This window comes from Parapedobacter lycopersici, from assembly GCF_024643285.1.
GTDB lineage: Bacteria > Bacteroidota > Bacteroidia > Sphingobacteriales > Sphingobacteriaceae > Parapedobacter > Parapedobacter lycopersici.
Window position 1 is genome coordinate 518,223 of the sequence record NZ_JAMSLW010000002.1, and the last position, 57,671, is coordinate 575,893.

Here is a 57,671-nt window from a genome sequence, read left to right on the forward strand (position 1 = left end):
GCCAAGCCGGTAAGCAAGAAAATCACAGCAAAGAGCAGCCAGAAATGCGGACTCAATACGGGCACGGTTTCCATAAAATGTTGCAGGCCCAATGCCAGCAGCGCAACCGCCAGGGAAAACGAAATATACAAAATGGCGAAACGCGAAAATTTCATTTGCCTATTTAGATTACCAGGCCACTTCGCCCTTAAAGACAAACTGCGCAGGCCCCACCAGATAGACCTCGGAGAATTCATCGCCCTGCCTGTGGAACCTAATATTCAAATGTCCGCCGGCAACCCGGATCGGTGTCTGCACATCGCCGGATTTACCCGTTTTATAAGCCATGGCCAACGCTACCGCCGTGGCTCCCGTGCCGCAGGCCAGGGTTTCGTCTTCTACGCCGCGTTCATAGGTGCGCACAAAATAACCTGCTCCCTCCGGCTGCACGAAATTAACGTTAATGCCCTGCGCACGGAACGTATCGTTATAGCGTATCTTCTGTCCTTCGGCGACTACAGGGAAAGCAGCCAGGTCATTTATTTCCTGCACATAGTGGGGTGATCCGGTATTTAAAACATAAGCACCCGCCTGTTGTTCGATTTTAGCGACATCCATCATTTTAAGATGTACCAGTCCATCGCCTGCAATACGGGCATGATGCCGCCCGTCTACTGCCAAAAAGTCAGCTTCCGAGTCAATCAGTCGCATATCCCGCGCGAATGCCACGATGCAGCGCCCGCCATTGCCGCACATACTGCCTTCCCCGCCATCGGCGTTGAAATAAACCATTTCAAAATCATAACCGTCGATGGACTGCAACAGCATCAGGCCATCTCCCCCGATACCGAACCGCCGGTCGCAAAGCTGACGCACCAGCGCTTCATTATTTCGGTCAAAAAAGCCCGTCCTGTTGTCAAACAGGATAAAATCATTCCCTGCGCCCTGGTACTTATAAAATGGATATGCTGCCATGGATACCACTGTTTTATTCAATCGCCAAAGGTAATCAAATCTGTCCAATAATCAGCTACTGCAGCGGGTAGCTGCGCAACAGCCGGCGATAGGCACAAGGCGGCAAACGGCAGTCAGCGGCCGGCGATAGCCTGTGGTCAATAAGTAATGCCTGATTGTACCGGAAATATGCCTGCTTTAACATTATTTAACAGAAAAACCGGTCTTCCCATTTGTTTTAGGGTCACAAATGGTATTACATTTGAACAATTGCTAATAACAGCAAATCATACTATAATATTATTGCATTATGAAAAAAATAGGATTAACATTAATAACCGCACTGGTGGGGGGGGTGGTCGCTGTGGGCGGTTATAAACTGTTTGAAGACAAACGGCAAAGCAAGATGTCTTTTGAGGAAAGGCAGGAGCTGTATTACGCCAACAACCCCAGCTCAGAAATAACGGCCTCCACGGGCAACCCGGATTTCACGCAGGCGGCAGCGGCAGTAGCACCCGGAGTCGTACACATCCGCACGACGTACACCGCACAGCAATCCTACGGGGCAAGTCCTTTCGATATGTTTGAGGAGTTCTTCGGCATGCCCCGGCAGCGGCAACAACAACGGTCGCAGCCCGTTCAGGCAACCGGCTCGGGTGTGATTATTTCAGAAGACGGCTACATTGTTACCAATAACCACGTGGTGGCCGATGCCAATAAAGTGGAGGTGCAGCTTACCGACAAACGGATTCTGGAAGCCAAAATCATTGGCCGCGATCCGAATACCGATATTGCACTGATCAAAATCAGCGCATCCGGACTGCCGTTCGTCAAACTGGGCAATTCTGACAATGTCAAGATCGGCGAGTGGGTACTTGCTGTCGGCTATCCGCTTGGGCTGGAGTCGACGGTGACCGCGGGTATCGTAAGTGCCACAGGACGCTCTACAGGCATCATCCGGCAGGAACAATACGAGCAATACCAGCGGGAAATGCAGCAACGTGGCTACCGTCCGCAAAACGATGAGTTTATTGCCAATGCGGTGGAATCCTTCATTCAGACCGATGCCGTTATTAACAAAGGCAACAGCGGCGGCGCTTTGGTCAATGCGCACGGCGAGCTGATCGGCATCAACTCCAATATTGCCTCACCCACCGGGTACTATGCCGGATACGGCTTTGCCGTTCCGGTTAATCTTGTCAAGAAAATTGCCGACGATTTCATCAAATACGGCGAAGTAAAACGGGGCCTGATCGGCATCACATTCCGGGAACTTGATCCGGCTTATGCCGAAGAACTGGGCATCAAGGAAATCAACGGGCTGTATGTAAACGGCGTGACGCCTAACGGGGCTGCCGAAGAAGCCGGTATCCGGAAGGGCGACATCATTACGAAACTGGATGACCAGCTGATCGGTTCATCTGCCCAATTACAGGAGCGCATATACCGTCTGCGTCCGGGCGACAAGGTAAAACTCACCTACAAGCGCGACGGTAAGGAGCGTGACGCGACCGTCACCCTGAAAGAAGACAACCGTCCAAAGGCCGAAGAAGAGACGGCGGCCGAGCGGAGCGCAACGGAAATATACAACCGGTTAGGTGCGGGCTTCGTACCGGCTACCGACGCCAAGAAAAAGGAACTGGGTGTGAGTTCCGGCGTAGTGGTCACCCAGGTACATTCCGACGGACTGTTCGACTATTTTAATGTACAGCGCGGGCTGGTCATTACCCATGTTAACGGTCAACCGGTAAACAGCGCAGATGACGTGGAAAAAGCGTTGTCCAGTACAGATCGTAATATCATACGCATCACCGGTGTACCGCAACGTGGCAGCCGGGTAGAACTGAACATTCCCGTGGATTACTGACCCGCGGAACATTCATCCATTGAAAAACCCCTCTGCCGAATGGCGGAGGGGTTTTTCTTATTATTCAAAAAATTAAAAAGAAAGATTAGCAGTATTCATCGAAAGCGGCCACCAAATTGTCGGCAATCATTTGCGCCGGACGGCCCTCGATCTGATGCCGTTCAATCATGTGCACCAGCTTGCCATCCTTAAACAGTGCCATTGCGGGTGATGATGGCGGATAGGGCAGCATGTAAGCGCGGGCTTTGTCTACCGCATCCTTTTCCATGCCGGCAAAAACAGTTACCACCTTATTGGGGTGTTTTTCATGCTGGATCGCGGTACGAGCTGCCGGGCGTGCGTTCGCTGCCGCACAGCCGCAAACTGAATTGACCACGACAAATACGGTGCCTTCCTGGTTAATGGCCGCATCTACCTCAGCTGGGGTCTTCAATTCTTCAAAGCCGACATCGGTCAGCTCCTGGCGCATCGGCGCTACCAAATATTCTGGATACATAGTGTTTAGTCCTTTCTGTTATACTATTATATTGCTACTCGCTACAAAGATACGGTACTGTCCCGCGTTAACCAAATACAACGTTTCAGGGGAATGTCAGATTTTGTATTGTCCGCCGCTAGGGTATTACTTTCTTCCGTAAAAAGTAACACCCTAACAGTGAGCATCAAATTTGAAATTCAGACCCAAAACCGCTACCTTTGCAGCGATATTTATATAACATTAAACACAGAAAATCATGTCAGCAACAGCAACCGCATACATCCCTTACAAGGTAAAAGACCTCAGTCTGGCCGATTGGGGCCGCAAGGAAATCGAACTGGCCGAGGCCGAAATGCCCGGACTGATGGCCCTTCGCGAAGAATTCGGTGCGTCCAAACCATTGAAGGGTGCCCGTATCGCCGGTTGCCTGCACATGACCATTCAGACGGCCGTATTGATCGAGACCCTGATTGAGCTGGGTGCCGATGTTACCTGGTCGTCTTGCAACATATTTTCTACGCAGGACCACGCTGCGGCAGCCATTGCCGCCAAGGGCATTCCCGTATACGCTTGGAAAGGCATGACCGAGGAAGAATTTAATTGGTGCATCGAGCAAACACTGTTCTTTGGCGAATCCCGCCAACCGCTCAATATGATCTTAGACGATGGAGGCGACCTGACTAACATGGTCTTCGACAGGTACCCCGAACTGGTGGAGGGTATTAAGGGACTTTCCGAAGAAACCACCACCGGCGTTCACCGGCTGTATGAACGGATGAAAAACGGCACGTTGCACCTGCCGGCGATTAATGTGAACGATTCGGTCACCAAATCTAAATTTGACAATAAATATGGCTGCCGCGAGTCGCTGGTTGATGCGATCCGTCGCGCCACCGACCTGATGCTCGCCGGTAAAGTAGCGGTTGTAGCGGGGTACGGTGATGTGGGGAAAGGTTCCGCCGAATCGCTCAGCAGCGCCGGCGTACGGGTTATCGTAACGGAAATTGATCCCATCTGTGCATTGCAGGCCGCCATGGAAGGTTACGAAGTCAAAAAATTCGCCAACGCCGTAAAAGAGGCCGACATCGTGGTAACGACAACCGGCAATCGCGATATTGTCAGGGCCGAACACTTTAAATCCATGAAAGACAAAACCGTGGTATGTAACATCGGTCACTTTGACAATGAAATTGACGTCGCCTGGCTCAACACCAATTACGGCCAGACCAAAATTGAGATCAAGCCACAGGTGGACAAATACACGATTGACGGCAAAGACATCATTTTACTGGCTGAAGGCCGTCTGGTAAACCTCGGATGTGCCACTGGCCACCCTTCTTTTGTCATGAGTAATTCGTTTACGAACCAAACACTGGCACAGATCGAGCTTTGGACCAACAGCGGCAACTACGAAAACGAAGTATACACACTCCCGAAGCACCTGGACGAAAAAGTAGCCCGCCTGCACCTGGCGAAAATAGGCGTGGAACTCGATGTCCTCGATGCCCATCAGGCCGAATACATTGGCGTACCGGTGGATGGCCCGTACAAACCGGAACATTATCGGTATTAAGCAGCATGGGCAACCGCTGCCAGACAGGTAACCGTCATGTTTTTCCAGCGGCATAAACGCAGCAAATTAGGCTATTATATCCGGGCAGTTGCAAATACATTCTTAATGCCCCGCAGCACCTGCCGGCGGCAGCTTAAAGCCAGGCTGCTTTCCGTATCGGCATTTGACAGGCATGTGATCAAGCAGCGCGTTAACCACTATAATAGGCTGGCAGGGCGATACCAGCTTTCGGACGGGGCAATCCGTATTGCCGATGTTGACCGGCTGGCGAGGCCGCGCGTATATAGTTTTGATTCCCAGGAGTACCTGCGTTATTTCCCCGCCTTCCTAAAAATCAATTACCGTTGGGGCGATGTTACCCACGTCCCCGGGGAGCCGGCATTTGTAAAAAGCAGGCCGGTGCAGGGCGATAATGCCAACGCAGTGATCCTGAAACTTGATAAGGTCAGGCACTTTAATTTCATCAACGACCGGAAGCCTTTCCTGCATAAGCAGGATAAACTGATCGGACGGGGAGCCATTACCCAACCGCACCGCATCCGGTTCTACGAACAGTATTTCGGGCATCCCCTGTGTGACCTTGGACAGACCAATACAGACGGAAACCCGCACTGGTCAACGGAAAAGCTCAGCATCGACGCGCACCTGGATTACAAATTTATCCTGGCACTGGAGGGCAATGATGTGGCCACCAACCTGAAATGGATAATGTCGTCCAATTCGCTGGCCGTAATGCCCGTCCCAAAATTTGAGACCTGGTTTATGGAATCGACGTTAATACCCGACTTCCATTATGTGTGCATCAAGGACGACTATTCGGACCTGGAAGAAAAGTTAACGCATTACATCCAACATCCAAACGAGGCATTAAACATCATAGCCAACGCACACCACTTTGTGGCACAGTTCAAAAACCGGGAACTGGAAAACCTGATTTCCCTCCTGGTGATCGAAAAATATTTTTATCGAACCGGACAGCTGAAGCCCATCGATGCATCGCTGTACGAACCGGATCAGTGACCGGTTGCCTTACTGTTTTTAAGAAACCCGTCTACCGCCTGAAGTGCCTGCGCGAACCGCTGGTCACCCAGTCCGGATATCACCTGATAGCTGGCATGGATAGCCTGCAGTTCCCGGTGCCATACCTGCATGAAATGTACTCTTAAATCCGGAAAATCCCGAAGCGGGTCATCCATCCAGGGGAGATCGATGTCCATTAAAAGGAAGAAGTCGTACCGGTGCCGGCTTAGTTCATCGTGTACGGCCTGAGGGGTATGCCCAAACAGGTGATCGCACCACACCTTGATGGTAAGGAACATGGTGTCGCAGATTAACAGGCCATTCTGGGCCAGTGGCACCAGGGACTGTTCCAGGGCCAGCTGGCCATAAAACATATTCATCTCATCCTGCAGCGTGTACTGGCGGTTGAGGTTCAGGCAGTATTCACGGGCATATTCGGGTACGCATACCGTATGATAGTGCCGAGCCAGCTGCTTGGCTATTGTGGATTTACCGGTGGACTCCGGTCCAACTACCGCTATTTTAATCACATGCTGCTGATCGCCCATTGCCGATGGAGATGGTGTGGGGCAATAATAACAAAAGCCCGGTATAATCATGCAATAAATGCAAAAACGTTAAGTACCGCCCGCCCCGAAGAAAACAGCCAGCACCCCCTGCCTGCGCGCCATGAAAAAGTTATTGGCTGATTCTTAAAATATTTAACCGGTTATTCCCCAAAAAGGTTTACCTTTGCACTCCGACAAAGCAGTCGGAATATCCTACCTACAGTTCCTCAGGCATTCATGCTGTTTTGTACCCTAACGATAGTTGGAATTTGTTAACATTTTTCACCATATAATGCCCAGAAACACCTCCATTAACTCCGTATTAATTATCGGCTCAGGTCCTATTGTCATTGGTCAGGCCTGCGAATTTGACTATTCCGGCTCACAGGCCGCGCTGTCGCTTAAAGAAGAAGGGATCACCGTATCCATCATCAATTCCAATCCGGCGACCATCATGACCGACAAGGTTATTGCAGACCACGTCTATTTATTGCCGCTTACCTGCGAAAGTATCGAGCAGATTCTTCAGGAGCAGCAAATTGACGCGGTATTACCCACGATGGGCGGCCAAACCGCACTTAACCTCTGCATACAGGCCGATGAGCGGGGACTATGGGAAAAATACAATGTACAGGTAATCGGCGTGGATGTTGCTGCCATAGAAAAAACGGAAAACCGCGAAGAATTCCGTAAACTGATGGTCGACATCGGTGTCGGCGTAGCCCCATCCAAAATCGCCAACTCTTTCCTCGAAGGAAAGGAAGCTGCCCAGGAGATTGGATTCCCATTGGTTATCCGTCCATCTTATACCCTTGGCGGGACCGGTGGCGGGTTCGTGCATAAAAAAGAAGATTTTGAAGCTGCCTTAAGCCGTGGGTTACAGGCATCGCCTACGCACGAAGTACTGGTAGAGCAGGCCGTGTTGGGATGGAAGGAATTTGAGCTCGAACTGTTGCGTGACGGCAACGACAACGTGATTATTATCTGTACCATCGAAAATTTCGATCCGATGGGCATCCATACAGGCGACTCCATCACCGTAGCCCCGGGCATGACACTCAGCGACCGCTGCTACCAGGAGATGCGTAACCAGGCCATTAAAATGATGCGCGCGATCGGCAATTTTGCCGGCGGATGTAATGTCCAGTTTTCGGTCAATCCGGAAAATGAGGATGTCATTGCCATTGAGATCAACCCGCGGGTATCCCGGTCATCTGCCCTGGCATCGAAAGCCACTGGGTACCCCATCGCCAAAATCGCTTCCAAACTAGCCATCGGCTATAACCTGGATGAGATTGAAAACCAGATCACCAAAACAACATCGGCCTACTTCGAACCGACACTCGACTACGTCATCGTGAAAGTTCCGCGCTGGAATTTCGCCAAGTTCAAGGGCGCAAACCGCGAACTGGGCCTACAGATGAAGTCCGTGGGCGAGGTGATGGCAATCGGACGCACATTTATCGAAGCCTTGCAGAAAGCCTGTCAGAGCCTCGAAATCGGTCGCAGCGGACTGGGTGCGGATGGACGGCAGAGCCGCAACCTGGAAGAGATTATGCATAGCCTCGAACATCCGAGCAGCGACCGCCTCTTCCATATTAAGGACGCGTTTGAAATGGGCGTACCGCTCGAATCCATCCGCAAAACCACGAACATAGACAAATGGTTTCTGGTCCAGATACAGGAACTGGTGCATTTTGAAACAGAGTTGCGCCGCTACCAGCTCAACAACATCCCCAAAGACTTTTTCCTTACCCTCAAACAAAAGGGATATTCCGACGCACAGCTCGCCTGGCTGCTTGGCAACGTCACAGAGGACGACGTATATTACCGGCGCAAGGAACTCGGCATCCGCCGGGTATACAAAATGGTAGACACCTGTGCCGCTGAGTTCCCGGCTCAGACCCCTTATTACTACTCCACATTTGAGGAGGAAAACGAATCAGTGGCTTCCGACCGGAAAAAAATAATCGTACTGGGATCCGGCCCTAACCGTATCGGCCAGGGCATCGAGTTCGATTATTCCTGTGTACACGGCCTGTTGGCGGCAAAAGAAGCCGGCTATGAGGCCATCATGATCAACTGTAACCCGGAAACGGTGTCGACGGACTTTAACATGGCCGACAAGCTCTACTTTGAGCCGGTATTCTGGGAGCATGTACGTGAAATCATTGAACTTGAAAAACCGGTTGGCGTTATCGTACAGCTTGGCGGGCAGACCGCCCTCAAAATGGCCGAGCAGCTGGAGTCCAACGGTGTCCGTATCATCGGCACATCGTTCCAGAATATGGACCTTGCCGAAGACCGCGGCCGGTTCTCCGACTTGCTCAAATCACTGGACATTCCCTACCCCCGGTACGGAGTAGCCGAAAGTGCAGAAGAAGCGCTTAAGGTGGCCAATGCAGTGGGTTATCCGGTACTTGTACGCCCCAGCTACGTCCTTGGCGGCGAACGCATGAGCATTGTTATTAACGATGAAGAGCTCGAAACGGCTGTAGTCAAACTCCTGCGCAACCTGCCCGGAAACCGGGTGCTGATCGATCATTTCCTCGATCGCGCAGAGGAAGCCGAGTCCGACTCCATCTGTGACGGTGAGGATGTGCATATTATCGGCATGATGGAACACATCGAACCGGCGGGCATCCACTCCGGCGATTCCAGTGCCGTACTTCCGCCGTTCAGCCTATCAAAAAACGTTCAGGAAAAAATGGAGGAATACACCATCAAGCTCGCCAAAGCACTGAACGTAAGCGGACTGCTTAACATCCAGTTTGCCATAAAAGACGAAAACGTATATGTGATTGAAGCCAACCCACGCGCTTCCCGGACGGTGCCGTTTATTGCCAAGGCATACGATGTGCCTTATATTAATATAGCTACCAAAGTAATGCTGGGCACCAATAAACTGAAGGATTTCACCATCGAACGCAAACTGAAGGGTTATGCCATTAAAGAACCGATCTTCTCATTTGATAAATTCCCCGATGTCGATAAACAGCTTGGCCCGGAGATGAAATCTACCGGTGAGGCGATTCGCTTTATCAAAGACCTGGACGATCCGTTCTTCCGGGAAATGTATGCAAAAAAATCGATGTACCTGAGCAAATAGCGAGGTCATAGATCCATACAATATTATTCAAAGAAAAACCCCGGCAGTCATTCCTGCCGGGGTTTTTCTTTTCGCATGATACCCTTTACCCATTCCCTGCCGGACCCTCGGTGGCATTTCCTGCAGTTCATTGCCGGCCGGCTACGACAGCGTCTTCACAACATGTGCCCCGGCTAATTGAAGTTGTATTTTTTCCACATCTGCCATGGCAGCTTTCATTTCGTCTGTCCCCGTGTGGGTATAACGCTGCAGCTCGTGGACAATAGCATGGTAATATTCGATCCCCCGCAGGAGGTTATCACAAAAAGACTGATAATAGACGATACGCTTTTCAGTAAAATCATGCTGGTGTTTTCCGATTTCTCCTTTTAAGTAATCGACATAAAGGCGTAGCTCATTGACGAACAGGTTTGGACGGAAACGGCCGTTCAATACGTTGACTTTACCGTAAATGTGACCGACCATTTCCTTCAGCGATACGATACTGGAAAAGTAGGCCAGGTTGGGTCCCGGGCAGATCGTTACCGCCCGGAGGTTGTGTGCGGGTGTTATGTTATTGACCAGTACAGCCGGCGCGGCGAGCCCCTCACACAGGCAGTCCTTTTCCGTAATTGCCGCCACCAATTGCCGGTATGCCTGCTCATCGGGAAAACGGATACGTGCTTCCTGCAGTTTCAGGTGCTGGTATAGCCTCGAAGCAGTGCAGATCGCTTTATCCGTATATTCCGTATTAAACGAAAGGAATTTCTTGTGGCAGGGACTGCCCGGACGGTTCCTGGCGATCCGCAGTTTCCGTTGTTCCTCGGAGCTGCTCGGACGGAAGTTATGGAAAGGCACCCCGAGCGGCGACGCGTTACTCAGGTAAAAATCCCCGGGCTGTGCATCCGCCAGTTTACCGAGTGTATCTTCATCCACATTCGTGGCTTCAGGGACCAGCAGAAAGGGGCTTCCCCAGCCGGTGCCATCCAATTGATAATAATCCCGTAGAAATCGGTCCTCACCAGCTGTACCGATTCCGCCCTGTACAGTAATACGCTGCGGGGGATTCCCCCCGAACCCCGGCCGTTGTTTTGTGATGAGCGCGGTATCGCACAGGCCTTTCAACTCGGCATAAAGCATCTCTCGTTGGGTCTTGAATGTTTCCATAATCGGTCCCAGCAGCATCCCGTCACTGATGAATGCGTGTCCGCCGCAATTCAGGCCGGACTCGATCCGGAACTCGGACACCCAGAGCCCTTTCTTCGCCAGCAGTTTGCCCTGGATCAACGCCGACCGGTAATCACTTACTTTCAGAATGATCCGTTTAGCAAGCCTGCCGTTTCCATCCGGGAAGAAATCGTCAAACTGTTCAAAGTAGCTATACAGCCGCGGGTTTAACCCAGCCGACAGGATAACAGCCGACTGGAGTGTGCTCATCGCAAATCCCCGCAGCGCAGCCGACGCATCCGAATACTCCGGCGGCAACGGAGAGCCATCTGCTGCATAATTTGTTTTGTCGACCTTGGTCATGATGTTCACATCAATCGCGCCCGCTGTAACGGCCGCACGAAGTTCGGTGGCCAGCCTTTCCCGCTCGGCACTTTTGCTGGAACACATCGTTATGTAATCCCGTTTCACCGGCGATTCATCCGGCAGCAGTTCGAAATAACGGGTAAGCTCACTGCCCGCTTCAAACTGTCCGTTGCGCAGCCGTGTCACCTGCTCATTAACGATGTCGTGTACCAGGTTGAGGTACGCTGTAATCCGCCGGGCCCTGTAGTCGGTAGCATGAGTTGAAATCGGACGAAACGGGCGACCGGATGCCGGTGTATAAAACGCCCGCATCTGCTCCAGCAGGTGATCGTCGGCCAGGGAAAGTGCTGATGCAATGCCATATCGCGCCACTTTCAGCGGTGTGTCAATCGTAAATCCCAGTCCCATTACGGGTATATGAAAGCGATGTTGATTGGTTTCGTTCATGGTGTGTTTTTCAGTGCCGGCTTCACGCTCATTCGATCGCGGATTAAGCCTAACAAAATTAACGATTCCCCATCCACACGCCGTGACAACGGTCAGTTATGAGAATGACGGGTATCATAATTATTTCGTGTGTGCAAGCTGTGATGCACAGGTGCATATGCCCGGCTGGGCATATGCAGTTGCAGCAATGGCCGTGGCAGATGAGCTGGCTATGCTTATTTTCCATTATATTTCCGCACATCTCCCATATCATTTGTAACTTTGGACGATTTAATCAAAAACAACGATTCCATGTCATACCGAATAGAACACGATACCATGGGCGAGGTGCAGGTACCTGCCGACAAGTATTGGGGAGCGCAAACCGAACGCTCACGCAACAATTTCAAAATTGGTCCGGCAGCCTCCATGCCAAAAGAAATTATTGAGGCATTCGCCTACCTTAAGAAAGCCGCCGCTTACACCAATACGGATGCAGGTATACTCCCGGCCGAAAAGCGCGACCTGATCGCCCGGGTATGTGACGAAATATTGGCGGGCCAGCTGGACGATCAGTTTCCGCTGGTCATCTGGCAGACCGGTTCCGGCACGCAGTCGAATATGAATGTGAATGAAGTGGTCTCCAACCGTGCCCATGTGCTCCAGGGACATAAACTCGGCGAAGGAAAACCCTTTATCCATCCCAATGACGACGTAAATAAATCGCAGTCATCCAACGACACCTATCCTACAGCTATGCACATCGCTGCCTATAAGCGGATTATTTCCACCACCATCCCAGGCGTGGAAAAGCTGCGGGATACGCTGAAGGCAAAATCAGAAGCATTTGCCGGAGTAGTGAAAATCGGACGTACCCACTTGATGGACGCAACGCCGCTAACCCTGGGACAAGAATTTTCAGGTTATGTGGCCCAGCTGGATTATGGCTTGAAAGCACTCAGAAATACGCTGGACCACTTGGCGGAACTGGCACTTGGCGGAACGGCTGTGGGTACAGGCATTAACACGCCAAAGGGTTACTCCGAGAATGTGGCCAAGTATATCGCCGGGTTTACAGGACTTCCCCTGCGTACGGCACCCAATAAGTTCGAGGCACTTGCTTCCCACGATGCCATCGTAGAGAGCCATGGTGCACTGAAACAGCTGGCCGTATCGTTGCATAAAATCGCTAACGATATCCGCATGCTGGCTTCCGGTCCACGCTCAGGTATCGGCGAAATCCTGATTCCCGAAAACGAACCGGGATCATCCATTATGCCCGGCAAGGTCAATCCGACGCAGTGTGAAGCACTGACAATGGTTGCCGCACAGGTCATAGGCAATGACGTGACTATCGCATTCGGCGGTGCCAATGGCCACTATGAGCTCAACGTATTCAAACCGGTGATGGCCGCCAATTTCCTGCAATCCGCGCAACTGATCGGCGATGCCTGCGTATCCTTCAACGACCACTGTGCTGTTGGTATTGAGCCCAACTACGCCGGTATCAAAAAGCACGTGGAAAATTCGCTGATGCTTGTTACCGCACTCAATCCGCATATCGGCTATGAGAATGCCGCCAAAATCGCAAAAAAGGCACACAAAGAAAACAAATCGCTCCGCGAAGCGGCGCTGGAGCTGGGCCTGTTAACCAATGAGCAATTTGACGAATGGGTGCGGCCAGAGGATATGATCGGCGGGTTGAAGTAACGGCCGGCGACTCCCGAAAATCATTTTTACCACCGCTATCGGCACTGCTGCTGATCGCGCTTTGCCTTTCTGCATGCCGTTTTAACCCCGACATACGACAGGAAGGCCTGGAATACCTGCATGGCCACTGGACACAGGACAGTGTAGCCATGCAGGGCGACCTGCTGCAATACACCCTGCATGAACTGACTGTCGCCCCCGACTCCATCTATTTCACCCTGCGCACCACAGCCCGGGTAAAAAAGATGGCCGATTCATGCTATAATAATGGAACATGGGTAGAATATGCCCGGGGCATCTACGTTGTACGACAGGACAGTCTGCTGGTGGAGGGCTGGTACCGTCAGGCTGACGGGCAGCTCAAAACGGCCGGTTGCCATCACATCGGTAAATATCGGCCGCGTTTCCTTATCCTGCACCATACAGCCGATTCACTGATCCTCGAAGAGCGGCTCAGCCGGCAACGGCTTTTGTTACGGAGGGTCGCCGGCAACCCTGGCGAACCATCGGAACAGTAACCTGCCGGCTGCGTTTCCATGTAAACGGCTGCAGGGCTTCCATCTTTCTTTCTCAGTTGCCGGACTGATTCAAATACCGTATACTTTACGTTAGGTAATCCGATACGGACCCCGTAGGGATATCATAGGGATTTCCCCCTACAAAGTCCCTATCATCTTCCTTTATGATGTAGCCGGGAAATCAAACGGGGCACTACCTCATACCTGGCGGAAAGAAGCAACAAAAAAAGGCGGCACAGATCCTGCGCCACCCTCTTCGATTTATCAACAAATACGTTTGTTTACATTTTTAGAACGGTAGATCGTCGTCCTTTCCATCGTCAGCAGAAATATCTACTGTCGGTGGCGTGCTGGGAGCCGGTGCAGCCGCATAAGCTGACCCTCCGTTTTCCGATCCGGTCACTTTACTTACCCGCCAGGCCACTAACGAATTGAAATAGCTGGTTACCCCGTCTTTATTGGTCCAGGGACGTCCACGCAGGTTAAATGAAACTTCCACCTCTTCACCGATGCCCAGGTTATCAAACAATGAGGTACGGTCCTGTGTTGCCTCAAAACGGATATATTCAACAAATTGAGGGTTCTCCGCATATTGGATGATTAGATCTCTTTTCTTAAACGTATCGGTAACCTGCTGCACATCACCAATTTCGTGTACTTTTCCTCGTATTTCCATTACTTTGCGATTTTATTGAAACTGTAAAATTAAAAATTTTTTACCTACAATAATAGGTAACTTTGCCGAAATCTTATGGAAGTTTTCAACACCCCGGCTAAAATCATTATCACGTGTTACCGACGCCTGTCGCCCTACCTGCAAGACGAAGTAAGGCAACTCGGGTTCGATGTCAAACAAGCTTTTGCTACAGGCATTGAGCTCGAAGGGACAGTCAACGATTGCATCCGACTCAACCTGAACCTGCATTGCGCCAGCCAGGTCTTTTATTCCCTGAAGGCGTTTCGCGCAAATGACCCCCAGGAACTTTATGAAGCACTGGCGGACGTTCCCTGGGAAACACTCATTGCAGCTGACGGCTATGTTTCTGTTACGTCCAATGTAAACAATTCCACCATTACCACACCGCTCTTTGCCAACTTAAAGGTAAAAGATGCAATTGCCGACCGCATCAAGAGCAAAAAGGGACTCCGGCCCGACAGCGGGCCAAGCCTGCAGCGGACCGTGGTGCACCTGCATTGGCAGAAAGACCGTGCAGAGGTCTTTCTCGATACTTCAGGGGAAACCCTTGCCAAGCACGGCTACCGCAAATTCCCCGGCAAAGCGCCAATGCTGGAGTCGCTGGCCGCCGGCGTGGTGTATGCCACTCGTTGGGATAAGCAATCGGTCTTTATCAACCCGATGTGTGGGTCGGGAACCCTGGCCATCGAAGCAGCACTCATTGCAACGAACCGCAAGCCGGGTCTTTTTCGGATGAATTACGCATTCATGCACATCCTGGGTTACGATGAGCAGGTCTTCTTTGCCGAGCGGCGCAAACTGAAAGAGCAGGTCAACAAACAGGCACCGGCCAAAATTGTAGCCTCAGACCGTTCAAAAGAGGCCGTTGAAACGGCCATTCTTAATGCCAAGACCGCGGGAGTGGATAAGCTTATTGACTTTCATGTCTGCGATTTTGCCGAAACACCCCTGCCCGGGGCGCCCGGAGTGGTTGTCTTCAATCCCGAATATGGCGAGCGTATGGGGACACATACCAAACTGGAGGCTACATACAGCCGCATCGGCGACTTTTTCAAACAGGACTGTGGCGGCTATACCGGCTACGTGTTTACAGGCAACCCCGACCTGGCCAAAAAAATAGGCCTGCATTCGTCGCGCCGGATTGAATTTTATAACGGAAGACTGGATTGCCGGCTACTGGAATATGAAATTTATGCGGGTAGCCGCCGGCAACCTGCTGACAGGCCGCATTCATGAAACACTGCATTGATCAAACGGTCAATTTTGTGCGCCGGCAATTGGCCAATGCGGAGGCAGGACACGATTGGTGGCATATCCTGCGGGTATGGAATAACGTTAAGTACCTCCTTACCCGGGAACCGGCAGACACACTTGTATGCGAGCTGGCTGCCCTGCTGCACGATATTGCCGACAGCAAGTTCCATGGTGGCGATGAAACGCTGGGACCCCGGATCGCAGGCGAATACCTAAACGGAATCGGAGTGGATGAGAACCGGGTAAAGCATGTGCAGGAGATTATACTGAACATGTCATATAAGGCGAGCCTGGGCCATGTTACCTTTCATTCACCGGAGCTGGCCATCGTACAGGATGCTGACCGGCTGGATGCCATCGGCGCCATTGGCATTGCCCGTGCGTTCCATTATGGCGGCTTCAAAAATCGCGAACTATATAACCCCGGTATTCCTCCCGTCACCCAACAGAACAGGGAGTCGTACAAAAACAGCACCGCCCCGACGTTAAATCATTTCCACGAGAAACTGCTCCTGCTGAAGGACAAAATGAACACCGATACCGCAAGGGAGCTTGCCGCCTCACGGCACGCCTTTATGGAGCAATACCTGGCACAGTTCCATGCAGAATGGGCAGGCGGATTGCCCGCTCAGTAACCCGCTACCATTTGGAGGCATTCGCGCGTTGCGCGCTGGTTATACTCATCAGTCATGCTCTTGTGGTTAATCAGGTCGACAATCGTGCCTATCCAGCAGAAGCCAACGGTCAGGAAATAGATAACACCCATTGCTACCTGGCCAAGTATAAAGCGCTGCACGCCGGCAAATCCCAGAAAACCAAGCAGCGTAAACAGCAGGATATCCTGTGCGCGTTTTCGTTTGCCAATATAGAGCAGCACGAAATTTTTAAGCTGGTCATCGGTCAGTGAGGCGGTGGCATGCTGGAGGTACAGCAGTTCATCGGGCGTGATTCCCTCGATGTTCATCAATATGTTACGGTTGCTCATAGGTATCGTAATTTAGCTGTTATATTCAGTTTTGTCAAACAATAAATTCGGTGGACAAGCACCAAAAAAGCCGGAATTCCCAGCGGGTGCATTGATACGGATGCTACAAACTCGCCATGCATCAACAGGGTGAGCGAACGGCCTAACCCACATCCCGGACACCAGTCGACACCCACATTTTCCAATGGACACAGGGTGAAATGATGCATACCGGGATTGGATAAGTAAAGCAGCACCAATGCCCCTATCCAACAGCATAATTCAATCGGAAACCTGGAAAATTGGACCTGCTGCATCATATTTATGCTAATTAGATGTGTGCCCTTTCAGGATGTTACATCCGGTGTTTTGGTAATTGCCTGATAAAAGTAAACAATCTTTCTGTAAAACAAATAAGAGGCCGCTGCCGTCATTTATAGCTAATTCCTTGATACCCCGGTAATATTTATATAATTTGCGATTCGCATATTGCCAACGATTATGAAAACAAAAAAACAATACTTTCAACGTTTAACCGGTGCAGCCTATCTCGTAGGCTGTATTTTATGGTTGGCTCCGCAGTTTATTTTTGCGCAGACCCCGGCAGATTCACTCCGCATCGTCACGACCGTATGGAAGGAAAAAGCCATAGCCCCGGGGGCGGTTTGGAAACAGGCACATTTTGACAGCCTGTTTGCATCCCAGCAGGAAGTCAACCTGCTGGAGATCGACCTGACAAACCCCGACCGCACCATCGCGTTTGCCGGATTGCCCGATGGTGTTGAGCTGACCAGTGTTTTTGCCAAAGAAGCAGGTGCCCTGGGCGCTATCAATGCCACATTTTTTGACGTACAGCACGGGGGTGCCACTACATTTGTACGGATCGACGGGAATGTGGTCAACGAAACGAAAATGCTGCTGCCCAATGGCACCAATCATGAACGGGCCAACGGTGCCCTGATTGTCGACGGAAAGACAGCCTCCATTGTCCTTGGCGACAATCAGACTGCCGGCTGGGATAAACGCTTGGAAGGAGCCAACGTTATGGTATGCGGCCCGATGCTGTTACAGGACGGAACGGCTGTGGCACTGCAGAAAAACGCATTCAACGACAACCGCCACCCCCGGTCAGCCGTGGCACATACTGCCGATAATAAGCTTGTGCTGCTTACGGTAGACGGGCGGAACGCCAGCGCCCACGGCATGAACCTGCCGGAACTGGCTTTTTTACTGCGCGTAATGGGCATGCAGGATGCGCTCAACCTCGACGGAGGTGGGTCAACGACATTGTATTTGAAGGGAGAAACCGAATCGGGGGTGGTAAATTATCCATCAGACAATAAAAAATTCGATCATGAAGGTGAACGTAAGGTAGCCAATGTCATTCTGGTCTTTTAATTCCGGCAAATTAGTTACCTTTAATGAGCCATACATATAATCAATTTATTCATTCGCTGAAAACGAAAACCATGAATTTGATCACCCGCACCCTACTGGCTGTTATTTGCTGCACCATGTCACAAACCACCTTTGCCCAATTTGTCCAAAATGAAGCCATTGCCCACCGCGGCGCCTGGAAGGTAGACAACCTGCCGCAAAACTCCATCGCTTCGCTGCACCGTGCCATCGAGTTGGGCTGTGCAGGCACTGAATTTGATGTGCACCTTACCAAAGACGGTGTACTCGTGGTGAACCACGACAAAGATTTCTACGGGCTGGATATTGCTACCTCAACATATGCCGAATTGCTGGCCAAAAAACATCCGAACGGGGAATCGATCCCAACAGCGGAGGCCTACCTGCGTGAAGGCATGAAGCAGCGCAAGACTAAGCTTATCTTTGAACTCAAAACCTCACCCCTGGGGCTGGACCGTACGCTTGAAGCGGCCGACCAATCAATAGAACTGGTCAAAAAACTACATGCGGGGGATTGGGTCGAGTACATCCTGTTTGATTATGCGGGTGCAAAACGGATCATCGAGCTGGATCCACAGGCTAAGGTTTATTACCTGAATGGCGACGTAACGCCGGCCCAGGCCAAAAAGGATGGCTTTTATGGCCTGGATTACCATTTTGACGTGTACAAGAAAAATCCGACCTGGATTCAGGAAGCGCAGCATCTCGGACTCGTGGTTAATGCGTGGACCGTTAACACGGAGGAAGAAATGATCCGGCTGCTCGATCAGCAGGTTGAGTACATTACCACCGACCAGCCGGGGCTACTGCTTGACGTCATCCAGCAACATGCTAAAAAATGAAAAAAACAGCCGTCACCGCCCTGCTCTTTTTTACCTGCATTGCCTTTGGCATTGCCCAGCAATTCCGTGTAGCCACCTACAATATCCGGTATGATGCCACAGGCGATATCGGCAACCTTTGGGAAGACCGGGCACCCCATCTTACCGGGCTCATCCGGTTCCATGGTTTCGACATTTTCGGCATTCAGGAGGGGCTTAAGCATCAGGTAGAGGCAATCAAAGCGGCTCTTCCCGGTTATGCCTATATCGGTGTTGGGCGCGATGATGGCAAGGAACAGGGTGAGTATTCAGCCATATTTTTTGACACAACGAAATTTGAGGTGGTCAGGCAGGGCACCTTTTGGCTTGCTGAAAATACGGGGACACCCAACAAAGGCTGGGATGCGGCCCTGCCACGTATCTGTACCTGGGGATTATTCAAGGACCGGCGTACCGGCTTCCGGTTTTTCCTGTTCAACACCCATTTTGACCACGTGGGTACCGAAGCCCGGACGGAAAGTGCTAAACTTATCGTAAAAAAAGCCAGTGAACTGGGCAGCGGTACACCGATGATCATCACCGGCGACTTTAATGTGGACCAGCACAGCGACAGTTACCAGTTGCTCCACACTGGTGGAGTAGTAGAAGATGCATATGAGCTATCGCCCCTGAAATATGCACCTAATGGCACTTTCAATAGTTTTGACATCACCCGTGTGAGTGACAGCCGGATCGATCATATTTTTCTTTCTCCTCCGTTTAAGGTGGTCCGCTATGGTATACTGACAGACAGCTATGCGGGCAAGCTGCCCTCTGATCACTTTCCGGTAATGGCAGAAATCCGCTATTGATTGCTTTCTTAGCCCGAGAATGGTACCTTTACGCCTTTATCCAACGTATGGTTAACTTTTTTATCCTATGAAGAATCGGCTGAAAGTACTTTCCCTTGCCTCCTCACTCCTCCTGTTTACCAAGTGCGATACACTGAGCCAGATGACATACCCGGACGGTGCTGCCACAACACCATCCGGCGGCACAACGCAGGGCACGGCCGTTTCTTCCAGTGAAATCGCCGCGGGCATAAAGCAGGCTTTGAGCCAGGGATTAGACAGGAGCATTCAGTCGCTCGCGGTAAAAGACGGCTTCCTGGGCAATACAGCGGTTAAAATCCTCATGCCCCCGGAGGCACAAAAAGTAGAACGTACCCTACGGGATATTGGGCTGGGGTCGTTGTGCGACAACCTGATCCAAAGCCTTAACCGCGCAGCAGAAAGCGCCGTAAGCGAAGCGGCACCGGTGTTCGTTTCGGCACTTTCGCAGCTCACCGTCCGCGATGCAACCAATATCCTGCTCAGCGGGCAGAAGGATGCGGCTACTCAGTTTTTCCAGCGCGCCACCACGGATGAACTGACCAAGCGGTTCAGTCCCATTGTGGAGCAGGCGCTGGGCAAACACAATGTCGCACAGTACTGGAGCACCGTGATGACCAGCTATAACCAGATTCCCCTTATTAACGATAAGGTGGAAACCGATTTGAACAAGTACGTAACCCAGAAAGCCATAGCCGGCCTCTTTCATCAGGTTGCCCAGGAAGAACTTAAAATCCGCAATAACCTCGGCGGTACACGTACCACACCATTGCTGAAAAAGGTATTCGGCTACGCCGACAAACAGCAATAATATGCCGGCTGCTTTTCTTTCATCCGTTCAAATAGCGATCTTTTCCTATCTTTGGGAGATACACTAAGCCCATTGCCAGTTAGGGGTGCTTTATAGACGATTGAATGAACACGTTTTTAGTCCCGGTTGATTTTTCCGATGTATCGTATAATGCAGCGCAGTATGCAGTGGATATGGCCGGGGAATTAAAAGCGCTGCGGCTTATTTTCTACCACTCCTATAAGGAAGCACCCGTAGACAGGACCCGATCCGAACAGGGGCGGAATCCATACCATGAAGTGGCCATGAAGCATTTAGACACGATGGTCAGCAAGCTTCATCGGATCAATGACATGAAGGACCGTATCCTGCTACTCGCCGATGACCAAAGTGTAAAGGCAGGTGTGGAAGCCATTGTCAACATCCATCAGGTATCCATCATCATCATGGGAATTGCCGGCTTATCTGATATTGAAAACACCCTTATTGGCCGGCATACACTGGCCGTGGCGGAATCTGGTATCGCACCGCTTCTGATTGTACCGCGTGATCACCTGCTCCGGTCCATAAAAAAAGTAGCCTACGCCACCGACCTGGTCGATGTGGAGACTGAAACGCCCATCAATTCCATTGTCCAGCTGGTAAGCCCCTTCCGCGCAGAAATGCATATCCTGCATGTGGATTATGCACTAAAGCGCCAGTCGCCGGCGACGCTGCTTGGCCAGAAACAACTCATGCGATACCTGGATGAACTAACCCCCGTTTTTGAAACCATCAGCACACATAAGGATACGGCAACAGGCATATTCGACTACGTAAAAAAACAGCACATTGACCTGGTCCTTATCGCCTCGAAAAATTACGGTATTTTACGTCGGCTATTTCATTCCAGCGTGCGCAAAAAATTACTGAATATTACGGATGTACCCGTTGTACTACTAAAGAAAAAACGACTATGAATGAGGTGATAAACGCAGTTGAGGCGTTTACCGTTGAAGAACGGTTTTTGCGATATGTACAAATAGATACGGAGTCCGATCCCGCTTCTTTATCCTGTCCGTCCACGGAAAAACAAAAAAATCTCGGTCAGGTCCTGGTTAACGAGTTATTGGCCATGGGCATTGTTGATGCCCACCTCGACTCCGATGGTTATGTATATGCAACCATTCCCGCCAACACGGACAAACGGGTACCAACGATCTGCTTTTGTTCACACATGGATACATCGCCCGATTGCACTGGCGCTGATGTAAAGCCAGTGGTGCACCGCGGTTACGCAGGGGGAGACATTAACCTGCCTGATGATCCCGATGTGATTATCCGATGGGATGAGCACCCTGACTTGTCCAGGCAACTGGGCAACGACATCATTACCGCCAGTGGAAAGACGTTGTTAGGTGCGGACGATAAGGCTGGTATTGCTGAAATTATGGACGCAGCACGCATTTTAATGCATTATCCTGCCATTAAACACGGTACCATTAAAATCCTGTTTACACCTGATGAGGAGATCGGCCGGGGTGTGGATCGGGTGGACCTCCGGAAGCTTGGTGCGGACTTCGCATATACCGTAGACGGCGAAACAGCCGGAACCATCGAGGATGAAACGTTTTCGGCAGATGGCGCCGTGATCACTATTCATGGGGTCGGCGTTCACCCCGGTTTTGCCAAAGGAAAAATGCAAAGTGCGATAAAAATTGCCGCGGAAATCGTGCATGAACTTCCTTCCGGCCGACTGTCGCCGGAAAGCACCGGCGGGCGCGAAGGTTTCGTGCATCCGGTATCTTTCAAAGGAGGGGTGGAACAGGCGGAAATCACATTTATTATCCGTGATTTTACCGATGAAAAACTGCGGGCACATGGAGAAGAGCTGGAAGCATTGGTCAAATCGGTACTGGCATCCCACCCCGGTTGCAGCTACCGGTTTACCGTCAACGAACAGTACCGCAACATGAAACAGGTGCTTGACCAATACCCCCAGGTAATGGATATTGGTATGGAGGCGATCCGGCGGGCAGGTATGGAGCCGGTACGGCGCAGTATCCGCGGCGGAACAGACGGCTCCCGGCTCTCCTTCATGGGGCTTCCCTGTCCGAACATTTTTGCGGGCGGCCATGCTTTCCACGGCCGGGAAGAGTGGGTATCCGTACAGGATATGCAAAAATCCGTACGCACTATCCTCCACATCGCCGCATTATGGGAAGAGCGGGGTTAACATAATACGGTTTAATCAATCCATATTAAATGACAGCACACGACAATAATTCATTACAGGAACTGATAAAGAACCGCCGGAGCATCTTTCCGGACAGCTATACAGACCGGGAGCTTTCCAAAGAAACGTTATTGCAATTGCTGGAATGCGCCAATACAGCGCCAACGCATAAACTTACGCAGCCCTGGCGTTTCACGGTATTCCGCGGCGAAGCATTAACCCGGTTGGCGGATAAAATGGCCTCCCTTTATCAGGAAAACACACCGGCGGCGCTTTTCCTGCAAAAGAAGTATGAGGCTACCCGAAGAAAAGTACTCCGGTCGGCCGCTGTCATTGCCATTAACATCCATTACTCAGGGGAAGTCCCCAAATGGGAAGAGTTGGCTGCCACCGCCTGCGCCGTGCAGAACCTCTGGCTGTCGGCTTCTGCCGAAGGTATCGGTGGTTATTGGAGCAGTCCGGGCTCAATTAAACACATGGCTGATTTTCTGGAGCTCTCCGATGGGGAAGAATGCCTGGGCTTCTTTTATATGGGATATCACGAGGAGCCGCAGCGGGGGGCTAGCCGGACACCGGTAGCTGAAAAAATACGCTGGGAAGAATAACGCGCACGGAGCGCGGGACGGGATAATGTTGAGGGGTTAATGTATCACTCAACGGAAATCGTCAGCTTCCCTTTTGTACCTTTCCATAACGGGCCCTCCTGCAACAGGCGTTGCACATTGGCCAATAATGATGCACTTGTCCCATCTAAGGTCCGGACGGCGGTCGGCTTACCCATGGGGTCGACATCAAACGTCACCACCAGTTTGCCAGCGATTGGCAGGTTACCTTTATTTTCGGCAAGATAAGTATTGAACTGTTCCCAGCCTGTTCCCGGATAGGCATCCAGCCCTTCGCCCATTACCGGTTCCGCATGGATTCCTGCAATCGTTTCGGGTACCGTAAGTTCAACCACCACCTCCTTTTCCGTAGGCGTCGTGTGGGTGGTGTGGCTGCGCATCCAAAGCAGGACGAGGACCAGTACCATCAACACACAGGCGGTAGCCGCCACGCCAAGCCGTTGCCAGCCAAAGTAAAAGGTATGCCGCTCTTGTTGCTGGCCTTCAATACGGGCCGCCAGCCGTTGCTGTAGCAGGCTAAGCCGGCCATGGTCTACCTTGTTCTGCAACCGATACCCTTCAATAGCATCATTAAGCAGCGGGTCTTCAAGGGCTTCCCGCTCCATTTGATGCATTTCCTCCCGGCTCAATGTGCCGTTGAGGTATTGCTGTATACGGATAATATGGTAATTGTCGTTCATGTCTGCTTTTTCTCCATACAAATCTTCAGGTTACGTTTGCCATTCTGGATATGGCTTTTCACCTTGTTCAGCTCGTAGCCGGTAAGCGCTGCAATTTCCTTATAGCATTTCTGTTCCAGGTAGAAAAGCGTAACGCACTGTTGCTGTTCATCGTTGAGTTCGGCGAGACAGGCCTCCATCCGCACGAGCTGCTCTTCAGGAACCTTATTTTCCTTATCGTATTGATGCAGAAATGCATCGCTTTCCACAAGGTATTCGTCAATAGCTACGTTTTTTATGCGGCTGGTTACCCGTAGATCCATCAGGCAATGATTACGCGCCAGGGTATACAGCCAGCTTTTGAAATGACTTACCTGATGTACCCGCAATTTATCGATGAGCGCTTCGAAAATCTGCATTACTGCATCTTCACTTTTCGCCTCATCCTTATAGTATTTTAAGCACACCCCATAAATAAGCGGCATATACGGCTCGTACAGCTTACCCAGTAATTGCAGGTCGCCCGTTTGCCTATATTCTGCCAGAAGTTGCTGTTCCGAGTGCACGGCTGGATTCCTTTTAGTCAAACATACAAAATAATCGGTTAGTCGCTACCGATTTTCCGCAATCCGTTACGGCCGGCACCATCGTAGCTGACTGCCGGCAGCGGGTATGGTTAAAAGCCGTATTTATTGGCTTCAATCAGGCGGCGGGCAACCTGCCGGCGGGCATTCTTGCTATTGAACGGCTCCACTTTAGTAAAGCGGCGCAAACCCATCAATAGCAAACGCAGTTCATCGCCCTCGGCAAATCCGAGCAAGGCCTCTTTACCCGCGAGGTAAATGCGATCAACGGCTGCATGCAGATAAATACGGGCCATCAATGCCTGGATACCGCCCGTGTCCCCTTCACCCTGCTGCTGCGCCAGCTTTTCAGCCCGGAGCAACGCCGATTCAGCGACGTAGACGTCGCCGACCATATCGGCCAGCAGCATCAGGATCTCCTGCTCCTGCGGAAGCGCAGCAGCTATTTTTTTCACCGCGGCCCCGGCGACCAGCAATACTGCCTTTTAAGGTTAACCAGCAGCTGCTTTTCACGGATAAACGGGGCGTCTTCGGAGATTCCCGAATCCGGAATGGCCATCAACTCATCGGCTACCGCCTGTGCAGGTCCCATGAGATCAAGTTCCCCTTTAAGGGCGCGCTTGAGCAGCATATCCACCATAAGCAGCCTGTTTACTTCATTCGTGCCTTCAAAAATACGGTTGATGCGCGCATCGCGATACGCCCGTTCCATGGGCGCATCAGCGGAATACCCCATTCCTCCGTATACCTGCACACCCTCATCCACCACATAGTCGAGCATTTCCGACCCCCATACCTTAAGGATAGCGCATTCGACAGCAAACCTTTCGGTTGCTTTCAGCTTCGCCTGTGCATCATCCATGCCTTCAGCAGACAGCGTTCCATAGGCATCGTCAATTTGCTGCCCGGCACGGTAGGCCGCGCTTTCCACGGCAAAGGTACGGACGGCCATTTCAGCAAGTTTATGCTGTATGGCACCGAATGTGGCAATCTGTACACCAAACTGCATCCGCTCATTGGCATAAGTAACCGCCTGGTCGATTACGCGCCGTGCTGCGCCGATGGCTGCGGCCGCGAGTTTGATACGGCCGATGTTAAGAATATTTACGGCTATGCGGAATCCGTTTCCCCGTTCGGACAACATGTTTTCAACAGGTACGGCGCAGTCATTAAAAAATAACTGCCGGGTCGACGAGCCTTTAATGCCCATTTTATGTTCTTCAGGGTTCATCGTGATCCCTCCGAATCCGCGTTCAACGATAAAAGCCGTCAGGTGTTGATCGTCATCAATTTTGGCGAACACAATAAACACATCGGCAAAACCACCGTTAGTGATCCACATTTTCTGGCCATTGATCAGATAGTGGGTCCCTTCCGCATTGCGTCTGGCGCTGGTACGGCCGGAGTTGGCATCCGATCCGGCATTTGGCTCCGTTAGGCAATATGCCGCCTTCCACTCACCTGTTGCCAGCCGGGGCAGGTACTTGCCTTTCTGTGCAGTACTGCCGTAATAGAGAATGGGCAATGTGCCGATGCCCGTATGTGCCGATAGTGCCACAGCGAAGGAGTGTCCAGCGCCGACAGCATCCGTTACCAGCATAGCCGTGTTGAAGTTTTTTCCAAAACCGCCATATTCCTCGGGAATGGACACACTGAGTAACCCCAATTCCCCCGCCTTATCCAGCAGGTGCTGCATCAAGCCCGCTTCCTGTGCGTCGATACGATCCAAGTTGGGGTAAACTTCCGTCTTAAGAAAATCTTCGCAGGTCTGACGAATCATCCGCTGCTCCTCATCAAACTCCTCGGGAATAAAGACCGACGTATAGGGCGTCTCGTTAATCAGAAAGGTGTCTCCTTGTGTGCTCGTATTCATGTTCACAGTGATAAGATTAAAGCATCTCAAAGATCCCGGCGGCACCCTGCCCGTTACCTACGCACATGGTTACCATACCGTATCGCTGGTTTCTGCGCTTCAGTTCATGGAAAAGCTGCACCGAAAGCTTAGCCCCCGAACAACCCAGCGGATGCCCAAGTGCGATGGCACCGCCGTTGACATTCAGGATTTCGGTATTAATCTTCAGTTCACGGATGACGGCCAATGACTGGGAGGCGAAGGCCTCATTGAGCTCAATGAGATTCATATCATCCAGTGTCATTCCGGCCATTTTCAGCGCCTTCGGAATGGCGTGAATGGGGCCGATACCCATAATCCGCGGCGGCACCCCTGCCACACCATAGGAAACCAGGCGGGCGATCGGACTGATATTCAATGATTTCAGTTTTTTCTCAGACACGACGAGCACAAATGCCGCACCGTCCGAAGTCTGCGACGAGTTTCCAGCTGTAACGCTTCCCCCTGCGGCAAACACAGGCTTCAATTTCGCCAAGGCCTCCAGACTCGTATCGGCACGAGGTCCTTCATCGGTATCCACCACATACTCGCGGGTTTTGATGCTGTTTCCACCTTTAGTCGGGTTTGCCCCACCACCCTGCTGCCCCGTATGCAAAGCCGCATCGAGGTAGTTTGATGCGTCCCACTGTCCCGCACCCACGGCCGCATCGAGGTAGTTTTCCCGAACGGTAATGGGCACCACTCCATCTTTAAGGTGGCCGTTTTTTATAGCCGCGATTGCCTTTTGGTGTGAGGCAAGGGCAAAAGCATCCTGATCTTCCCGGTTTACCCTGTATTCTTTGGCGACTGCCTCTGCGGTAAGCCCCATCCCCCAGTACCAGTCGGGGTGACGTTGGGCAACTTCGGGATTGGGCACCAGTTTCCAGCCACCGAATGGCATGCCCGACATGACTTCCACACCGCCGGCAATAATGGCATCGGCCATACCGGTCTTGATTTTGGCAACCGCAGTGGCAATCGTTTCCAGTCCGGAAGCGCAATACCGGTTTACGGTTACACCGGGTACCTTTTCGGTGTCAAGCCCCATAAGTGAGATCATCCGGCCGATATTGAGTCCCTGCTCCGCTTCAGGTGTGGCATTTCCCACAATCACGTCGTCGATTTCTTCTTTATCCAGGTTAGGTACCGACGCGATCAACTGTTTAACAACTTCGGCCGCCAGGTCGTCTGCCCGGGTAAAGCGGAACACCCCTCGCGGGGCTTTTCCAACCGCAGTCCGGAATCCGGCGATAATGTATGCTTCCATGTTTGTGTCTTTAATATTCAGCAAAACTAATTCCGTAAAGGTTTCCCCTTCGTTAACATGTGCTGGATACGCTCCAGCGTTTTCCGTTCACCACAGAGCGAGAGAAATGCCTCGCGCTCCAGGTCCAACAGGTACTGTTCCGACACCTGCGTCGGTGTGGAGAGATTACCTCCACACATCACCCAGCCGAGTTTTTCCGAAATTTTCTGGTCGTGTTCAGATATATAGTTGCCCGCGCGCATGGAGTTAGCACCCACATAGACAATACCCAGTCCCTGCTTACCCAGCACCGTAATATCCGCCCGTGGCGCGGGCTGGGTATAACCCGCTTCGGCCAACTCCACCGCTTTGGCTTTGGCGTCCGCAAGCAACCGGTTACGGTTCATGCTGACGGCATATTTGCCCGCCTGCAGGTATCCCAACTCAAAAGCCTCTGCCGCAGAAGTGGAGACCTTGGCCTGACCGATGGTAAGGAACCGCTCCCGCAACACCTGCTGTACAATCTGACCTTCCTTAAACTCGTCCGAAGCACGCAGGGCAAACTCTTTGGTACCTCCTCCCCCTGGAATCACCCCTACGCCAAATTCAACGAGCCCCATATAGGTTTCGGCATGGAGCTGTATAAAGTCCGCATGCATTGAAAATTCACATCCGCCCCCAAGTGCCAGATTAAACGGCGCTGCCACTACGGGAATAGCCGAATAGCGAAGGCGCATCGAAGTATCCTGAAAGGTTTTTATTGCGTTATTCAGGCCATCATAATCCTGCTCAACGGCCATCATGAATATCAAACCGATATTGGCACCGGCTGAGAAGTTTGCACCATCATTGCCGATAACCAATCCCCGGAAGTCCTTTTCGGCGATGTCAATGGCTTGGTGAAGCCCCTGGATGACATCGCTTCCTATGGTGTTCATCTTGGTGTGGAATTCCGCATTGAGAATACCTTCGCCGAGGTCGATAACGGTAAGCCCTTCATTTTTCCATACCGTGCGCTGCCCGCGGAGGTCATTTAGAATGATAAAGCTTTCGGCACCGGGTATGGGTTTGTATGATTTGCTTTGTGCATCATAATAATGGCGTACGCCATCTTTCACCTGATAAAACGACTCGTGGCCGCTATCCAGCATCTGCCTGACCCAGTCGGCCACTTCGCCGGAATGACCGGGTATCCGCCGCTCTTCCGCCCGGATTTTTTCCACCGTTTCCCTAACACCCAATGCGTCCCATATTTCAAAGGGGCCAAGCTCCCATCCAAACCCGGCACGCATGGCGTCATCGATGCGGAAAAACTCGTCAGTAATCTCCGGCACACGCCGCGAAACGTATTCAAATAACGGATAATGCATCGCCCGGAAGAGCGCGCCAGCCTTGTCCGTACCCTGTTCATAAACCTTCATCCGCTTACGGATATCGTCTATCGGTTTGGTAGCTTCCAGGGTAGCCGCGGTTACCTTTTCCTGCTTCCGGTATTCAAGCGTCCCAAGGTCAAGCGCCAGAATTTCACTGTTGCCCTTATCGTCTTTTATTTTTTTATAAAACCCCTGTTTTGCTTTTTCCCCCAGCCATTGCCGCTCCACCATCTGCCGGATATAGGACGGAAGGTTGAATATTTCTTTTGCCTCGTCATCCGGTGCATTTTCTGACAGGCCTTTCGCTACATTCACCAGTGTATCCAGTCCGACCACGTCGGCGGTACGGAAGGTGGCCGATTTCGGGTGCCCCATGGCCGGACCGGTAAATTTGTCGACATCCTCGACGGTCAGTTCCAGCTGCTCCACCAGGTGCGTAAGGGCCAGCATGGAATATACGCCGATCCGGTTGCCGATAAACGCCGGTGTATCTTTGCACAGCACCGTCGTTTTCCCCAAAAATTTATCACCATAGTGCATCAGGAAGTCTACTACCTCGGTTTTGGTTTCCGGGGTGGGGATGATTTCAAGCAGGTGCAGGTAACGTGGCGGATTGAAAAAATGCGTGCCGCAGAAATGTGCCTGAAAATCGGCGCTCCTTCCCGCTGCCATCAGGTGGATGGGTATCCCCGAAGTATTCGAGGTAATCAGCGTTCCTTCCGTCCGGTACTGTTCGACCCGATCCAGCAGCTGTTTCTTGATATCCAGCCGTTCCACAACGACTTCAATGACCCAATCGGCCAAGGCGATGGCTGCCATATCATCATCAAAATTCCCGGTCTGGATAAGACTGGCGGTATGCTTACTGAAAACGGGTGAGGGGTTGGTCCTGATTGCGGTTTCCAGGGATTGGTTTACCAAGCGGTTGCGTACGGTGCTGCTGTCCAGCGTCAGGCCCCTGGCTTGTTCTGCCGGCAGTAGTTCCCGGGGAACCATATCCAGCAGCAGTACCTGCACGCCTATATTGGCAAAATGGCAGGCAATGCGCGACCCCATTACCCCGGAGCCCAATACCGCCACTTTTTTGATGCGCCGCCCCGGCCCGTGCTCACCGCTGCCTTGCGTTAGTTTGATCCTTCTATTTACCATGGGATGATAACATTTCCGGGGACGAGATAACGAATTATTAAATGAGCCGCCCGCACCCCGCTGTGAATACCAAACTTAGACAAATTCGCCGTTATATGCAATATAAAAGGAATTTATCGGTCTCGCCGCCGCCATTGGAATCTAATTTTAATAGTGGAAATACATCAAACGGCCCGTACGCCCGCAAGAAACATCCGGACCGGGAAGGTTGTTTGTTTATCGCAGTGTCTATTTGTCGCAAACCAACGAATGCCTTATATTTACCTCAAAAAGTTGCACCATGTCTATCGTCACGATACCCCGGTTGGATCTGCTTGCTTATACACAAGGTTCAGCAGCACAGCGCCGTCAATTTTCACAGGATATAGGCTCCGCTTTTACCGGGACCGGCTTTGCCACGATTACCAATCACGGCATGGATAAGGCGTTAATCACCGAATTATATGAGGTGATACAGGCGTTCTTTGCTTTACCGGAAGAAAAAAAGCGGCAATACGAAGTCCCCGGACTCGCCGGGCAGCGGGGGTATACCTCAAAAGGCCGGGAAAAAGCCAAGGATGCCAACACACCGGATCTTAAGGAATTCTGGCAACGTGGGCAAACGCTCAGTGATGAAACGCTGTCCAAAGCCGATTATCCGGACAACGTTGCTGTCTCCGAAATTCCCCGCTTTGACACAGTAACGGGCACGATATACGGCAGGCTGGAAGCTATCGGACGAGAATTGCTTAAGGCCATTGCGGTTTACCTGAACCTGGACGAGGATTACTTTGAACCCAAAGTGCATCAGGGCAATTCCATTTTGCGTGCCATCCATTACTTCCCGATTGAAGAACCGGATCACCTTCCCGCGGACGCCGTACGTGCAGGTGCACATGAAGACATTAACCTGATTACCCTCCTTATCGGCGCCAGTGCTGACGGGCTGGAGGTACTCACCCGCAGAGGCACGTGGTATCCGGTGAAAGCACATGGTGAAGATATCGTCGTGAACGTTGGCGACATGCTGCAGCGGCTCACCAACAATAAACTGAAATCCACCACCCACCGTGTGGTAAATCCGCCCCGTGAGCTGATGAAGATGTCGCGCTACTCCGTCCCGTTTTTTCTGCATCCGCGGGCTTCCATGAGCCTGGCAGCGCTGCAGTCCTGTGTAGATGACCACCATCCGAACGCATATCCCGATACCACTGCAGGGGAATACCTTAACGAACGATTACGTGAGATTGGGCTAAAGTTGAACTGAGGAGGCTAATCGCTGTTCTCAAAAAAGGGGCCCCCATACACCGGGCGGTGTATCTGTTGGGGGCCACACATCTACCAAATTCAATATTTTTTAATTCGCTATTTTAATTATGGTATCCATAAAGCGGCGGATGCAGATTTCTCCGACAAACTTACCCTGAAACTGCTCCTGCACTTTATCAATGATTCCCTCCTTTAGCTCCTTCATATTATTTGCGAACGCAACCATGCCATAATTTCCTTCGATGGCTACCTTGGTTCTGTTTTTCCCTTCCATTACCACGAAAACAAATCTGTTCATTTTCAATAATGGTGCTGTGTCATTTCCTAATTCGTCGACTGAGTACCCAGCTTTCTTCATAAAATTTTTGTTTAATCGTATCCGGCTAGGTTAATACGACCTTTCCCCATTTCAGCACTGAAGCGGTATTCAGCTGCACCGATTACGGCATGGTTAAATACAGCTTAAATGCTTGTACCTTTATGCAAAGATGGAGAGCACCATGCAGAAAAATGTATACAATTATTGGGATGTTCAAGGTTCCTAATTATTTGAAACCTTAATTTTCAATGAATTAACAAAATAGCAGTAATTAACTGCCTGATTACACTGCCGGGGTTTGCTGCTTTGCGGTAAAGCAGCAACCAAATGAACAACAGCCATTACCCTTACACCCGCCCCCGCAGATCACACGGCAGATAGCCGTTCATAACACCAAAAAATATACGGAAAACTACCGATCAGCTGTTTCACAATAAAAGTCCAATAACACCGGGCGGTGCATTAGCCAGGGCTGCCTATCAATCAAAAGTTCACAGGTGCCTGCTTGTTATTTTTTCATGCTGATCAGCTCGTCGACATATTGGCGAATGCGGATTTTCCCGTGAAATGTACCGCCAAAATGTTCCTGTACCTTGCCGACAACCATACCCTGCAAATCGTCCATTTCCTCCATAAGGAAGACGATCCCATAACGGCCTTCGACGGCCACTTTGCCCCCGTCATGTGCATCCGTAATTACAAAAACCAATTCGGGAGGTTCAGTATCGGTTTCGGCTGTATGGTCTGGTACAGCATCTTTATTTTCACTCATCTCTTACCCGCTTGTTGAATAGATTGATGCGCAAAGTTAAGAAAAAGATGGTGTTGTTGTATTTGGATTTTTCCTGATTCCCTACTTACAGGTGATTGCTCCTTCCGGATAAATCAGCGGGCTCAGGTAAGGGATATCCAGGTTAGCCCCACGCAACAAAAACCAGCTCCCCATGACCAAAAACAGCAAGGGTAACCACTTTGCTATGTTCAGACGGAACTTCCATTTCAGGCCTGCTCCTGCGATCGAGACCCCGATCATAGCGGGCAATGTGCCCAAGCCAAAGGCCATCATAAAAATAGCGCTGCTCATAATGGAATCAGCACTCAGTGAAGCGGCCAGTGCCATGTACACCATACCGCACGGAAGCAGTCCGTTCAGTATTCCGGCTATAAAACTACCCCCCGGGCGGTATAACCAATGGCCCATCAGGCGGGCTATTGGGGCAACAAGCTGTTGTTGCCTGCGGCTAAATGAGGGGGTATATTTCCCGAACAAATTAAATAACCCCATACCCACAAGCAGTACCCCGGTCCCTAATGTCATTGCCTGCTGCCACCCTTTGATGGAACCGGCGTGGCCGATCAGTCCGACTAAGAGTCCCAACAGCCCATACGTGAGTACCCGTCCCGCCTGATAGCGTAATCGGTTAAGCCATACCCCCCCTATGGATTTATTCAGGGTGGGCAGTGCCAGTACCAGCGGTCCGCACATGGCGACGCAGTGCAGGCTACCGAAAAAGCCCATAAAGAAAGCCAGCTGTTGATAACTCATTTACTTAAAAATAACTGTTTTTCAAATTGATATGGGATACCCGCAGCCTCCCATTCCAGCTGAAGTTCCCACGCACCGCGGCTGAAGGCTTGCATCGGTAGCCGAAAAAGCCGATCCGCAAAATCAAAGGGAATCACGACGTCCTGTGCCTGGTCCGAGGGCCGCCGCAGCAACAATTGCCCTTTATTTCCCGGCTGTACAAACTGGATTGTCAATGTATCCGCAGCAATGGTTATGCGTGGCAACGCCTCGTGCTGCCGTACGTTTTGCCTACGGCGATAGACCTTATCATACTGCAGTCCCTGTTCGTAGTAATCGCCTATCTCCAGGGTATCCGTATCATTGCTGACCATGTATACACCAAAAGACACGATGACTGCAATAAACAGTGCCAGTGTGATTACAATTTTTACCCCCCAGTTCATATTACTTTCCGTTATGATACCCATTTAGTTACTGTGGTGTCCAGCTTGCCCCACCCGGTGGCGCCACAAAAGTGGTTTTCAGCGTCTCCACAATTTTCCCATTTACTTCCACATTGATCCTTACATTGGTTTTGTAGGTTTGTATAGCCTGCTGGTCGCTGATCAGGAAAAAACTCACCTGCGCGGCGGCGCCCCGTTTCAAGGTATCAATGTGATTGATCGTTTTAATGGCAAAGCGTTGGCTTTCGGGCACCAGCTGAATGGGCAGATCGCCGTTAGTTTTGTTAATCAGCTCCACACTATAAAGGTTGCTGATGGTGCCATTGGGATGTTTCTGGTAACTACTTCCCTTGGCACGAAGCAATGTACCGTCTATGGCCGTACGGCTAAAGATAAGCCACCCAAATACGATCAGCAAAAACGACAGGACCAGGGTATAGGCAATGGCCCGGGTATTGCCTTTCTTTTTTGAACCGCCGAGTTCCATGGCGGAATAGAACCCAATAAGCCGCTTGGGCCTATCCAGCTTTTCCATTACGGCATCGCAGGCGTCGATACAAGCGGTACAATTAACGCACTCCATCTGGATACCGTTACGGATATCGATGCCGGTTGGACATACCTGTACACAGAGGTTACAGTCTACGCAGTCGCCCTGTTCCTCTTCCGCGCCCTTTTTCCGGTGTCCACGGGGTTCCCCACGGTTAACATCATAAGCAATGGTAATACTCTGGTCGTCCAGCAGCACACCCTGTAACCTTCCGTATGGACAGATCGTAGTACATACGATCTCCCGCACATACGCAAATACACCATAAAAGACCAGCGTAAACAACAAGATGGCGATGAGCCCGCCCAGGTGCTGGCTTACGGGGTCGGTCATGATTTTCCACAGGGCATCAACTCCAATAATATAGGCAAGAAAAATATTGGATATCAGGAACGATATACCGAAGAAAATAGTATGTTTAAGTCCCTTTTTCAGTTGTTTTTGCAGCGTATTGGGCCTTTCGTTCAATTTACGTTGCTGTTGCCAGTCACCTTCAATCCAATATTCGATCCGGCGGAATACCAACTCCATAAAAATCGTCTGTGGACATGCCCATCCACACCATATGCGGCCATACACCACGGTAAACAATACGACACATACCATGGCGATTAACATACCGAATACGAATATGTGCAGGTCCTGTGGCCAAAATACGCTGCCAAACAGCACGAATTTACGATCAATAATGTTGAACATCAGGAATGGCTCCCCGTTGATCTTGACAAACGGTGCTGCAAAAAGGAAAAAGAGCAGGGTATAACCAAACCATTGGCGGTAGTTAAACAGTTTACCACCTGGTTTTTTGGCATAGATCCACTGCCTTTTGGATTTTGTTCCCGGAATGGTAGTTGCTCCCATACGATTTGCTTAAATTGCCGTTTCTTCCCCCGCGGCCGGTGCCGTTTCCCCTTCCTCCAACTGCCCCTGTGGTGCTTTCGCATTTGGCGGGTTTGTTCCCTGTAAGGAAAGGATATAATTGCTTACTTCTGCAATCTGTCCGGGAGTAAGGTTCTGTTCCCAGGGCACCATGCCCTTGTCGAGCACCCCATATTTGACAACTTTGAATATCGATTTAATGTCTCCTCCATGGAGCCAGTATTGGTCGGTCAGGTTAGGGCCTATCCCGCCCTCCCCGGAACCACCATGGCACGCTGCACAGTTCTGGGTAAAGACCGCCTGGCCGGAAGCAAGCACTTCAGGCGTCCCATTCAGCTCCACATTATTTTCATCGACATTATTAGCCGACTGCGCGAGCCATTCCTGGCGGGCCACTTCAGCGAGCGCCATCTCCCGCTCATACTCCTGATCCTGGTTAAGACCCCAGCCGAAGACATGATACACGCATAGGTAAATAACAGCAAAAGCCATAGATCCATAGAAAAGCGCGTTAAACCAAGCAGGCACAGGGTTGTCAAGTTCCTTAATGTCGTCATACGAATGGTCGATAACCAGCTCCTCCTCTTCGGCAATCGGCCGCAGCCCCATCAGCTTATTCCACCGGGTTATACGGCGTGTCCTGCGATCGGCCTTTGCTGCTGACACGGCCGCCTTTTCGTCTTCCAGCAATTGTGGCATGGTCATCTTGATCATCGTCTGCATGGCCTTAAGCACGACTGCGGCGGCTACCAGGATAACGACCATGACCACAACCAGTGCGATCATGAGTAAATCATTGCTGCTGTTTCCACTGTTGAACGTGTGAGATGCGGTTTCCGCGACATCTGACGCGACGGCAAGTTGCATGAATATCATCGTTTTCATGGATTATTCCTGTTTGTTTAGTTTAGACATATCCTGTTCATCGTCATCAATAGGCATATCCTTCATGTAGTCAATGTAATCTTTCCGCATGCGGAACAGCATCAGGCCAACGACAATGAAAAAGAGGAGAAAAATCCAGAGTGAAGCGATCAAGTACCATTCGTTTCCGTTTAAATCCGTTATTTGCTTAAACATAATCTCGTTTTTTTGTTAATATCTGCTGACTCATCACTCCATGGAAGCCATTGGTGTTTCCTGCGCTTTGATATCGGTACCCAGTCGCTGTAAGTAGGCAATCATGGCAACAATTTCTGTGTCCGGACGAATCTGCACGTCGTTTTCTGCCAGATCGTCTGCAATTGCCTGGGCCTGCCTTTTCAGATCATCGAGCGCTGCGCTGACGTATTCATCTGAATAGGGTACTCCCAGCAGACGCATCGCATTGAGTTTAGCCACTGTGGTACTGATATCCAGTGTTTGCTCGATCAGCCAGGGGTAGGCCGGCATAATGCTTCCCGGCGAAGTAATCGTCGGATCAAGCAGGTGGTCGAAATGCCATTTATTCGGATATTTCATTCCGATGCGGTGCAGATCCGGCCCTGTACGCTTAGACCCCCAGAGGAAGGGGTGGTCATATACAAACTCACCGGCCTTACTGTATTCGCCATAACGGGCAGTTTCTGAACGGAAGGGGCGTACCGTCTGCGTATGGCAGTTGACGCACCCTTCACGGATATACAGGTCGCGCCCCTGCAGCTCCAGCGCCGTATAGGGCTGTACGCTGGTAATGGTAGGCACGTTGGACGAGATCATAAAGGTCGGCATCATCTGTACCATCCCACCGATCAGGATCACGATCAGTGCAAGGACCATAAACAACACCGGTTTGCGTTCCAGCCGGCGATGCCTGGACCGTTCATTGACCAGTACAGGCGTTAATTCGGGGGCCTCCGCAGGTTCATTGGCCAGCAACCGGCCTTGTTTCATTGTTTTTACCAGGTTATATGTCATTAAAATGGCACCGCTCAGGTATAATGCGCCGCCAATGGCCCGCAGCATATGCATCGGAATAATCTGAAGTGTTGTCGCCAGGAAATTAGGATACTTTAACACTCCCTCCGGTGTAAACTCTTTCCACATGAGGCCCTGCACCACAGCTGCCCAGTACATCGGAATCGCATAAAAGAGGATGCCCAATGTGCCAATCCAGAAATGGACCGAAGCAAGTTTCTTGGAGTACAGCTCGGTTTTGTAGATCCGGGGGATTAGCCAGTAGAGAATGGCGAATGTCATAAACCCATTCCATCCCAATGCACCCACGTGCACGTGCGCTACAATCCAGTCGGTGAAGTGCGCGATCGCATTCACCTGTTTCAACGAAAGCATCGGGCCTTCGAACGTAGCCATGCCATATGCGGTAAGCGCCACCACCATGAATTTAAGGATGGGTTCCGTACGCACCTTATCCCATGCACCGCGCAGGGTAAGCAGCCCGTTGATCATGCCTCCCCAGCTTGGCGCAATGAGCATAATGGAAAATGCTACGCCGAGCGACTGCACCCATCCGGGTAACGATGTGTACAACAGGTGGTGCGGACCGGCCCAGATGTAAATGAAGATCAATGACCAGAAATGGAGAATACTCAGCTTATAGGAGTAAATAGGCCGATTGGCCATTTTGGGCAAGAAATAATACATCATGCCTAAATAGGGGGTAGTGAGGAAAAACGCCACCGCATTGTGACCATACCACCACTGTACCAGGGCGTCCTGTACACCCGCATATAAGTAGTAACTCTTCCACATGGAAACCGGCAGCTGTACCGAGTTGACGATGTGCAGTACTGCCACCGTGACAAACGTGGCAATGTAGAACCAGATGGCCACATACATGTGCCGCTCCCGCCGTTTAATGATGGTACCGAACATATTAATACCAAACACAACCCAGATGATGGTAATACCAATATCGATCGGGAGTTCCAGCTCGGCATATTCATGGGAGGTTGTGATGCCAAGCGGCAGGGTAATGGCCGCTGCCAGAATAATGAGCTGCCATCCCCAAAAGTGTACCCTGCTCAGCAAATCACTGTACATACGAGCCTTAAGAAGGCGTTGCAGTGAATAATAAGCGCCCATAAATATCGCGTTACCCACGAAAGCGAAAATGACCGCGTTGGTATGCAATGGCCGTACCCTTCCGAAGGTCGTGTACTGAAGGTTGAAATTCATAAACGGCCAAACGAGTTGTACGGCAACCAATAGGCCCACGGTCATGCCCACTATGCCCCAAACAATAGTGGCGATGCCAAAATCCCTGACGATTTTGTTGTCGTAATTAAATTTAGTTAGCTGCATGCTGTATTTGTTTTACGGCGGTAAAATTACCGTTACGGCCGGGGTGGGCGAGTGACATTGATTGGCTTTAAAAGTAATCGTGATCACAATTTTTGGGGTTCAAAATTGCTTCAACTGGCGCACCTGTACAGGTATCGGCGCTTATCAGCCTATTCAGGAAGAAACAGTGAAATACGCACCGCGCAAACGGTAACGGACAACACCTACCGTGATAAACAGACACACCGCAATTGCCCTTCCGTCAGCTACGTGTTTGCTCCCGAGCGGCCGGTGCTGATTGCCGGTGTTCATTGCTTGGTCCGCAGTCCGTATCCTGAGCTACCTCGTCGTCAAACAATATTCTTACTGATGGCGTATACGTATCTTCATGCTGACCGGTTTTATTTGCCCAGAAGAAGGCCGCCAAAAAAATCAGTGCGATAAATACGCTACAACCGATGAGGAAGAAAATAGCACTCATAAAAACAGATCAGTTTAATTGACGCTTAACTGCATAGCAATGTGTCGCAATCGTGGTAAATCCAATGATGGTTACCGTGCTCAACGGCATCAGGACAGCCGCAAATAGCGGCGACATGGTGCCTAGCACGGCAAAGCTGAGCCCGACTACATTATAACTGAGCGAAATGCCAAAGCTGCAGTGAATGATCCTGACCGCATCTTTGGCAAACTGGAAAAACCGCGGCAATTTAATAAACGAACGACCATCAAGTATGGCATCACAACCCGGCGAGAAATTATTAATATCGTCACTCACCGCGATACCGAAATCTGCCTGTTTAAGTGCCCCCGCATCGTTCAACCCGTCGCCCAGCATACAAACCTGTTTGGTTCGCTGCTGCAGCTGCTGGATGTAATTTCGTTTTTCATCGGGCATCTGGTTAAATAGCAGTGTAGCACCCGGGGGAAAAAGCCGCTGGAGTACCGGCAGGCTCCGGTCACGGTCGCCCGAAACCAGGTGCAACGAATAATCCGGCTGGAATTCGGTCAGCATATCGGTAAGCCCCTCCCGCCAGGGCTGATCGACGCTGAAGAAACCTTTCACAACACCATTAATGGCGACAAAGACCTGACTGCCTGTTACCGTATCCGGCCGTAGCGACGCCCCAACAAAATCGGCACTGCCGATGCGGAGTGAGTCACCGCCGAGTCGTGCCATCATCCCTTTCCCGGCCTGCTCGCTGTAGGCCGAGACCGGCTTAAACTCAATAACGCGCAGCCACTTTACAATCTCACGGCTCAGCGGGTGTACGGAGTTACGGCAAACCGATGCCACCATGCCCCGCTCATCCGTGGTCAGCTCCCCGTTAAACCGCATCGCTGCAGCTGCCGGCGACGAAATCGTGCCCGTTTTGTCAAAGACGAGGGTATCGACAGCGGCCATCCGCTCAATCATGCCGGTACTTTTTACATAGTATCTATTTTTATCAAAAATACTCAGTGCAGCGGAAAGTGTAAATGGACTGCTTAACGCCAGCGCACAGGGGCATGCAATAATAAGGACAGCCGTAAAGGCTCCCCATGCCCGGCCACTATCTCCCTGGTACAGCCAAAAAGCAGCGGCTATCACCGCAATAAAGATTAAAACAGGTGTAAAATACCGACTTACCGTATTGCTAAAGGTGTGAAACTCCTTTTCCGTCACATCACCGCTATTATTCCACAACCGCGTCAAATAGCTTTGCGATACCGGTTTGGTTATTTCCAGCTCAATGGCATCCGCAGTCTGCCGGCCCCCGGCATAAATCACGTCTCCCTGTGTTTTCTGGACGGGTTCAGATTCTCCGGTAACAAAACTGAAGTCCAAAGCGGCATGTCCTTTAAGCAGGATCGCATCCGCCGGAATAATTTCGTTATTACGAATCAGAATCCGGTCGCCTACCTGTAAATCGGCAATGGGTACAGGCCGTTCGGTTTGACCGGTTATGCGGGTAACGGCCACCGGGAAATAAGAACGGTAATCGCGTTCAAACGAAATGTGGTGGTACGTACGCGCCTGCACCCAACGGCCCACAAGAATAAAAAAGACCAGTCCGCATAATGTATCTGCGAATCCGGGACCACTGCCACTCAGCACTTCCGAAGCCGTCCGGATGAACAGCACTGCAATCCCGAGGGCCAGCGGCACGTCGAGATTGAGCTGTCGCTGCTGTAGACTCTGCCAGGCCGACCGGAAATACCCCCGGGCACTGTACAGGAGTACTGGCAGGCAAAATGCCAGATTCATCCATCCAAAAAAAACCGCGTATTTAACTTCAAAGGATGCCATTCCGAAATATTCCGGGAAACTGAGCATCATCGAATTGCCGAAGCAGAAGCCAGCAACTGCAATTTTAGCAACTAAACTGTGCTGATCCAATTTTTTTCCGGCTTTTACGACATCCTGCAACGTGATTTTAGGCTCGTATCCGATTCGGGTCAACAGCGCAACCAGCTGTCGGAGGGACAGCTGCTCCTGTTGAAAAGTGATGCTGACCTGTTTCTTCATAAAATCACTTTGTGATGAAACAATACTCGGGTGAAGCTTATAAAGGTGTTCGAGTAGCCAGATGCACGAGCTGCAATGGATGGCCGGCACATAAAATGTAACGACGGTAACCGTTTCGTTTTTAAAATCGATCAGTGTATCGGCTATGGCCGGTTCATCCAGGTAGTCAGACCTGGAGGCTTGCCCCCGCTGCGAGCTGCCGGGATGTGTATTGTACCGGTAGTAGTGCTGCAGGTTGTGGCTATGCAGCACTTCATATACCGTTTTACAGCCTAAACAACAGAAGTAATGTCCATCCTGCCGATAGTCTTCGGTATAGGCATGATCACCGCAATGGTAACAGGTCAATGCCGTAGCTGTATTTACCGTCGTACTCATAGGATTCAAATGGACTGACTGAATAAGCCACTTTTATTCCCTCCCAAGGCAAGCCGCTGATCGAACGCCGTGCAAATATTCCGCAGGAAGGAGCGCCCGGTCGCTGTCACCTGGATTTCCGGGCCATGAATGGTAATCAAACCATCGTCCTGCATTGGGCGGAGCCGCCTCATGACATCGGCATCAGGTGCGACCGGATTCCCGAGTACCGTTAGCCCCCTGCACATGATATCCAATATATGGCGGCGCAGTACCAGGTCCTCCACGGTAAGTACGTGTCCCTTTATCAATGGAAATTTGCCTTCCTGTATATACGCGTAATATGTTTCCAGTTTTTTTACGTTTTGGGCGAAGGAAAACCAGGCATCACTGATGGAAGATACACCAAGTCCGATCAGCAAAGGAGTATAACGTTCAGTATATCCCATGAAATTGCGGTGCAGATTGCCTGCCGCGGCAGATTTAAAAAGTCCGTCACCTGCCAATGCAAAATGATCCATACCCACATCGTGGTATCCGGCGTCAAGAATGAGCTGCCTGCCGAGCTGATAGAGCGCAAGCTTATCGTTTCCACGGGGCAGATCGCTTTCTGTAAACAGCCGCTGCCCGGGCTTCATCCAGGGCACATGCGCGTAGCTGTAAAAAGAAATTCGGTCGGGCTTCATGACCAGCACTTTGGCTACGGTGTGTGATATCCGGTCGAGCGTCTGTAAAGGCAGGCCGTAGATCAGGTCAAAGTTGATGGAGCTGTAGCCGATGCCCCTGGCCTGTTCTATTACACGCCAGACATCCGCTTCCGTCTGCCGGCGGTTAATTACCCGTTGCACATCGGGATCAAAATCCTGTATCCCCAGACTGAGTCTGCGGAAGCCAACATCATATAACACCTGTAAATGCATTTCGGTTGTATTGGCCGGATGCGCTTCAAAGGAGAACGAAGCTTCATCAGTAACCCGGTTGCCATCCAGCAGGCCATTGATCAGCCTTTGGAGCTGGTGGGGATTAAAAAAAGTGGGGGTACCTCCTCCCAGATGCAGTTCGCTGATCGGAATGGCACTTCCGAGTACCTGCTTGTAAAGTTGCCATTCACGGAGCACCGCCGTAATGTATGGATCTTCCAGCTTATGGTTCTTTGTGATGTGCGTGTTGCACCCACAGTAGGTACACAGGTGCTCACAAAAGGGCAGGTGCACGTATAAACTGATACCCTGACCATTCAGACCGGACGACTGGAAAAAAGTCGACTGGACATGATTAATCCACTGTTCGGTATTCCAGGTTTCGGTCTCCCAGTAAGGAACCGTCGGGTAACTGGTGTAGCGCGGAGCCGCTACATTATATTTCTGTACCAGTTCGTTAAAGTCCCGCTCCATCACCGCACCGTTCGATTGGCCGTTACCTGTGTGTCCGTTTGCTCTGTTTCCTTAGTTGGTTTTAGGGCACAGACTTTCTGGCAGCAGCATGCCGCACCTACACATTTCCCGCTTTCCCATAGGTTTAGGTGACGGATGACCTGTTCTGCAATACCCTTTATGGCTAACATGTCTTCCCGGGGGATATTGGCAACTTTAAATGCCATTGCAGTAGCCGTTTTCAAATCGATATGAGTAGTAATATTTGAACGGGTGATGATCTTGTTAACCCCCATGCTTTTCAGCTGCCAGAGCATTTCCTGGTCAAGGATATCGTACGTGGAAACAATGACAACATTTTTCCCCTGGGCATAAACCACCGTACTGGCATTTAGCTCATTGGAGATCAGCGTTAAATCATGCTTTTTTGCATTGGCACGGGCTAAAGCTTCCTTTTCCTGTAATTTGATATTATATGCAATTGCTTTCATTGTACGCTCTGGTTTGGACTTTACTACATTCACACGGTAAAGCCGTTTTATGAGTATATGGTCACAAAGCTACATTGCCACCCGACGGTATCGGGTGAAAAGCATCAGTAAAAAATATGATTTTAGTTACATTCTGCCGGAACCAGGTTGCAGGAATCGGGTACTATTGCTTAATGTGCCGAAGTTTATGGATGGAATATATCCGGATGGCATTGCCTTCTTTAACGATCAGCCGTTCATCTTTAAAATCGGCCAGCATCCGGCTGATCGTTTCATTTGCGGTACCTGCCAGGGCGGCAAGGTCGTCTCTGGAGATGCGGATGGTACATTCGTCCTGTCCCGGTGCATCAATTGTCTTCTCCGCTACGGTAATCAGCGCATTGGCGACCCGTTTGCGTACGGAATGGTAAGCAAAGCCCAGTAACTGCTCTTCTTTATCACGGATATTACCTGACAGTAATTTAATAAACTTTCCTGCGATTGCGGGTTTGCGGTAAACCAGCTCCAAAAAATTCTCTTTGTCGATCAGAGCCAATTCCGATTCTTCGAGTGTTTCAGCATTGTCATTATACTGCTGTTGCAGCAGCAGCGACTCATATCCAAAAAAAGCATGCTGGATGTGAATCTCGGTAGAAAGTTCGCGGCCATCCAGGTAATACAGAAAGTTGCGTACTTTACCCCGTTTTATATAATAGATATAAAGTGGGGGATCTTCTTCCTGATAAATAAGCTGTTTCTTCCGGTAGGTTTTCACCCGTGCATTGCGGACCAGTTCATCCAATAGCAGATCCTGCTTATCATCGCTCAGGTAAAGTCCCTTTTTACTTACATCTGCTATTTCGCCGAGCTGTTTGCGTTTTTTCAGGCGGGTTTCAATCGCATTAAGTAATTCAACCTCATCAAACGGCTTGGTCAGGTAGTCATCAGCTCCCATTTCCATGGCCCGCCGCATATCCGCCCGTTCCGATTTTGCCGTCAGAAAAATAAAAGGTATTAGGGCTGTTTCTTTATGTTTTCCGAGCATGTGCAACACACCGAACCCGTCTAACTCAGGCATCATGATATCACATAGGATGATATCGGGCAGCTTGCTCAGTGCTTCGTCCACACCCGCTTTTCCATTGCAGGCTGTATATACCTTATAACCGGTAAGCTCAAGGATTTCCCGGGTGCCTTCGCGGATATCATCGTTATCCTCAATGATCAATACGGTTATTGGCAGACTGGACATGGCAGTTAATTCAGGTTTAGATTTTTAAAACTCAGCGTAATGACCGTCCCGTTGTGCAGGGCACTCTGGCAATTTACCTGCCCATCCATCAGCGCGACATACCGCTTAACGATATTGAGCCCCAATCCCGTACCTGGGATGTTACCCGTATTATTGGCCCGGAAGAATGGTTCGAACAGGCTCTTTTGATCTTCTTCCGGAATTCCGATACCATTATCCTTCACCGTAATGGTGCAGTATTCAGCAGTGATTTCCGTGTTAAACTCGATAAATGTATTCTCCCCGGAATACTTGATCGCATTGGAAACCAGGTTAATAATACAGTTTTTAATCAGGTTGGCATCCAGCGCAAATTCACCAACAGCCCCGGTATGCTGATATACGATATGTTGGTTAGACTTGCATATGAGCTGCATTTCTTCGGTAATCTCTTCGGCTAGCTGAACCAGATTAAGTTTTTCCTTATTCACCGCAACCTTTCCTGCCTCCAGCCGTTCAAGTGACAGGAAGTCATTCAATATACTGGTGAGCAATTGCACAGACCCTTTGATGCGTCCGGTATGTTTCAGCACATTTGCAACGTCTGGTTTTTCTACGTATTTCTCAATGAGCGATGCAGACAGTAATACCGAACTCAAAGGGGTACGGAATTCGTGCGACGCCATGGAAACAAACCGCGATTTGAGCTGATTAAGTTCCTTTTCCTTGGCCAGGGAAAGACTTACTTCGGATTTGGCTTTCTCCAGCTGCGAAACAAGCCGGATCAGGTCCTTGGTCCGCTCACTTACCTTATTTTCAAGTTCTTCGGTATAATGGAGCAGTTTTTCTTCAGCCTCCTTTTCTTTCGATAAATCGTGTACAAATCCGGTGAAGGCAGTCTTGTCCTCATAATGTACTTCACTGACCGCCAGCCTAAAAGGAAATGTACTTCCATCTTTCCGCCTGCCCCTGACTTCCCTTCCGATACCGATAATTTTCCTTACACCGGTTTCCAGGTAATTGCGGAGGTATTGATCATGATTGCTATGGTCCGGTTCGGGCATCAGCATGGATACGTTGTGGCCGATTACTTCATAAGCCTCATAACCGAAAAGGTGTGACGCTGCCGGATTGATCGACTCAACAATGCCATGCAGGTCAATAGTGATGATGCCATCAATGGCATTATCAATGATCGCTTTCAGTAGTCTCCCGGTATCCACTTAGGCCAGTTTTTTATACTTAATCCGCGTAGGCGCAACATCACCCAGGCGTTTTTTCCGGTTTTCTTCATACTCAGTATAGTTTCCTTCATAGAAGTAAACCTGTGAGTCGCCTTCAAATGCCAGTATATGTGTACAAATCCGGTCGAGGAACCAGCGATCGTGTGAAATTACCACCGCACAGCCGCCGAAATTCTCCAACCCTTCTTCCAAAGCACGCAACGTATTCACATCGATGTCATTGGTGGGTTCATCCAGTAAAAGCACGTTGGCCCCTTTTTTCAATGTAATAGCAAGGTGTACCCTATTTCGTTCGCCCCCTGAAAGTACCTGCACTTTCTTCTGCTGATCGGCCCCGTTAAAATTAAATTTCGAGACATAAGCGCGCGAGTTCATTGCACGGTTACCCAATTGGATGTTTTCATTGCCTCCGGTAATATTCTCCCACACCGTTTTTTGGGGGTCCAGATCATCGTGCAGCTGATCGACATAACCCAATGCCACCGTTTCGCCCACACGGAAAGTACCACCGTCGGGTTGTTCCTGTCCGGTAATTAACCGGAACAGGGTGGTTTTTCCTGCACCGTTTGGACCGATGATGCCCACAATACCGGCGGGCGGTAATGAAAAATTAAGGTTTTCAAACAACACCTTATCACCATACGCTTTGCTTACCTGCTGCGCCTCAATGACTACATTGCCTAAACGTGGCCCGGGAGGGATAAACAGCTCCAGTTTCTCTTCCCGTTCTTTGGTCTCCTCCGAAGCAAGTTTCTCATAATTATGAAGCCGCGCCTTTGATTTGGCATGGCGGGCCTTCGGCGCCATCCGCACCCACTCCAACTCGCGTTCCAACGTTTTCTGCCGCTTGCTTTCTGTTTTCTCTTCCTGAGCAAGCCGTTTTGCCTTTTGGTCGAGCCATGAAGAATAGTTTCCTTTCCAGGGAATGCCTTCGCCACGGTCGAGCTCCAGTATCCATCCGGCCACATTATCCAGAAAATACCGGTCGTGTGTGACCGCGATAACGGTGCCTTTGTATTGTTGCAGGTGCTGCTCCAGCCAGTCGATGGATTCAGCATCCAGGTGGTTCGTCGGCTCGTCCAACAGCAACACATCGGGTTCTTGCAGCAATAAACGACATAATGCCACCCTGCGGCGCTCGCCCCCTGACAAAGTGGCTACTTTTCGGTCAGACGCCGGGCAGCGCAACGCGTCCATTGCCCGTTCCAGCTTACTTTCAATTTCCCAGGCGCCTACTGCATCTATTTTATCCTGCAGTTCACCCTGCCTCGAAAGTAATTTATCCATCTCATCGGCATTTTCATACACTTCCGGCAAGCCGAAACGCTCGTTGATTTCCTCATATTCTTTAAGAATCGCCGTAATTTCGGATACCCCTTCCTCCACAATCTCCAGTACTGTTTTTTCAGGGTTCAGTTCGGGTTCCTGTGCAAGATAACCTACCGAATATCCCGGAGAAAACACAACTTCGCCCTGGTAGGACTTGTCCAAACCCGCGATAATTTTCAGTAAAGATGACTTTCCGGAGCCATTGAGCCCGATGACACCGATCTTCGCTCCGTAGAAAAAAGAGAGGTAAATATTTTTTAAAACCTGTTTCTGTGGCGGGTATATTTTATTAACCCCAGCCATGGAAAATATTATTTTTTCGTCAGCCATAGTTTAATTCCAAGAACTGCAAACTTAGCTAATTTGTTGCTATCATTGTACAAAAGATCGGTCCGAAAGCAACTTCCGTCATTCCCATCGGTTTAGCTGGCTTTAACGAAAGAATCGTCAGAATGGTGTAATAGTTTCAATGGCATCTACTGACAAAATGTTAGCCCCGTCCGTATGGCGCAATTGTTGATAAATGTTACATAAATAATTAAGGACACACGCGATAATTTTTATACATTTATCGCATCCTTATGCAATAAAAGAAAGGTACGACATTCATGGAAGCAAAATTTTCGCCTCGTGTAAAGGATGTGATTTCTTACAGCAGGGAAGAAGCCATCAGACTGAAACATGATTATATTGGCACAGAGCACCTGCTGCTTGGCCTGATTCGTGAAGGAGATGGTATGGCCATCAAGATACTGAAAAGCGCCGGCATTGACACCGTTGAATTACGTAAGTCCATAGAAGACGCCGTAAAGGGCTCCGCTATGTCCCGTGCGCCAATAGGCAATATGCCGCTGACGAAACAGGCAGAAAAGGTATTAAAAATCACCTACTTGGAGGCCAAAATATTCAAGAGCGATATTATCGGCACGGAGCATCTGCTTCTTTCGATCCTTCGCGATGAGGATAACATCGCCTCCCAGATCCTGCAGCAATTCAATATCAACTACGACGTATTCAAGGCCGATGTAGAACAGAATAAAGCTGGAATTACCGACCAGGCATCCGGCTCTACAGCAGGTGATGATGATTTTAAAGAAGAAGATCACTTTAACCAACCCAAGAAGGTTTCGGACATTAAATCAAAGACACCGGTACTGGATAATTTCGGGCGCGATTTGACCAAGGCTGCCGAAGATGGCCGTCTGGATCCTATTGTGGGCCGGGAAAAAGAAATCGAACGGGTTTCACAGATCCTTTCGCGCCGGAAGAAAAACAACCCCATCTTAATTGGTGAACCCGGCGTGGGTAAATCCGCAATCGCCGAAGGGTTAGCCCTGCGGATCGTGCAGCGGAAAGTTTCACGCGTGTTGTTCAACAAGCGGGTTGTTACCCTTGACTTAGCGTCGTTGGTAGCTGGCACGAAGTACCGCGGGCAGTTTGAAGAGCGGATGAAAGCGGTGATGAACGAATTGGAAAAATCACCGGACGTCATCCTCTTTATCGACGAAATCCACACCATCGTCGGGGCCGGGGGTGCGTCAGGCTCACTGGATGCATCCAATATGTTTAAGCCCGCCCTGGCACGTGGTGAAATCCAATGTATCGGCGCAACAACACTTGATGAGTACCGCCAATACATCGAGAAAGACGGCGCGTTGGATCGCCGGTTCCAAAAAGTAATGATTGAGCCTGCCTCACATGATGAAACGGTAGAAATTCTCAACCGCATCAAGGAAAAGTATGAGGAGCACCACAATGTGAATTATACCCCTGAGGCCATTGAAGCCTGTGTGACATTGACAACCCGGTATATTACGGATCGTTTCCTGCCCGACAAGGCCATTGATGCATTAGACGAAGCGGGCTCCCGGGTACACCTTACGAATATCCATGTTCCGCAGAGCATTATCGATATTGAGCAAAAGATCGAAGAGATCAAAGTAGAGAAAAACAAAGTGGTCCGCAGTCAAAAATATGAGGAAGCGGCCAAACTGCGTGATACCGAAAAGAAACTGCTGGAAGAGCTTGAACAGGAAAAAACAGCCTGGGAAGCCGAAACAAAAACCAAGCGGTATACGGTTTCCGAAGATAATGTAGCCGAAGTGGTATCGATGATGACCGGCATACCCGTGCAACGGGTAGGGCAGTCCGACAGTCAGAAGCTGCTTGGCATGGCTGACTCGATGAAAGGCCGTATTATCGGACAGGATGAAGCGGTTAAAAAACTCGTGAAAGCCATCCATCGGACACGTGCCGGTTTAAAAGATCCCAAAAAGCCTATCGGGTCGTTCATCTTCCTTGGACCAACGGGCGTTGGTAAAACGGAGCTGGCGAAAGAACTCGCCCGGTTTATGTTTGACAGTGAGGATTCACTCATCCAGATTGACATGAGTGAGTATATGGAAAAATTTGCCATCTCACGTTTAGTTGGTGCGCCTCCGGGATATGTAGGGTATGAGGAAGGCGGACAGCTCACGGAGAAGGTACGCCGCAAACCTTATTCGGTTGTGCTGCTGGATGAGATTGAGAAAGCACATCCGGACGTCTTTAACTTGCTGTTGCAAGTGCTGGACGAAGGTCAGTTAACGGACAGTCTGGGCCGTAAGGTAGACTTCAGGAATACGATTCTGATCATGACATCCAACATCGGCGCACGGCAGCTGAAAGATTTCGGTCAGGGAGTCGGGTTTACCACCTCTGCCAAAGCCGAACAGGCGGAAACGCATTCGCGCAGTGTGATTGAAAACGCTTTGAAACGGGCATTTGCACCGGAGTTCCTCAACCGGATCGATGATGTTATTGTGTTCAACTCCCTGGATAAGGAACACATCTTCAAAATTATCGATATCGAACTGAAGTCCCTGTTTGTCCGTATTGAAGGCTTGGGCTATCACATCAACCTGCTGGATGCCGCAAAGGAATTCATTGCTGAAAAAGGTTTCGACAGTAATTTTGGCGCCCGTCCGTTGAAACGGGCAATTCAGAAATACCTTGAAGATCCCATTGCAGAGGAAATTCTCAAAGGCGAAGTCACGGAAGGCAGTATGCTGGAAATTGACTACGACAAAGACAAAGAGGAGATTGTGGTTCATATCCAGGCTGGGGACGACAATAAACCCTCGGATCTGGCTGAAGAGAAAAAGGACGATTAAACCGAAGTGTCACGATCGGTAAAAGGCGTTCCGATTAAATCGGAACGCCTTTTTATTTTATTGTATCAAACATTGGTGCAATTATTGTGTTATATTCATCAACATAAAATGCGTCAGCTATGTATACAACAAGTGACGTAATGTAGACACATAACATATTCCGTATGAAAAGGCTTTTACTTCTATTTATCGGCGCATCAACCGCCGCCGCATTATCATCCTGTACCAAAACCGAGCTGGTTGAAAATACAGCGAATCGTTCATACGTGTACACCATTTTACAGAACCAATGGCAGTGGGATAATGGCGTTACGTACCAGGTATATTACGACAAGGCCATCCCTGCCCTGACAGATTATTATTTGCTGGAAGGCAGCGTAAACGTGGCCATCAGTTTTGATGATGAAGCAAGCTATGATATTCTGCCGACAACGTTCAATGGTGTGGCGTATTCTGTAAATTACACCGTTGGAAACGTAACCATCTATGCTGAGGATCCGCTCGCAGATTCCGAAATTGAGGTTCCCTTGCCTGAAAACGCTGTCGTAAAGGTAATCCTTTCCGAGGCGGATTTCGCAGGTGAGTTATAACAATAAAAAAGCCGGCAGGAGCCGGCTTTTTTATTGTGCTGTTATGTGTTATTTTTCCGTTCCCCCAAGCACGGCTTCACTGACGCCGGTAAAGGAGAATCCACCATCGTGAAAGAGATTCTGCATGGTAACCATTTTCGTCAAATCCGAAAACAGGGTTACCGTGTAATCCGCGCATTGGTCAGCCGAGGCATTCCCCAGCGGTGACATTTTCTCTGCATAGGATATAAAATCACCAAAACCTTTCACACCGGACCCGGCGGTTGTCTGCGTAGGCGATTGGCTGATGGTATTTATCCGGACATGCTTTTTAACGCCGTATTGATATCCAAAATTCCGCGTAATGCTTTCAAGCAATGCCTTGGCATCGGCCATGTCATTATAGTCCGGGAATACGCGCTGTGCGGCAATGTAAGTTAACGCCACGACCGATCCCCATGCATTAATGGCATCTTTTTTCATAGCTGTGGCCAGTATCCGGTGCAGGCTGATCGCAGAAATATCGAATGCCTTATGCATGAAATCATAGTTGTTTTCGGTATAATGAATGCCTTTACGTACGTTAATGCTCATGCCTACCGAATGGAGAATGAAATCGACCCCTCCGCCAAAATGTGCCAACGTCTGATCAAATAAGTTCTCAATATCTTCCGTGCTGGTTACATCGGCCGGAATAACCGGTGCATTATTGCACTCTTCCGCCAGTTGCTTAATCGTTCCCATCCGCAACGCCACCGGAGCATTGGTTAATACAATTTCGGCGCCTTCCTGCACACAGCGCTGAGCCGTCTTCCACGCTATGGATTTATCATCCAGTGCGCCAAAAATAATTCCTTTTTTTCCTTTCAATAGGTTATGGGACATATGCAATGGTTTTAAATTACTGTATCGCTATTGCTGATTGAAGCGGGTAAAAATACTGTTTTTTTTTTATTGTAGCGCTGTTTCCGCTTTTTTGAGAAATGGTATTGACGGACAGGCCGGTTTAAGCCCGATTATTCAACAAGGCTGCCGCGTGCTGCATTGCCGCTTCTCCCGGTTCAGCGCCGCTCAGNATTGACGGACAGGCCGGTTTAAGCCCGATTATTCAACAAGGCTGCCGCGTGCTGCATTGCCGCTTCTCCCGGTTCAGCGCCGCTCAGCATCTGGGCAATTTCAAGTACCCTATCGGCGGGTTGTAAGGGCATCATACCCGTGATCGTCTTGCCCGAGGATTCAGCCTTATACACTTTAAAGTGTGAATGCCCCCTGGCAGCAATCTGGGGCAAATGGGTAATCGCAATTACTTGCATGTTGCTACCCAGGCGCTCCATGATCTCTCCAACCCGGAGGGCCACTTCACCGGATATACCGGTATCAATTTCATCGAACACAATGGTAGGCAGCGCCGATGTTTGTGCTACCAACGATTTGACCGCCAGCATCAGCCTTGAAAGCTCACCACCAGAAGCCACCTTACCCACGGGCTGCGGATCTTGTCCTTTGTTTGATGTGAATAAAAACTGGATGTCATCGCCCCCGCTTTCTTTCATTGTTTCCGTTCCTAACGGCTGCAGGGCAACATGCAACACACCGTGGGGCATGCCTACGGTATGCAAGACTTCGCTTACCGTCTTCTCCACCATTGGAATCGCTGCCTTCCTAGCCTCACTGAGCTCGGCTGCGAGTGTCAGCAACCCAGCTTTAAGTTCTGCTACTTCACCCGTTAACCGATGCATCTCCGCCTCGTCGGCAGACCGCGCATGCAATTGCCCGCGCAGCGTTTCCCTTAACGTGATCAGCTCGGTCACACTGGACACGTGATGTTTCTGCTGTAACGCATATAGCTGGCTGAGCCGTTCGTTAACTTCAGTCAGACGGCCTTCATCCAACAGGACTTCCTGTTCCGTCCGACTGAGTTCCTCACCCAGGTCTTTCAAATCAATCAGGCTGCTTTGCAGCCGCGCGGCCTGTTCACCAAGGGCTGGCAGGTAGCGTTCGGCCTGCTGAAGCTGCTGCTGTGTTTCCCGGAGCAAGGCCAGTGCGTTAATTTCCTGGTCCCGAAGCGCATACAATGCATTGATCAGTCCGCGTTTGATCTCTTCGGCATGCTCCAATTGGCGCTGCTCCAACTCCAGTCGCTCCTGCTCATCGGCTTCCAACCGGGCGGCCTCCAGTTCATCATAAAGAAATTGATGGTAGTCGGCTTCTGCATTTGCCTGTTGCGTGGCTTCCTGTAATGCCTCCAACCGCGCCCACGCCTTTCGGTGCGCATGGAATTGATGTATATATTGCTGTCGCAGGGCCTGATTCTGGGCCACGCTATCCAATACCAGTAATTGAAATGCCGGTGTATTGAGCTGGAGCGTGGCATGCTGCGAATGGATATCGATTAACTTCTCGGCAAGTGCTTTAAGTACCTGCAGCGTTACTGGCGTATCGTTTACAAATGCGCGCGATTTTCCGTCGCTGTTGATTTCCCGGCGAATAATGGTTTCCGGATCGTAGTCAAGATCCTGCGCCACGAAAAAGTCCTGCAGCGCATAGCCGGACAGATCAAAAACACCCTCGATGACACACTTCCGGTCTTCATTGAAAAAGTATTGGCGTTCCGCCCGCTGCCCCAGAATCAGTGACAATGCACCCAAAATAATGGATTTGCCAGCCCCTGTCTCGCCGGTAACAATATTTAATCCGCTATCGAAACGAATATCCAGTGAATTGATCAGGGCATAATTGCTAATGGACAGGCGATGGAGCATAGTCTTCTCGGGGTTTGGTCAATGAACGGTACCGCTATCTACTGTTACGTAAATTTTCATATTTACTCGCATTGGCAGGATCAACCGCTGCCAAAATATTGTAGGCTTGCATCCGCTCCTGCGGGGCCAAGCCGCTGCATACTCCCACTAACTCGTCTGACTTCGCGGTAAAAAAGACCTGATTGAACACAGCACCCTGAGCCAGGCGGTCTACCTTTTGCAGCAGCGGCAACAGATTGAACACGGCTTTGCGGGCTTCCTGTGTGTTGTCAGCCATTTTATCCATTCCATCCAGGTAAAAGCTATATAGGAAATCACGGATAGGCTGATACCGGCGGTCCTGCAAATTGTTGACCAGCCAAAACCGGTTATTCGTTCCTTCCATGGAACGCCAGCCATTGAACCCGGTGTTCTGCGAGTAGTTCACAATGTTCTGTGCGGCCGCATAGAAAGGGGTGCCCCCGTTGTGGGCGAAGGTGTCCGCATCCAGCCCCACGATAACATACGCATAATAAGCCAGTAATGAGGTAAGATTTCCCATGAACTGCTGATCGGAATAATCCATTAGCTGTCCTTCGGTGTAGCTGAAATTAAAATTATCATCGGATATGCTCAACACCGGACTGTTGTAAGTGGTATTGTAAACCGGCCGGGTGGATATAATCTGTGCCTGTGCAGTGAAATTGGATGAGCCGTCCCAGGCTGTGATTGTGAGGACGAGGCTGCAGTCAATCCGCTCCTGGGGCCCTACCTCGTTGGTACTCCACGTCCGGTTGTTCAGGAAGTCCGAGATTGCCTTTTCCAGCACATCCAGCATTCGCTTGTTGGTGTTCTGTACCTGGGGAGAAAGAATTTGTACACGCGCATTAAGATCCTGAGCCATTGCGGCGCATGTAACTCCGATAAAAGTGACAAGCAAAACAAGCCGTTTCGCCCCTATATCCAATAGTCGGTTCATTGTTCAAAGATAGGGATAATGAAATAAAAAAGGCATAACCCCAACGACACGATAAATAATTGCCTCTTTTATCTTAAGTTTGCGTCCATGCCGGACTACAGTAGCGCACTAAGCAAATACCTGCCCCCGATGGCAGCTCCGGTAATCTCCCAATGGATTAACGACAATGCGTGTCGCTTCCGGGTCAGCCGCAACCGTGTATCCAAATTTGGCGATTACCGTCCGCCTTATGGAAAGCATGGGCATCGCATATCGGTGAATCAAAACCTCAACCCTTATGCATTTCTGATCACTACCGTACACGAATTTGCCCACCTGAAAACGTGGAATACACACAGGAACCTGGTGAAACCACATGGATCCGAGTGGAAAGCAAATTTCAGATTGCTCATGCAGCCCTTTCTGCAGGCAGCGGTATTTCCGGCGGATATCCTCACCGCACTCACCGCCTATATGGATAATCCGGCAGCCTCCAGCTGTGCAGACGAGCACCTGTTCAGGCGACTGCGGGAACATGACGACCCAGACAACCGGTTCCAGACGCTTGATCAACTTCCCGATAATGCACTTTTCTCCATACAGGGGGGGCGCGTTTTCCAAAAGAAAGAGCGGCTGAGGAAACGCTACCGGTGCATTGAGGTGAAAACCCTGCGGGCATATTTGTTTCAGCCAATGGCCGAAGTCCGCATGTTGGGCGGTAAGGAGGAATAAGAAGTAAAGATATAAAAGTACAGGGGTAAAGAATAAAAGGGAAAGAAACAGGGGTCTGAAAACTATTCCGTAATTTTAGCGGATATTTAAGCTTTATGTCGATATCAAAAACAGCCGAGCTGAAAGCGTTGAAGCGCGTAAGTGACGTCGTGGCACTGACGCTCAGGGAAATGAGGGAGTATGCCCGGCCGGGGATGACCACCAAACAGCTGGACGATTTCGGCGGTGAGCTGCTCAGCCGGTTCGGCGCTAAATCGGCGCCGGTAATCACATACGGCTTTCCGGGCTGGACCTGCATCAGCGTAAACCAGGAGGTAGCTCATGGTATCCCATCCGAAAAAACCGTTTTGCAGGAGGGGGACCTGGTCAACATCGATGTTTCAGCCATGCTCAACGGCTATTGGGCCGATAATGGCGGCTCTTTTGTACTCGGCCGGGATATCCACCAGCACCAGCAATTGGTAGACGCGTCAAAACAGATTCTGCAGCAGGCCATCCACCAGATAAGGGGTGGCGTACGTATTGGAGATATCGGCCATCTAATCGAAACCAAAGCAAAAAAGAACGGCTATACCGTAATCAAAAACCTGTGCGGGCATGGCGTTGGAAAAGGACTGCATGAAGAACCTGATCACATCTGCAATTACAGGGATCCATATGATACCAGACGGTTTCGAAAAAACACCGTTATTGCACTGGAAACCTTCATTTCCACCAAATCAACGTTCGCTGTGGAGTCACCTGATGGGTGGACGTTGGTGGGCAACCGGGGAGGGTACGTAGCCCAGCATGAACACACCATTGTGATAACCGACGGAGTACCATTAATATTAACTGAAAAAAACGAAATCTGGAATTAACGGCATTACCTAAGCAATCCACTTCATTAACTAAATAATTATGTATACCGGACTCAAACACCTCCACTCTACGCTCGCCTACGTATTGCTCGCGGGCCTGGTTATTTCTATCCTTTATGTATTGTTTGCCTACCTGCAAAACAAGGGATACAACCGGAAAATGGCTCTTTTAGGGCTAATTTGCGCACACCTGCAATTCGTTGTCGGCCTGATTATCTATTTTGTGTCACCCTACGGCGTACAAAATGCCTCGGGGGCAATGCAGAATAGCATTTCACGCCTTTATTTTTTAGAACATCCCCTGACGATGCTCATTGCGGTTGTGCTGATCACCGTTGGATATTCCAGGGCAAAACGGCAACCCACCGCAAAAAAACAGAACGCCAGTGTGCTGCTGTTTTACGCGATTGGCCTGATACTGATCTTATCCCGCATTCCCTGGCACGTCTGGCCACAGTCGTAAGCCACCGTACGGCGCAAAATTAATACAGGCCTCAAAGGCGACCCCTGGAGAAAACCCATGGTTGCTTTTGAGGCCTTTTATGTTTTCCATTATTTCTAATAATTTGTTATCTTTATCGTAACAAATTTGTGCCGCCACGTGTTTAACCAATAGCCGTTGCTTTATCGCCAATATGCTTATCCCATTAACCTGATAAATACTAACGATACAACGATTATGAAAACAGTTAAACAAATCTTAAAAGCCAAACCGGACATTGTACATTCGGTCACTCCTGAAGTTTCGGTTTATGACGCGCTGAAAATGATGATGGAGAAAAACATCAGTGCTCTCCTGGTGATCGAAAGCGGGCATTTGCTGGGTATCTTCACAGAACGCGATTACGCGCGTAAAATCATATTACAGGGAAAATCATCAAAGGAAACTGCCATCCATGAAGTCATGACGAAGGACCCGCATACCATTACGCGTGATGAAACCACCGACTACTGCATGCAGTTGATGACGCACCGCCATTTCAGGCACCTGCCGGTCGTGGAAGGCGCTACGGTCATTGGTATGCTTTCCATTGGGGACCTGGTAAAGCACATTATTGAAGACCAGCAGCAGACGATCAACCAGTTGGAAAATTACATCAACAGTTAATCGGATCGGCTAGCCAATAAAAAAACGCCTAACTCTTACGTCAGGCGTTATCTCTTATGTTATGTGAGGCTTCTATTTTATGATCCGGAAAACCACCCGGAATACAATTAACCATCCCAGCGCCAGTAGAATATTGGATATAGCTGACATCAGGAATGAATCCTGAATAAACCGAACAAATGTCCCAGCAAGGCCAATGGCCACTGCAAGTGCCAATGTAGTATAGTAATGGGTCTGGTTTGCGTTATTTTCTGTTTTCCTGGGTTGTCTTTTTTCTACTATTGTTGCCATGTCAGTAACGATTTGGCTCCAAATGTACAAATAATTTTTCGTTATGGAACACCCTCCGTATACATACATATAATTACGCCTTATCTCGCCCATCGCATAACGGCACAGGGCCATTTCTGTAATTCCCCACTGAGACATTTACACATATAAATCCAGTACCAATACCCCCAAAAGCCCCACAACAGATACAATGGTTTCCATTAACGACCACGAGCGGATCGTATCCCGGAGGTTCAGGCCAAAATATTCTTTAAACATCCAGAATCCTGGATCATTTACATGGGAGAACATTAAACTTCCCGCCCCGGTGGCC

General features: G+C 50.2%; 54 protein-coding genes and 1 pseudogene (2 of these 55 cut by a window edge). 22 read left to right on the plus strand and 33 right to left on the minus strand.

Going from position 1 to position 57,671, the window contains the following annotated elements:
• Both NEV57_RS06425 and dapF read right to left on the minus strand, forming a co-directional pair.
• Positions 1 to 155 carry the 5' portion of a hypothetical protein gene (locus NEV57_RS06425; RefSeq protein ID WP_257657476.1) on the minus strand. The gene continues 235 nt to the left of window position 1, outside the view, so 155 of the gene's 390 nt are visible here — the first part of the coding sequence; its start codon is at positions 153 to 155; its stop codon lies off the left edge, out of view.
• Between the two features lie 13 nt (positions 156 to 168).
• Positions 169 to 954 (minus strand): diaminopimelate epimerase, encoded by a 786-nt coding sequence (gene dapF, locus NEV57_RS06430; RefSeq protein ID WP_257657477.1) that lies wholly within the window; start codon positions 952 to 954, stop codon positions 169 to 171.
• 289 nt (positions 955 to 1,243) lie between these two features.
• Here dapF and NEV57_RS06435 point away from each other — a divergent pair, with 289 nt between their 5' ends.
• A complete protein-coding gene (locus tag NEV57_RS06435; protein ID WP_257657478.1) occupies positions 1,244 to 2,800 on the plus strand; it encodes a trypsin-like peptidase domain-containing protein in 1,557 nt (518 codons plus the stop codon).
• Positions 2,801 to 2,885: 85 nt separating this feature from the next.
• Here NEV57_RS06435 and NEV57_RS06440 read toward each other — a convergent pair whose 3' ends face one another.
• Positions 2,886 to 3,296, minus strand: coding sequence for a BrxA/BrxB family bacilliredoxin (locus tag NEV57_RS06440; protein ID WP_257657479.1), 411 nt, complete (start codon positions 3,294 to 3,296; stop codon positions 2,886 to 2,888).
• A gap of 238 nt (positions 3,297 to 3,534) precedes the next feature.
• On the opposite strand from NEV57_RS06440, the gene ahcY reads away from it, so the two are divergent.
• Together ahcY and NEV57_RS06450 are read left to right on the plus strand one after the other, a co-directional pair.
• The gene (ahcY, locus tag NEV57_RS06445; protein ID WP_257657480.1) at positions 3,535 to 4,851 is read left to right on the plus strand and encodes an adenosylhomocysteinase; all 1,317 of its coding nucleotides are present in this window, start codon (positions 3,535 to 3,537) and stop codon (positions 4,849 to 4,851) included.
• 105 nt (positions 4,852 to 4,956) lie between these two features.
• Positions 4,957 to 5,871, plus strand: a complete 915-nt coding sequence (locus NEV57_RS06450; RefSeq protein ID WP_257657481.1) for a glycosyl transferase family 90 — start codon at positions 4,957 to 4,959, stop codon at positions 5,869 to 5,871.
• Here NEV57_RS06450 and NEV57_RS06455 read toward each other — a convergent pair.
• Positions 5,865 to 6,419: an AAA family ATPase gene (locus NEV57_RS06455; protein WP_257657482.1), complete on the minus strand. Its 555-nt coding sequence runs from the start codon at positions 6,417 to 6,419 to the stop codon at positions 5,865 to 5,867. The two genes, NEV57_RS06450 and NEV57_RS06455, sit on opposite strands and share 7 nt — an antisense overlap.
• Before the next feature lie 292 nt (positions 6,420 to 6,711).
• Between NEV57_RS06455 and carB the strand changes: the two genes are divergently transcribed.
• Positions 6,712 to 9,528: a carbamoyl-phosphate synthase large subunit gene (carB, locus tag NEV57_RS06460; RefSeq protein WP_257657483.1), complete on the plus strand. Its 2,817-nt coding sequence runs from the start codon at positions 6,712 to 6,714 to the stop codon at positions 9,526 to 9,528.
• 141 nt (positions 9,529 to 9,669) lie between these two features.
• Here the strand turns inward: carB and NEV57_RS06465 are convergent, their stop codons facing one another.
• Complete coding sequence (locus NEV57_RS06465; RefSeq protein ID WP_257657484.1) at positions 9,670 to 11,487, minus strand: hypothetical protein; 1,818 nt, start codon at positions 11,485 to 11,487, stop codon at positions 9,670 to 9,672.
• A 291-nt stretch (positions 11,488 to 11,778) separates the two neighbouring features.
• On the opposite strand from NEV57_RS06465, the gene fumC reads away from it, so the two are divergent.
• Positions 11,779 to 13,176, plus strand: a complete 1,398-nt coding sequence (gene fumC / locus NEV57_RS06470) for a class II fumarate hydratase (RefSeq protein ID WP_257657485.1) — start codon at positions 11,779 to 11,781, stop codon at positions 13,174 to 13,176.
• The gene (locus tag NEV57_RS06475) at positions 13,137 to 13,694 is read left to right on the plus strand and encodes a fumarate hydratase (RefSeq protein ID WP_257657486.1); all 558 of its coding nucleotides are present in this window, start codon (positions 13,137 to 13,139) and stop codon (positions 13,692 to 13,694) included. The genes fumC and NEV57_RS06475 overlap by 40 nt, the downstream gene beginning before the upstream one ends.
• A 289-nt stretch (positions 13,695 to 13,983) precedes the next feature.
• On the opposite strand, the gene NEV57_RS06480 is transcribed toward NEV57_RS06475, so the two are convergent.
• Entirely contained in the window at positions 13,984 to 14,370 is a 387-nt protein-coding gene (locus NEV57_RS06480) for a DUF3127 domain-containing protein (protein ID WP_257657487.1), read from the minus strand.
• A gap of 75 nt (positions 14,371 to 14,445) precedes the next feature.
• Between NEV57_RS06480 and NEV57_RS06485 the strand changes: the two genes are divergently transcribed.
• Both NEV57_RS06485 and NEV57_RS06490 read left to right on the plus strand, forming a co-directional pair.
• Positions 14,446 to 15,627: a THUMP domain-containing class I SAM-dependent RNA methyltransferase gene (locus tag NEV57_RS06485; RefSeq protein WP_257657488.1), complete on the plus strand. Its 1,182-nt coding sequence runs from the start codon at positions 14,446 to 14,448 to the stop codon at positions 15,625 to 15,627.
• Positions 15,624 to 16,280, plus strand: coding sequence for an HD domain-containing protein (locus NEV57_RS06490; protein ID WP_257657489.1), 657 nt, complete (start codon positions 15,624 to 15,626; stop codon positions 16,278 to 16,280). Before NEV57_RS06485 ends, NEV57_RS06490 begins: the two co-directional genes overlap by 4 nt.
• Here NEV57_RS06490 and NEV57_RS06495 read toward each other — a convergent pair.
• Together NEV57_RS06495 and NEV57_RS06500 are read right to left on the minus strand one after the other, a co-directional pair.
• Complete coding sequence (locus NEV57_RS06495; protein WP_257657490.1) at positions 16,274 to 16,630, minus strand: TM2 domain-containing protein; 357 nt, start codon at positions 16,628 to 16,630, stop codon at positions 16,274 to 16,276. The genes NEV57_RS06490 and NEV57_RS06495 overlap by 7 nt on opposite strands.
• Positions 16,627 to 16,929: a DUF2752 domain-containing protein gene (locus tag NEV57_RS06500; RefSeq protein ID WP_307876398.1), complete on the minus strand. Its 303-nt coding sequence runs from the start codon at positions 16,927 to 16,929 to the stop codon at positions 16,627 to 16,629. The genes NEV57_RS06495 and NEV57_RS06500 overlap by 4 nt, the downstream gene beginning before the upstream one ends.
• Positions 16,930 to 17,110: 181 nt before the next feature.
• On the opposite strand from NEV57_RS06500, the gene NEV57_RS06505 reads away from it, so the two are divergent.
• The 7 genes from NEV57_RS06505 (at position 17,111) to NEV57_RS06535 (ending at position 23,325) form a co-directional block, all read left to right on the plus strand.
• On the plus strand, positions 17,111 to 18,007 hold the full coding sequence (locus NEV57_RS06505; protein WP_257657491.1) for a phosphodiester glycosidase family protein: 897 nt from the start codon (positions 17,111 to 17,113) through the stop codon (positions 18,005 to 18,007).
• Between the two features lie 71 nt (positions 18,008 to 18,078).
• The gene (locus NEV57_RS06510; protein WP_257657492.1) at positions 18,079 to 18,867 is read left to right on the plus strand and encodes a glycerophosphodiester phosphodiesterase; all 789 of its coding nucleotides are present in this window, start codon (positions 18,079 to 18,081) and stop codon (positions 18,865 to 18,867) included.
• Positions 18,864 to 19,697: an endonuclease/exonuclease/phosphatase family protein gene (locus NEV57_RS06515; protein WP_257657493.1), complete on the plus strand. Its 834-nt coding sequence runs from the start codon at positions 18,864 to 18,866 to the stop codon at positions 19,695 to 19,697. Before NEV57_RS06510 ends, NEV57_RS06515 begins: the two co-directional genes overlap by 4 nt.
• A 67-nt stretch (positions 19,698 to 19,764) precedes the next feature.
• Positions 19,765 to 20,526: a DUF4197 domain-containing protein gene (locus NEV57_RS06520; protein WP_257657494.1), complete on the plus strand. Its 762-nt coding sequence runs from the start codon at positions 19,765 to 19,767 to the stop codon at positions 20,524 to 20,526.
• 104 nt (positions 20,527 to 20,630) lie between these two features.
• Complete coding sequence (locus tag NEV57_RS06525) at positions 20,631 to 21,464, plus strand: universal stress protein (RefSeq protein ID WP_257657495.1); 834 nt, start codon at positions 20,631 to 20,633, stop codon at positions 21,462 to 21,464.
• Complete coding sequence (gene pepT, locus NEV57_RS06530) at positions 21,461 to 22,720, plus strand: peptidase T (protein WP_257657496.1); 1,260 nt, start codon at positions 21,461 to 21,463, stop codon at positions 22,718 to 22,720. Before NEV57_RS06525 ends, pepT begins: the two co-directional genes overlap by 4 nt.
• Positions 22,721 to 22,749: 29 nt before the next feature.
• Positions 22,750 to 23,325 (plus strand): nitroreductase family protein, encoded by a 576-nt coding sequence (locus NEV57_RS06535; RefSeq protein WP_257657497.1) that lies wholly within the window; start codon positions 22,750 to 22,752, stop codon positions 23,323 to 23,325.
• Between the two features lie 44 nt (positions 23,326 to 23,369).
• Here the strand turns inward: NEV57_RS06535 and NEV57_RS06540 are convergent, their stop codons facing one another.
• The 5 genes and pseudogenes from NEV57_RS06540 to NEV57_RS06560 all read right to left on the minus strand — a co-directional run bounded on the left by NEV57_RS06540 (position 23,370) and on the right by NEV57_RS06560 (position 30,245).
• Complete coding sequence (locus NEV57_RS06540) at positions 23,370 to 24,023, minus strand: hypothetical protein (protein WP_257657498.1); 654 nt, start codon at positions 24,021 to 24,023, stop codon at positions 23,370 to 23,372.
• Positions 24,020 to 24,589 carry an RNA polymerase sigma factor gene (locus NEV57_RS06545; RefSeq protein WP_257657499.1) on the minus strand — a complete coding sequence of 190 codons (570 nt, stop codon included), beginning with the start codon at positions 24,587 to 24,589 and terminating at the stop codon, positions 24,020 to 24,022. Before NEV57_RS06545 ends, NEV57_RS06540 begins: the two co-directional genes overlap by 4 nt.
• An 89-nt stretch (positions 24,590 to 24,678) precedes the next feature.
• Positions 24,679 to 26,459, minus strand: a pseudogene (locus tag NEV57_RS06550) (acyl-CoA dehydrogenase FadE).
• Positions 26,460 to 26,475: 16 nt separating this feature from the next.
• Positions 26,476 to 27,744, minus strand: a complete 1,269-nt coding sequence (locus tag NEV57_RS06555; RefSeq protein ID WP_257657500.1) for an acetyl-CoA C-acyltransferase — start codon at positions 27,742 to 27,744, stop codon at positions 26,476 to 26,478.
• A gap of 26 nt (positions 27,745 to 27,770) precedes the next feature.
• Positions 27,771 to 30,245, minus strand: coding sequence for a 3-hydroxyacyl-CoA dehydrogenase/enoyl-CoA hydratase family protein (locus NEV57_RS06560; protein WP_257657501.1), 2,475 nt, complete (start codon positions 30,243 to 30,245; stop codon positions 27,771 to 27,773).
• A 280-nt stretch (positions 30,246 to 30,525) separates the two neighbouring features.
• Between NEV57_RS06560 and NEV57_RS06565 the strand changes: the two genes are divergently transcribed.
• Positions 30,526 to 31,491 (plus strand): isopenicillin N synthase family dioxygenase, encoded by a 966-nt coding sequence (locus NEV57_RS06565; protein WP_257657502.1) that lies wholly within the window; start codon positions 30,526 to 30,528, stop codon positions 31,489 to 31,491.
• A 90-nt stretch (positions 31,492 to 31,581) separates the two neighbouring features.
• Here the strand turns inward: NEV57_RS06565 and NEV57_RS06570 are convergent, their stop codons facing one another.
• The 15 genes from NEV57_RS06570 to ettA all read right to left on the minus strand — a co-directional run bounded on the left by NEV57_RS06570 (position 31,582) and on the right by ettA (position 47,277).
• Complete coding sequence (locus NEV57_RS06570; RefSeq protein WP_257657503.1) at positions 31,582 to 31,851, minus strand: hypothetical protein; 270 nt, start codon at positions 31,849 to 31,851, stop codon at positions 31,582 to 31,584.
• Between the two features lie 469 nt (positions 31,852 to 32,320).
• A complete protein-coding gene (locus tag NEV57_RS06575) occupies positions 32,321 to 32,584 on the minus strand; it encodes a hypothetical protein (protein WP_257657504.1) in 264 nt (87 codons plus the stop codon).
• Between the two features lie 81 nt (positions 32,585 to 32,665).
• A complete protein-coding gene (locus NEV57_RS06580) occupies positions 32,666 to 33,358 on the minus strand; it encodes a sulfite exporter TauE/SafE family protein (RefSeq protein WP_257657505.1) in 693 nt (230 codons plus the stop codon).
• Positions 33,355 to 33,783, minus strand: a complete 429-nt coding sequence (locus NEV57_RS06585; protein WP_257657506.1) for a FixH family protein — start codon at positions 33,781 to 33,783, stop codon at positions 33,355 to 33,357. The genes NEV57_RS06580 and NEV57_RS06585 overlap by 4 nt, the downstream gene beginning before the upstream one ends.
• Positions 33,784 to 33,811: 28 nt before the next feature.
• Entirely contained in the window at positions 33,812 to 35,194 is a 1,383-nt protein-coding gene (gene ccoG, locus NEV57_RS06590; RefSeq protein ID WP_257657507.1) for a cytochrome c oxidase accessory protein CcoG, read from the minus strand.
• Between the two features lie 9 nt (positions 35,195 to 35,203).
• On the minus strand, positions 35,204 to 36,097 hold the full coding sequence (locus tag NEV57_RS06595; protein WP_257657508.1) for a cbb3-type cytochrome c oxidase N-terminal domain-containing protein: 894 nt from the start codon (positions 36,095 to 36,097) through the stop codon (positions 35,204 to 35,206).
• A 3-nt stretch (positions 36,098 to 36,100) separates the two neighbouring features.
• Positions 36,101 to 36,292 carry a hypothetical protein gene (locus tag NEV57_RS06600; protein WP_257657509.1) on the minus strand — a complete coding sequence of 64 codons (192 nt, stop codon included), beginning with the start codon at positions 36,290 to 36,292 and terminating at the stop codon, positions 36,101 to 36,103.
• A gap of 33 nt (positions 36,293 to 36,325) precedes the next feature.
• On the minus strand, positions 36,326 to 38,455 hold the full coding sequence (gene ccoN, locus NEV57_RS06605; protein WP_257657510.1) for a cytochrome-c oxidase, cbb3-type subunit I: 2,130 nt from the start codon (positions 38,453 to 38,455) through the stop codon (positions 36,326 to 36,328).
• A 241-nt stretch (positions 38,456 to 38,696) separates the two neighbouring features.
• On the minus strand, positions 38,697 to 38,915 hold the full coding sequence (gene ccoS / locus NEV57_RS06610; RefSeq protein WP_257657511.1) for a cbb3-type cytochrome oxidase assembly protein CcoS: 219 nt from the start codon (positions 38,913 to 38,915) through the stop codon (positions 38,697 to 38,699).
• A gap of 9 nt (positions 38,916 to 38,924) precedes the next feature.
• Positions 38,925 to 41,321 (minus strand): heavy metal translocating P-type ATPase, encoded by a 2,397-nt coding sequence (locus NEV57_RS06615; protein ID WP_257657512.1) that lies wholly within the window; start codon positions 41,319 to 41,321, stop codon positions 38,925 to 38,927.
• A 5-nt stretch (positions 41,322 to 41,326) separates the two neighbouring features.
• The gene (gene hemN / locus NEV57_RS06620; RefSeq protein WP_257657513.1) at positions 41,327 to 42,694 is read right to left on the minus strand and encodes an oxygen-independent coproporphyrinogen III oxidase; all 1,368 of its coding nucleotides are present in this window, start codon (positions 42,692 to 42,694) and stop codon (positions 41,327 to 41,329) included.
• Positions 42,694 to 43,164: a Rossmann-fold NAD(P)-binding domain-containing protein gene (locus tag NEV57_RS06625; protein WP_257657514.1), complete on the minus strand. Its 471-nt coding sequence runs from the start codon at positions 43,162 to 43,164 to the stop codon at positions 42,694 to 42,696. Before NEV57_RS06625 ends, hemN begins: the two co-directional genes overlap by 1 nt.
• Before the next feature lie 163 nt (positions 43,165 to 43,327).
• Positions 43,328 to 44,395, minus strand: coding sequence for a response regulator (locus tag NEV57_RS06630; RefSeq protein WP_257657515.1), 1,068 nt, complete (start codon positions 44,393 to 44,395; stop codon positions 43,328 to 43,330).
• A 5-nt stretch (positions 44,396 to 44,400) separates the two neighbouring features.
• A complete protein-coding gene (locus NEV57_RS06635; RefSeq protein ID WP_257657516.1) occupies positions 44,401 to 45,597 on the minus strand; it encodes a PAS domain-containing sensor histidine kinase in 1,197 nt (398 codons plus the stop codon).
• Positions 45,598 to 47,277: an energy-dependent translational throttle protein EttA gene (ettA, locus tag NEV57_RS06640; RefSeq protein WP_257657517.1), complete on the minus strand. Its 1,680-nt coding sequence runs from the start codon at positions 47,275 to 47,277 to the stop codon at positions 45,598 to 45,600.
• Between the two features lie 278 nt (positions 47,278 to 47,555).
• On the opposite strand from ettA, the gene NEV57_RS06645 reads away from it, so the two are divergent.
• Together NEV57_RS06645 and NEV57_RS06650 are read left to right on the plus strand one after the other, a co-directional pair.
• A complete protein-coding gene (locus tag NEV57_RS06645; RefSeq protein WP_257657518.1) occupies positions 47,556 to 50,099 on the plus strand; it encodes an ATP-dependent Clp protease ATP-binding subunit in 2,544 nt (847 codons plus the stop codon).
• A gap of 164 nt (positions 50,100 to 50,263) precedes the next feature.
• Positions 50,264 to 50,689: a hypothetical protein gene (locus NEV57_RS06650; protein WP_257657519.1), complete on the plus strand. Its 426-nt coding sequence runs from the start codon at positions 50,264 to 50,266 to the stop codon at positions 50,687 to 50,689.
• 48 nt (positions 50,690 to 50,737) lie between these two features.
• Here NEV57_RS06650 and NEV57_RS06655 read toward each other — a convergent pair whose 3' ends face one another.
• From NEV57_RS06655 to porD, 3 genes are all read right to left on the minus strand, one after another.
• Complete coding sequence (locus tag NEV57_RS06655; protein ID WP_257657520.1) at positions 50,738 to 51,553, minus strand: enoyl-ACP reductase FabI; 816 nt, start codon at positions 51,551 to 51,553, stop codon at positions 50,738 to 50,740.
• Between the two features lie 209 nt (positions 51,554 to 51,762).
• On the minus strand, positions 51,763 to 53,430 hold the full coding sequence (gene recN / locus NEV57_RS06660; RefSeq protein WP_257657521.1) for a DNA repair protein RecN: 1,668 nt from the start codon (positions 53,428 to 53,430) through the stop codon (positions 51,763 to 51,765).
• Between the two features lie 34 nt (positions 53,431 to 53,464).
• The gene (porD, locus tag NEV57_RS06665; RefSeq protein WP_443686082.1) at positions 53,465 to 54,388 is read right to left on the minus strand and encodes a type IX secretion system protein PorD; all 924 of its coding nucleotides are present in this window, start codon (positions 54,386 to 54,388) and stop codon (positions 53,465 to 53,467) included.
• Positions 54,389 to 54,475: 87 nt separating this feature from the next.
• On the opposite strand from porD, the gene NEV57_RS06670 reads away from it, so the two are divergent.
• The 4 genes from NEV57_RS06670 (at position 54,476) to NEV57_RS06685 (ending at position 57,067) form a co-directional block, all read left to right on the plus strand.
• On the plus strand, positions 54,476 to 55,099 hold the full coding sequence (locus NEV57_RS06670; protein ID WP_257657523.1) for a SprT family zinc-dependent metalloprotease: 624 nt from the start codon (positions 54,476 to 54,478) through the stop codon (positions 55,097 to 55,099).
• Positions 55,100 to 55,194: 95 nt separating this feature from the next.
• Positions 55,195 to 55,959: a type I methionyl aminopeptidase gene (map, locus tag NEV57_RS06675; RefSeq protein ID WP_257657524.1), complete on the plus strand. Its 765-nt coding sequence runs from the start codon at positions 55,195 to 55,197 to the stop codon at positions 55,957 to 55,959.
• 40 nt (positions 55,960 to 55,999) lie between these two features.
• Positions 56,000 to 56,422, plus strand: a complete 423-nt coding sequence (locus NEV57_RS06680; protein WP_257657525.1) for a hypothetical protein — start codon at positions 56,000 to 56,002, stop codon at positions 56,420 to 56,422.
• Positions 56,423 to 56,638: 216 nt separating this feature from the next.
• Positions 56,639 to 57,067, plus strand: coding sequence for a CBS domain-containing protein (locus NEV57_RS06685; protein WP_257657526.1), 429 nt, complete (start codon positions 56,639 to 56,641; stop codon positions 57,065 to 57,067).
• A 72-nt stretch (positions 57,068 to 57,139) separates the two neighbouring features.
• Here NEV57_RS06685 and NEV57_RS06690 read toward each other — a convergent pair whose 3' ends face one another.
• Complete coding sequence (locus NEV57_RS06690; protein ID WP_257657527.1) at positions 57,140 to 57,358, minus strand: hypothetical protein; 219 nt, start codon at positions 57,356 to 57,358, stop codon at positions 57,140 to 57,142.
• A 138-nt stretch (positions 57,359 to 57,496) separates the two neighbouring features.
• Positions 57,497 to 57,671, minus strand: the 3' end of a protein-coding gene (locus NEV57_RS06695; RefSeq protein ID WP_257657528.1) for a gluconate:H+ symporter. The gene runs 1,142 nt beyond the window's last position; 175 of the gene's 1,317 nt are visible here — the last part of the coding sequence; its start codon lies beyond the right edge, outside the window; it ends in the stop codon at positions 57,497 to 57,499.

What these genes read in the sequence shown, in the direction of transcription:
- NEV57_RS06570 (WP_257657503.1), bottom strand. Translation starts at nt 31,851, where the DNA reads ATGAAGAAAGCTGGGTACTCAGTCGACGAATTAGGAAATGACACAGCA.
- NEV57_RS06435 (WP_257657478.1), top strand. Translation starts at nt 1,244, where the DNA reads ATGAAAAAAATAGGATTAACATTAATAACCGCACTGGTGGGGGGGGTG.
- NEV57_RS06480 (WP_257657487.1), bottom strand. Translation starts at nt 14,370, where the DNA reads ATGGAAATACGAGGAAAAGTACACGAAATTGGTGATGTGCAGCAGGTT.
- carB (WP_257657483.1), top strand. Translation starts at nt 6,712, where the DNA reads ATGCCCAGAAACACCTCCATTAACTCCGTATTAATTATCGGCTCAGGT.
- NEV57_RS06630 (WP_257657515.1), bottom strand. Translation starts at nt 44,395, where the DNA reads ATGTCCAGTCTGCCAATAACCGTATTGATCATTGAGGATAACGATGAT.
- NEV57_RS06495 (WP_257657490.1), bottom strand. Translation starts at nt 16,630, where the DNA reads ATGAGCAACCGTAACATATTGATGAACATCGAGGGAATCACGCCCGAT.
- ccoN (WP_257657510.1), bottom strand. Translation starts at nt 38,455, where the DNA reads ATGCAGCTAACTAAATTTAATTACGACAACAAAATCGTCAGGGATTTT.
- fumC (WP_257657485.1), top strand. Translation starts at nt 11,779, where the DNA reads ATGTCATACCGAATAGAACACGATACCATGGGCGAGGTGCAGGTACCT.
- NEV57_RS06615 (WP_257657512.1), bottom strand. Translation starts at nt 41,321, where the DNA reads ATGAGTACGACGGTAAATACAGCTACGGCATTGACCTGTTACCATTGC.
- ahcY (WP_257657480.1), top strand. Translation starts at nt 3,535, where the DNA reads ATGTCAGCAACAGCAACCGCATACATCCCTTACAAGGTAAAAGACCTC.
- NEV57_RS06585 (WP_257657506.1), bottom strand. Translation starts at nt 33,783, where the DNA reads ATGAACTGGGGGGTAAAAATTGTAATCACACTGGCACTGTTTATTGCA.
- NEV57_RS06520 (WP_257657494.1), top strand. Translation starts at nt 19,765, where the DNA reads ATGAAGAATCGGCTGAAAGTACTTTCCCTTGCCTCCTCACTCCTCCTG.
- NEV57_RS06490 (WP_257657489.1), top strand. Translation starts at nt 15,624, where the DNA reads ATGAAACACTGCATTGATCAAACGGTCAATTTTGTGCGCCGGCAATTG.
- NEV57_RS06475 (WP_257657486.1), top strand. Translation starts at nt 13,137, where the DNA reads ATGGGTGCGGCCAGAGGATATGATCGGCGGGTTGAAGTAACGGCCGGC.
- NEV57_RS06535 (WP_257657497.1), top strand. Translation starts at nt 22,750, where the DNA reads ATGACAGCACACGACAATAATTCATTACAGGAACTGATAAAGAACCGC.
- NEV57_RS06440 (WP_257657479.1), bottom strand. Translation starts at nt 3,296, where the DNA reads ATGTATCCAGAATATTTGGTAGCGCCGATGCGCCAGGAGCTGACCGAT.
- NEV57_RS06650 (WP_257657519.1), top strand. Translation starts at nt 50,264, where the DNA reads ATGAAAAGGCTTTTACTTCTATTTATCGGCGCATCAACCGCCGCCGCA.
- NEV57_RS06690 (WP_257657527.1), bottom strand. Translation starts at nt 57,358, where the DNA reads ATGGCAACAATAGTAGAAAAAAGACAACCCAGGAAAACAGAAAATAAC.
- NEV57_RS06560 (WP_257657501.1), bottom strand. Translation starts at nt 30,245, where the DNA reads ATGGTAAATAGAAGGATCAAACTAACGCAAGGCAGCGGTGAGCACGGG.
- NEV57_RS06455 (WP_257657482.1), bottom strand. Translation starts at nt 6,419, where the DNA reads ATGGGCGATCAGCAGCATGTGATTAAAATAGCGGTAGTTGGACCGGAG.
- NEV57_RS06575 (WP_257657504.1), bottom strand. Translation starts at nt 32,584, where the DNA reads ATGAGTGAAAATAAAGATGCTGTACCAGACCATACAGCCGAAACCGAT.
- NEV57_RS06595 (WP_257657508.1), bottom strand. Translation starts at nt 36,097, where the DNA reads ATGAAAACGATGATATTCATGCAACTTGCCGTCGCGTCAGATGTCGCG.
- pepT (WP_257657496.1), top strand. Translation starts at nt 21,461, where the DNA reads ATGAATGAGGTGATAAACGCAGTTGAGGCGTTTACCGTTGAAGAACGG.
- NEV57_RS06485 (WP_257657488.1), top strand. Translation starts at nt 14,446, where the DNA reads ATGGAAGTTTTCAACACCCCGGCTAAAATCATTATCACGTGTTACCGA.
- ettA (WP_257657517.1), bottom strand. Translation starts at nt 47,277, where the DNA reads ATGGCTGACGAAAAAATAATATTTTCCATGGCTGGGGTTAATAAAATA.
- NEV57_RS06540 (WP_257657498.1), bottom strand. Translation starts at nt 24,023, where the DNA reads ATGAACGACAATTACCATATTATCCGTATACAGCAATACCTCAACGGC.
- porD (WP_443686082.1), bottom strand. Translation starts at nt 54,388, where the DNA reads ATGAACCGACTATTGGATATAGGGGCGAAACGGCTTGTTTTGCTTGTC.
- hemN (WP_257657513.1), bottom strand. Translation starts at nt 42,694, where the DNA reads ATGGAGCGGGACTTTAACGAACTGGTACAGAAATATAATGTAGCGGCT.
- map (WP_257657524.1), top strand. Translation starts at nt 55,195, where the DNA reads ATGTCGATATCAAAAACAGCCGAGCTGAAAGCGTTGAAGCGCGTAAGT.
- dapF (WP_257657477.1), bottom strand. Translation starts at nt 954, where the DNA reads ATGGCAGCATATCCATTTTATAAGTACCAGGGCGCAGGGAATGATTTT.
- NEV57_RS06565 (WP_257657502.1), top strand. Translation starts at nt 30,526, where the DNA reads ATGTCTATCGTCACGATACCCCGGTTGGATCTGCTTGCTTATACACAA.
- NEV57_RS06685 (WP_257657526.1), top strand. Translation starts at nt 56,639, where the DNA reads ATGAAAACAGTTAAACAAATCTTAAAAGCCAAACCGGACATTGTACAT.
- NEV57_RS06600 (WP_257657509.1), bottom strand. Translation starts at nt 36,292, where the DNA reads ATGTTTAAGCAAATAACGGATTTAAACGGAAACGAATGGTACTTGATC.
- NEV57_RS06670 (WP_257657523.1), top strand. Translation starts at nt 54,476, where the DNA reads ATGCCGGACTACAGTAGCGCACTAAGCAAATACCTGCCCCCGATGGCA.
- recN (WP_257657521.1), bottom strand. Translation starts at nt 53,430, where the DNA reads ATGCTCCATCGCCTGTCCATTAGCAATTATGCCCTGATCAATTCACTG.
- NEV57_RS06525 (WP_257657495.1), top strand. Translation starts at nt 20,631, where the DNA reads ATGAACACGTTTTTAGTCCCGGTTGATTTTTCCGATGTATCGTATAAT.
- ccoS (WP_257657511.1), bottom strand. Translation starts at nt 38,915, where the DNA reads ATGAGTGCTATTTTCTTCCTCATCGGTTGTAGCGTATTTATCGCACTG.
- NEV57_RS06580 (WP_257657505.1), bottom strand. Translation starts at nt 33,358, where the DNA reads ATGAGTTATCAACAGCTGGCTTTCTTTATGGGCTTTTTCGGTAGCCTG.
- NEV57_RS06510 (WP_257657492.1), top strand. Translation starts at nt 18,079, where the DNA reads ATGAATTTGATCACCCGCACCCTACTGGCTGTTATTTGCTGCACCATG.
- NEV57_RS06555 (WP_257657500.1), bottom strand. Translation starts at nt 27,744, where the DNA reads ATGGAAGCATACATTATCGCCGGATTCCGGACTGCGGTTGGAAAAGCC.
- NEV57_RS06655 (WP_257657520.1), bottom strand. Translation starts at nt 51,553, where the DNA reads ATGTCCCATAACCTATTGAAAGGAAAAAAAGGAATTATTTTTGGCGCA.
- NEV57_RS06625 (WP_257657514.1), bottom strand. Translation starts at nt 43,164, where the DNA reads ATGAAAGCAATTGCATATAATATCAAATTACAGGAAAAGGAAGCTTTA.
- NEV57_RS06645 (WP_257657518.1), top strand. Translation starts at nt 47,556, where the DNA reads ATGGAAGCAAAATTTTCGCCTCGTGTAAAGGATGTGATTTCTTACAGC.
- NEV57_RS06515 (WP_257657493.1), top strand. Translation starts at nt 18,864, where the DNA reads ATGAAAAAAACAGCCGTCACCGCCCTGCTCTTTTTTACCTGCATTGCC.
- NEV57_RS06505 (WP_257657491.1), top strand. Translation starts at nt 17,111, where the DNA reads ATGAAAACAAAAAAACAATACTTTCAACGTTTAACCGGTGCAGCCTAT.
- NEV57_RS06465 (WP_257657484.1), bottom strand. Translation starts at nt 11,487, where the DNA reads ATGAACGAAACCAATCAACATCGCTTTCATATACCCGTAATGGGACTG.
- NEV57_RS06500 (WP_307876398.1), bottom strand. Translation starts at nt 16,929, where the DNA reads ATGATGCAGCAGGTCCAATTTTCCAGGTTTCCGATTGAATTATGCTGT.
- NEV57_RS06450 (WP_257657481.1), top strand. Translation starts at nt 4,957, where the DNA reads ATGCCCCGCAGCACCTGCCGGCGGCAGCTTAAAGCCAGGCTGCTTTCC.
- ccoG (WP_257657507.1), bottom strand. Translation starts at nt 35,194, where the DNA reads ATGGGAGCAACTACCATTCCGGGAACAAAATCCAAAAGGCAGTGGATC.
- NEV57_RS06680 (WP_257657525.1), top strand. Translation starts at nt 56,000, where the DNA reads ATGTATACCGGACTCAAACACCTCCACTCTACGCTCGCCTACGTATTG.